Genomic DNA, 55,237 nt, shown 5'->3' on the forward strand with positions numbered 1-55,237 from the left:
TTGCTGGGGCTGGCTGCCGCTGGGTTGTTGGGGTGGTTGATTGCGGCGCGTGGCGTGCCCGCCCCCGATTGAAGAAAGCCCCCAAGGTGTTGGCCGGGAGCGGCTCGGTCGGCGGGTTGCGGGCGCTGCTGGTGACCGGCATCCTGGACAGTGCGGTACGGATGGGATTTCTCACCTTCCTGCCGTTCCTGCTGACCCGCAAAGGTGCCGGGACGGCAGGTATCGGTCTGGCGTTGGCGTTGTTATTCGTGGGCGGCGCATTCGGCAAGTTGCTGTGCGGTTACCTGGGCGCGCGTATCGGCATGATGAAGACGGTGTGGCTGACGGAATCCGCGACGGCACTGTTGATCGTTCTGGCAGTTTATTTGCCGCTGACCAGCATGATGGTGATGTTGCCACTACTAGGGCTGGCGTTGAACGGCACATCGTCGGTGCTCTACGGCGTGGTGCCGGAGTTATCGAATGCAGACAACCGTGAACACGCCTTCGCGCTGTTCTACACCGGCACCATCGGCGGCGGGGCGCTGGCGCCGGTGTTGTTTGGTCGCCTGGGGGACGCTACCGGGGTCCCGGTCGCGGTGATGACGCTGGCGGCGCTTCTGTTGCTGACACTGCCATTGGCCTGGTGTGTGCAGCGGGGGCTGGACCGCAATAGTGGCCTGAGTCAAAGCCAGGCTTAGAGCAAAAGGGGCAGATACACTTTTTGAAGTACCCACGACCCTATGTGGGAGCGGGCCTGCTCGCGAAGGCGGTGTGTCAGTCATCATCAAGGCTAAATGACACACCGCTTTCGCGAGCAAGCCCGCTCCCACAGGGGTGATAGAAATCGATCAGGCTTTACTGGCGGCCAGGTAGGCGCCAAGACGCTGGCCCATTTCTGCGCCCAATGCCTGCAAGCCGCTCAGCGGACGGACCATGACTTCAAATTCAACGATTTTTCCTTCTTCGTTGAACCGGATCATGTCTATCCCTTTCAGCTCTTTGCCGCTAACCGTTGCGCTGAATTCCAGCACGACATTCAATCCGTCCGCCGTCGCCAGTTCGCGGTGGTATTCAAAACTCTCGAAAACGTCGAACACCGTGGCGAGAATCATCGCGACCACGTTCGCGCCCGGGTAAGGCGTGTGCGCCATGGGCGAGCGAAACACCGCTTGCGGGTCCAGCAATTCGGGCAGGGCTTTCAAGTTCCCGGTGCTGATCATGTGGTGCCACTGCTTCAAGGACTTCGCGGCGTTGGGGTGCAAGTTCAGTTCAGACATTTTCAACTCCTGTTTGATTGTTGTTCTGCAAGCGTCAAGCGGTGCGCGTAGGCCCGTCAATACTCAGCCATTGCGGCAAAGCGCTGGCGGGTTTCAGGTTCGAAAAGACGGTTGGCCAGCGGGTCGGGCAACCATCCCGGCCAACGCGGCCGTAAACGTACGCTGAAGGTGTAGATCAACGCCGAGCTGTTGTCATCGAAATCACGATGGTGCATCGACGCGGCCCACCACTCAAACACGCCTTGCGGCTCGATAACAGGGCCGCGCGACCTGTGCAGGCTGAACGTTGACGAAACGGGTACGCATTGAAAAATAACGTTTCCAGCCCGTTACCGGAGGCGATATCGGTTTCAGGCAACAGGGTGGGACGATCGGCTTGAGGTGCGCGCGCTGATCGGGTGGCTTGAAGAGCAATTGCGAAGTGAGCGCTGACCTGAACGGGGGCTGCAACGCTACCGGAAAACCCCTCCAAAGCGCGGCGCTCTCGGATACACTCCGGTGATGCCAAAACATCATCACGCGCCCCTGAATCTCGCCCGCATCGGTAACAGCATCGTCACGCGACTGCTGATATTGGCGCTGTGCATCGTCATTTTCGGTGCCGTGGTGCGCTATTACGTGTTGACCAACTTCTTGCGCGAGGATTTGAGCGCCGTGGTGGAGGGCCAGCAGTTAACCCTGGCCACTTATGTCGCTCGCGATATCAATAACAAAATTGTTCAGCGCCAGCAGTTGCTGGCGCATATTGCCGCCACCGTCCCGGCTGATCTCCTGACAAAGCCCGAACGGTTGCAAGCGTGGCTCAAAGAGCATTACGGCGACCAGACGTTGTTCACCGCAGATTTGTTCATCGTGAACACAAAAAAGCGTTTACTCGCGAACTATCCCGCCCTGGATACCGATTACGCTGAAGGTGATTACATTCAGGCGGGGTTGGCGGGGCGTCCGTTTATCGGACAGCCGAGCGTGGGGCGTGCCACCAAGGCACCGATCCTGCCGATGTCGGTGCCCATCAAGAATGCCGGCGGCGAGGTCCAGGCGGTGCTGGTGGGCGTGACCGCGCTGGGAGCTCGCGGGCTGCTTGATTCATTGCTCCAGAGCCACGTGGGTGACACCGCCAGTGAATTCCTGTTGGTGTTCCCGGACAGTAAATTGTTTGTCGACACCTCGACACTGGATGTGCAACTCAAGCCCACGTCGCCTCCCGGCATCAATGCGCTGCACGATCGAGCCATGGCCGGATTTCGCGGCGCCGGGATAACGCTCAATGCCAAGGGTGCCGAGGAGGTGGCGGCGATGGCGTCTGTCCCAAGCGCCGGTTGGTACATCGTCGCCTGCTTGCCGACCAGCGAAGCGTTTGCCACCGTGGATCGAACCCAGCACTTTTTGATCAGGGGGCGTTTTTATCGATTCTGTTTTTTGCCACGTTCGCCTCCATCGGGCTCTACTTTGTCTTTCGTCATCTGTTTCGTGCCGCCGCCCAGGCGGACCGCATGACCCGGGATGAATTGCCGCACGCGCCGTTGGCGGTTGTTCGGGATGATGAAGTCGGGCACTTGATCTCGGCGTTCAATCGTTTGCTGGTCAAGCTGAATGACAAGCAGGACGAACTGAAAAAGATTGCGCATCACGACACCCTGACCGGATTAACCAACCGGCATCACCTCTCCGGGCGTCTGCGCCAGGTATTGGCCCAGGCACAACGCAACCAGACGCAGGTGGGCTTGTTGTTTATGGACCTTGACGGGTTCAAGCACATCAATGATTCCCTGGGGCACGAGGCCGGTGATGAGGTTTTGCGGCAGGTGGCGCGGCGCTTTTCCGCTGTCGTGCGGGTGAGCGATACCCTGGCACGCATCGGCGGTGACGAGTTTGTGGTGCTGCTCAATGACCTCGGGGACAATGCCGAAGAGACGTTGACCCGCGTGGCGACGCAATGCATCGATGCCCTGGCCACGCCGTTTTTTATCTCCGGCTCGGTGTGCATCGTCGGCGTCTCTATTGGTATCGCGCTGGGAGACGGGCAGAGTTCTGCCGATAAGCTGTTGCTGGCCGCTGATCGAGTGATGTACCAGGCCAAGAAAACCGGGCGTGGGCGGTATTTGACCTACAGGCTTTAGGCCGCTACGGCGTTTAACCCGAGGAGCACCCAGATGACCCAGACCCTGGAACGTGCCATTGCCATCGCTGCTGCCGCCCATGAGGGACAGGTCGACAAGGGCGGGGCGCCTACATCCTGCATCCGCTGAAAGTCATGCTGCGGGTCAACACCCTGGAAGAGCGGATCGTCGCGGTGCTGCATGACGTGGTCGAAGATACCCGCGTCAGCCTCGAAGACTTGCGTCAGGAAGGCTTCAGCGAAACGGTGCTGACGGCCATTGCGTCAGTCACCAAGGTGCCGGGTGAATCCTATGAGGCGTTCGTCGAACGTGCGGCGCTGAACCCGATTGGCCGGGTGGTCAAACTCGTGGATCTGGAAGAGAACAGCGACCTGTCGCGGATTGCGCAGCCGTCCTGGGACGATCTGGAACGGATCGAGAAGTATCGACGGGCAATCGGCGTGTTGCGTTCGTAATAAATCAAGGCTTTTTTGCAGCGTTGGCTGCACTCAACGCATCCCATACTGCCATCACCTGGGTCACCGACGCATCCATCACCGCGTGGGGAATTCCGTCTCTGGCTAACGCCGTAAGGCCCAGCAGAAAACTATCAAACATCGCGGCCAGGGCGCAGGTATCGGTATCTGCCTGCAACTCGCCTTGAGCAATGCCGCGCTCGATGCAGGCGATGATGCCTGCCCTGTTGCGCGCCCTGGCTTCGGCCAGCGGTGCAGAAACGGCGGTGGGCTGCGCCGAGCAAGTGTGCATGACGCCCAACGTCACCAGGCATCCCGGGGGATGACCGGTTTCACTCTGCATTTTGGCTGAGCGACGCAAGGTCAATTCGATGGCTTCGCGCGGGGGCAGGTGCGCGTCGAACAAGGCCTCGGTCACGCGTCCGTGGCTGCTTTGATAGCGCTCCACCACCTCCTGGAACAACGCCTCCTTTGATCCGAACGCCGCATAGAAGCTGGGCGCGGAGATGCCGTTACCCATCGCTGCCTTGAGCTGGCTCAGGGACGTGGATTCATAGCCATGTTCCCAGAACAGATGCATCGCTTGTGTGATTGCCATGTCTCGGTCAAACGTTCGCGGGCGGCCCATCGTTGCCATTTTTACCTCCGGAGGTCATGACTTAGATACTAGTTGATACAAAAGTCATTGACCATGCTCTTTGCGTCCTTTAGTTTTGTATTAGTCGATACATAAGTACGTGATCAGGAGCAAAACAATGCAGGACAGTCAGATTGAAAATGAACGGTTACCCCTCGGCGCGCTCCTTGCGCTGGCGATGACGGGCTTCATTTGTATCGTCACCGAGACCTTGCCGGCCGGGTTATTGCCCGAGATCGGCAGCGGTCTGGATGTCTCGCCTTCACTGGCCGGGCAAATGGTTACGGTCTACGCCCTGGGTTCGTTGCTGGCGGCCATTCCGCTGACCATCGCCACCCAGGGATGGCGGCGCCGCAACGTGTTGTTGCTGACGATCGTCGGTTTTCTTGTGTTCAATTCCATTACTGCCTGGTCGTCGAGCTATGGATTGACACTCGTTGCGCGATTCTTCGCCGGTGTTTCTGCCGGGTTGGCCTGGAGTCTTTTGGCTGGCTATGCGCGACGCATGGTGGCGGTGCACCTTCAGGGGCGTGCCATGGCCGTGGCGATGGTGGGCGCGCCGATTGCGTTGTCGCTGGGTGTGCCGCTGGGAACCTGGCTGGGAAGCCTGATGGGCTGGCGGACGGCGTTTGGGCTGATGTCGGTTATGACGTTGGGATTGATCGTCTGGGTGCTGGCGAAAGTCCCGGATTATCCAGGCCAGTCCGGTGCCGAGCGCATGCCGTTGGGCCAGGTATTTTTCACCCCAGGTGTCCGTCCGGTCCTAGGCGTCGTGATGACCTGGATGCTGGCGCACAACATTCTCTATACCTACGTCGCGCCCTTTGTCACCCCGGCCGGACTGGCCAGTAATATCGATGCGGTGCTTCTGGTGTTCGGCGTCGCCGCACTGCTGAGTATCTGGATCACCGGTCGACTGGTTGACCGTTACCTGCGCAACGCCGTGTTGATCAGTCTCGCGACATTCGCCGCAACGGCCCTCGTTTTCGGGTTCTTCTCCCAGTCAGTGATCGTCATCTACGTGGGCACCTTCGTCTGGGGCCTGACCTTTGGCGGCGCCGCAACCTTGCTGCAAACCGCGCTGGCGGATACGGCGGGCGAGGGCGCGGATGTCGCCTTGTCCATGAACGTGGTGGCCTGGAACGGCGCTATCGCCATCGCCGGTTTATTCGGTGGCGTCCTGCTCGACCAGGTCGGTGTCGTATCGTTTCCATGGGTCTTGCTGGTGTTTTTACTGGCAGGGTTGTGGATTGCCGTTTGCGCCCGGGCGCATGGCTTTCCGCAAGGGCAAAGGCAAGGCGTCGCGGCAGCGATGGGGCATTGACGTAAGCGAGATGCAATAGCAATCACTCTGGCTTTGTTGTCTCGAACGGGTAAACTCGCCAAGTTGTATCATTTTGTTTCGCAAAATTTTACAACTCATTCTGAAACAGGCAGCCGGTGTAAATCCGGCGCGGTCGCGCCACTGTATTCGGCAATTTGCCGTCAGCCAGACCCTGTTTCCCCCTACCTGCAATCCGACCGGGACGCGTCATCCCTGGAGATTTATATGGCTTATAGCGCTGCTACGCAGACTGATGTTTCGTTGCCCACCATTGCGTTGGGCGAAATTCTTCCCTGGGCCATTTTTGTCGGCCTGTTACTGATGTTGGCGATCTATTTCGTCGGCGCAGAGCAGGGTGCCACTGCGTTGGTCAAAGGCATGTATGTCCATGAGTTCGTGCACGACGGCCGCCACTTGCTTGGCTTCCCTTGCCACTGATTCAAGGAACACACCATGACCGGTCGTTTATTGGTACGCGGCATGCTGGTGGGTTTACTCGCCGGGATTCTTGCCTTTGGTTTTGCAAAAGTATTGGGTGAACCACAAATCGACAAGGCGATCGCCTTCGAAGAGCAAATGGCGCAGATGCACGGCGATGCACCTGAAGAGGAACTGGTGAGCCGCGAGGTGCAAAGCACCTTCGGTTTGTTCACTGGCGTCGTGACCTACAGCGTTTCGCTGGGCGGGATCTTCGCGCTGGTGTTTGCCTATTCCCTGGGGCGAATCGGCAAGATCGGCCCTCGTGGTCTGGCCGCGCTGTTGGCGTTGGCGGCGTTTGTTACGCTGATTCTGGTGCCTGGGCTGAAATATCCGGCCAATCCGCCGTCGATTGGCGATCCAGAAACCATCAAGCAGCGCACCAAGCTGTTCTTCATGATGTTGCTGGTATCGGTCGTCGCGGCGGTGATCGCCATCAACGCCGCGCGCAAGCTGATCCCGGCGTTGGGGGCCTGGAGCGGTTCGACGCTGGCGGTGCTGCTTTACGTGGTGATCATGGCGGTGGCGGGTTACCTGTTTGCGACCATCAACGAAGTGCCGGAGACCTTCTCGGCAGTCTTGCTGTGGAAGTTTCGCGTGGCTTCGCTGGGTATTCAGTTGGTGCTCTGGACGACTGTTGGTTTGGTGTTCGGCTGGGTGGCTGAGCGAGTGTTGAATCTGCCAAGGTTCTCCACGCGCGCTTGATATTGAAGGCAGTGCCGTGCAATGCGGCACTGCTTGTCTCGACGCAGCCGAGCGCTATAGTTGTTTTTACACAGCGCCAAGCTTGATCGTGCTCGAAACTCCTAACTAAAAAGTCAAAAAAAGGACTCGTCTCATGAAAGTCAGTGCACGCAACGTATTCAAAGGCCAAGTCAGCCAGGTACAAGAAGGTGCGGTCAACGCTGAAGTGGTATTGACCTTGCCTGGCGGTGAGCAACTGGTGGCCGTGGTGACCATGGAAAGCATCCGCAACCTCGGGATTGCGGTCGGCAAAGAAGCCGTGGCCCTGATCAAGGCGCCTTGGGTGATGCTGATGACGGAGTCCAGCGACATTCGCCTGTCGGCTCGCAACTGCCTGGAAGGCAAGGTGCTGAGCGTCAACGATGGTGCCGTCAACGCCGAAGTGGTGATCGAACTGGCCGGCGGTTCGAAGGTGTATTCCATCGTGACCCGTGATGCCGTTGCAGAGCTGGGCCTGGTGCCGGGTGTCAGCGCCACGGCAGTGATCAAGGCTTCGCACATCATTCTGGGTGTTCCGGCCTGATACTTCGCACGCGCCGATGAATGTTACCTGTGGTCCGATCAATCACGGACCACAGGGTTGGCGCGTTTTGAAGACGATGGCTCGCGAAAGCGCACTTGAAGCCAGCGAATCCCTTTCCAGTACAGCCAGGCCGTCAGCATCAACGAGCAGGCACCGCCCAAGGTCGGTACCAGCAAGAATGACCAGCCCGGTTGTGTCATGAACACGATGACCGGATTGCCCCCTGCCGGCGGGTGAACGGTACGCGTGACCACCATCATCACCGTCGCCAAGGCACCGGCGAACGCCATCGGCAGCAATCCCGGCCCGAACACTTTCAAACAAACCAGCGCTACCAGAGAAGTCAGCAGATGGCCGCCAATCACGTTCCGTACTTGTGAAAACGGTCCTTGCGGGTAGGCAAACAGCAAAACGCCGCTCGCGCCGAAGGAGCCGATCAGCCACGGTTGACCCGTGTTGAGGGCGATAGCGCCCGGCCCCGCCAACCCGATGAACGCACCGAGCCCGATCCACAGCAGCGAGAGGGCCCGGATGCGCCGAATGGGGCCATCTGACTGGCCCGCTTCTGTCGAGGTCGACTTCATTTTTTGAAGCGTTCTGCTTCTTCAGAGCCCTTGGTGGCGTTGCCCGCGCTGTACGAGTGCGCGCCGACGCCGGCCAACTCTCCACCCTGAACGATCAGGTACTCATCGCGAATCGGTCGGTTCTCGAAATAGCATTCGAGAATTTCCCGGGTACCCGCCGCGTAACGCGTCTGCGCTGACAGGCTGGTGCCGGAGATATGCGGCATCATTCCGTGGTTCGGCATGCTGCGCCAAGGGTGGTCTTCGGGGGCTGGTTGCGGGAACCAGACATCGCCGGCATAGCCTGCCAGTTGACCGCTTTCCAGCGCCGCCGCAATCGCGTCACGGTCGCAGAGCTTGCCGTGAGCGGTGTTGATCAGGTACGCGCCGCGCTTGAAGTTCTTCAGCGACTCGGTGTTGACCATGTGTTCGGTCTCGGGGTGCAGCGGGCAGTTGAGCGTGACCACGTCACAGGCTTTGGCGAGGCTTTCCAGGGTCGAGTGATAGGTCAGGTTCAGCTCTTTTTCGACCGCTTCCGGCAAGCGATGGCGATCCATGTAGTGCAGGTGCATGTCGAAAGGTTTGAGCAAACGCAGGACGCGCAAGCCGATACGACCGGCCGCCACGGTACCGACGTGCATGCCTTCCACATCATAGGAACGGGCGACGCAATCGGCGATGTTCCAGCCGCCCTTGAGCACCCAGTTGTGTGACGGGATATAGTTGCGTACCAACGCCAGTACACTCATCACCACGTGTTCGGCAACGCTGTTGCTGTTGCAGTAAGTCACCTCGGCGACCGTGATTCCACGGTCCATGGCGCCTTGCAGGTCGGTGTGATCAGAGTCGATACCGGCGGTGACGATCATCTTCAGCTTCGGCGCCTTGTCCATCCGCTCAGCCGTCATGTACGCCGGCCAGAAGGGTTGGGAAATCACGATCTCGGCGTCGTGCAATTCACGCTCGAGTACGCTGCCGGCGCCGTCCTTGCTGGACGTGACCACCAGCGTGTGGCCGTTGGATTCCAGGTATTTGCGCAGACCCAATTCGCCGGAAACGCTGCCGAGCAAGGTGCCGGGCTCAAAGTCGATGGCGTTCGGGGTCGGCAGGGTCTGGCCGTCTGGGTGGCGTTCGAGAGGGGGCAGGCCGTCTCGCGCATAAGTCTCGGGTTGTCCGGTGATGGGGTCTTCGTAGAGCACGCATACAATCTTCGCCATGGGGACCTTCCTGTTATTGGAATGGATCAGCGCGGGTAACGGCGCTGATTCGAGCAGGTCGTGCTGCTCGATCGGCATAGTCCGGCAGGGTGGATGGCGCTGGCTAATCGCTTTATCAGCACTGCTCTTGGGCCAACGTTACGAGGTAGGTCAGTTGACGAAGGAGCATGGGGTTTTTGGCTCTCTTATTGGAAGGCGTGACGATGAGCGTCACGCCGTTTTCACGCGGGGCAGGTGAAAGCTACGCAATCTGGCGCTGTGTAGTAAAGGATATAGCGGTGGAGTGATTAAAAATGGTTGTCGCGTGAAGGGGAGCCGATCAATTGTCGCTCGATCAAAGGGCGCTTTGATTCACGCGCCGGGTCAGTTCTTCGGCGGACTCCTTGCGTTCTGAATAGCGGTCAACCAGATCCGGGCGATCCCGAAGCAGCAGGGTGAATTTCACCAGCTCCTCCATCACGTCCACCACCCGGTCATAGAGTGCCGAAGGTTTCATGCGGTTGTTCTCGTCAAACTCCAGGTAAGCCTTCGGCACCGAGGATTGATTGGGGATGGTGAACATCCGCATCCAGCGCCCCAGCACGCGCAGTTGATTCACCACGTTGAAGGATTGCGAACCGCCACACACCTGCATCACGGCCAGGGTCTTGCCCTGGGTCGGGCGAATCGCCCCGATGGCCAGCGGCACCCAGTCTATTTGGGCCTTGAACACCGCCGACATGGCGCCGTGGCGCTCCGGCGAGCACCAGACCTGGCCTTGCGACCACTGCATCAGTTCCAGCAGTTCCTGGACTTTCGGGTGGTCGTTCGGTGCGTCGTCCGGCAGCGGTAAACCGCAAGGATTGAAAATCTGAGTCTCGGCGCCAAAGTGCTCAAGCAAACGCGCCGCTTCCTCGACCAGCAATCGACTGAACGAGCGGGAGCGGGTGGACCCGTACAACAGCAAAATCCGTGGTTTGTGCTGGCCGTTTTGATCGGTGGCGATGGGTTGAGTCAGTGACGGGTCGAGGTTGGGCAGCGGGTGAGTCATTAGGGGCTCCAGTTACAGCATGCCGATGCGGTCGAGTTCACGCTTCAGCGCATCGCGATCAAGTTGGGCGAAGGGCAGTGCCAGAAACGCCCGGCAACGGGTGTCGATACGTGCCAGGGTCGAGTGGAAGGCGGCGGATACGGCCGCTTCGTCACCCGTGACCTGCGACGGATCTTCCAGTCCCCAGTGGGTTTTCAACGCCGGCCCGAAATAGACGGGGCAGGCCTCACCTGCGGCGTTGTCGCAGACGGTGATGACGATGTCCGGCGGGTTGCCCTCGAAGGCATCGTTGCCTTTACTGCTCAAGCCATCAATGGCGATGCCGGCTTCCTGCAGCGTGGTCAGGCTGCGTGGCAAGACCTGGCCTTTTGGGAAGCTGCCGGCACTGACCGCCTCGAAGCCTTTTGGGGCCAGGTGATTGAACATCGCTTCGGAGAGGATGCTGCGGCAGCTATTGGCGGTACACATGAACAGAACGCGCATGGAGACTCCTTTTCAGGCGGACAAGCCGAGGCGCAGGGCCAGGGCGGATAAGGTGATGAACAGGATGGGCACGGTGAGCACGACACCGACCTTGAAGTAGTAACCCCAGGTAATACGCAGGCCTTTACGTTCCAGAACGTGCAGCCAGAGGAGCGTCGCCAGGCTGCCGATGGGGGTGATTTTTGGTCCCAGGTCACAGCCGATGACGTTGGCGTAGATCATGGCCTCGCGCACCACGCCGGTGGCGTCGCTCGCCTGAATGGATAGCGCGCCCACCAATACCGTCGGCATGTTGTTCATGCCCGAGGACAGCGCTGCCGTTAGAAAACCGGTTCCCAGTGCGGCGCCCCACACCCCGTAGTTGGCCAGGTAGTTCAGGGCCGCCGTCAGGTAAAGGGTCAGGCCGGCGTTTTTCAGCCCATAAACAACCAGGTACATGCCCAGTGAAAAGGTTACGACTTGCCACGGCGCCTCGCGCAACACTCGCCGTGTCGAAATCACATGCCCGCGTGCCGCCATCGCGAACAGCGCGGCAGCACAGACGGCGGCAATCGCACTGATGGGAATCCCCAGCGGCTCCAGCGCAAACAGGCCAACGAGCAACACAACCAACACACACCAGCCGACGCGAAACGTCAGTGGGTCTCGCACTGCAAGACGCGGATCTTGAAGCTCTTGGATGTTGTAGCTTCGCGGTATATCGCGCCGGAAAAACGCGTACAGCGCGACCAGCGTGGCACCCACCGCCACGAGGTTGACCGGCACCATGATCGAGGCGTACTGGTTGAAACCCAGGCCGAAGTAGTCGGCCGAAACAATGTTGACCAGGTTCGACACCACCAGCGGCAGGCTGGCCGTGTCGGCGATAAAGCCTGCGGCCATGACAAACGCCAATGTAGACGCCGGCGAAAAGCGCATCGCGATCAGCATCGAGATAACAATCGGGGTCAGAATCAGTGCCGCGCCGTCATTGGCAAACAGGGCTGATACGGCGGCGCCGAGCAGCACCGTAAAAGCGAACAGGCGACGACCATCGCCCTTGGCCCAGCGCGCCACATGCAAAGCAGCCCACTGAAAGAAGCCTGCTTCATCCAGCAATAAACTAATGATGATGACCGCGATAAATGTGGCGGTCGCGTTCCAGACAATGCCCCACACCAGTGGAATGTCGTCCAGTGTCACCACGCCGGTGGCCAGCGCCAGGATGGCGCCCAGCGATGCACTCCAGCCAACCCCCAACCCCTTGGGTTGCCAGATGACCAGGACAAGGGTGAATAGAAAAATCGAAACCGCAGCTAGCATGAGAACGCTCGACGATTAGGAGAGTCAGCAGCACGCTGACGTATTGAGAGGCCGGTCGGCCATCTGTCTGAGCCGGGCGCTGTTTTCTTCAAGCCAGTCGGCGTTGGCCTGCAACGTGGTCTCAAGAACAGCGCGAACCCAGGCCGGCAGCTCCGGATTGAGCCGGTAATACACCCATTGCCCCTGGCGTCGATCAAGCAGCAAGCCGCACGCCCGCAGTTGCGCCAGGTGACGAGAGATTTTCGGCTGACTGTCGTCCAGCGCGCAAACCAGCTCGCAGACGCATAACTCGCCTTCGCGGGTGATCAGCAGGGTGGCGCGGGCGCGGGTCTCGTCGGACAGGCATTTGTAAATGGCTGGAGGGTTGAGCATGGGCGCGTCTTCAATGTGTGGAAATCCGAATATACGGATTTCCATATGTATTGCGCAAGACGCTTTTTTGTTTGAGTTGAGGCAGGACCTCCTCTCGCTGGAGTGAAATGTACGCAACGACAAATGACCAGGTTTGATTCAGCCCATCGAAAAGCTGCCGCTGCTATTCGAGACCTTCCTGACCTCACCGCTTACCCCTGGCCCTTCGGCATCAAAGACCCTGATTTTCGAGGTGTCTCTGGAAAGCCTCAAGCGCTGTACTGATCTGTGGGCCCATCACTGGATCATCGGCAATGCCTTGGGCGCTCAACGGGGTGGACAGGAGGTTAACCGTAATTGACGCTTGCTCAATGAGGCGAGCTGACATCGTATCCAAAACCAGGCGCAATGCGGCCTGCGCATGGCTGGCTCTGGGCGAAGCATTGAAAAGCGCGACCGGTTTGCCCGGGAAGGCTTCACTGCTGACGAGCCAATCGAGCATGTTTTTGAACGAGCCCGGAATCCCTCGAGCGTATTCCGGGCATGAAATCAGAAGCCCATCCGCCTGGGCGATAATCGAGCGTAATTCTAAAATTTGCTCCGGGGGGTGTTCAATCAAGTCCGGGTTGAAGTGCGGCAGCTCACCGATCCCCTCGTAATGCGTGACCAAGAGCCCTTTGGGGCGCAAAAGCTCGGTTGCACGTAGCAAAGTCGAGTTGGAGGAGGCCTGGCGCAGACTTCCCGAGACCGCAAGCAAATGCACCATTTCAACACCCTCCGTGATTCATGAGTCGGTGAAGTTTCGCACGAGGCAGATATGACTGCCATCGCCCCAGGCAGTACTCGGCCCTTCGCCAACCATTCGTCCAATCGATAGTCATCATCAAAAAAGCGAGTTTTGTTTTTCCAGCAACGGAGGAGGATAGCGTTATACCGATCTCGCTTCTGAAGGAACCTGCGCGATGAGAATCTCAACTGTTTTGGCCCTTATCGCCGTACTGACCAGCGGTTTTGCCGCCACCGCCCCGGCCTACGCTGGCGACCCGCAGGCCTGCCATTTCCTGCCGATGGGCGACAGCAGCGCCAACCTGAAGCACTCCCAGTCGGTGGGTGTGCTCTACAGCGAAAACACCGTCAACACGATCGAATACCTTGAGCGTTACCATTCTGTTGCGGTGAACGGCAGCAAGAACCCTGCGCTCGATTCGCGCATCAGCAACGCGTTCGTCAGCAGCTCTGATCCGAAACTGGCGATCAACTGGCTGATGGGTTCGCTGCAAAAAGAATTCGCCTCGGTGACCGTCTACGACAACCTCGACGCACTGGTGCAAGCGCACCCGGACGTGGTGGTGATGCTCGACACCTACAGCCGTCTGGTCAGCAAGCGCAATGACCAGGTCGAAGCGCGGTTCCTCGCCAAGTTCTACGATTCGAACCTGCAATACATCGGCCAGGCCGCAGGCTCCCGTGAACAGAAAATGCCTTCGGTATGGGTTCATGGCAAAGCAGCGTCGCAGATTGCTGCGCAGATCGACCAGCAAACCGCACTGCAGGTGAACGCCTTGAAGCAGTTCGATGCGTCGCTCAAAGCGCTGGTGACCTCGGGCAATGTGGCTCAGGTGGCGAACAACTGAGGATGCGCTTACCTGACTGTATCTACTGGCTGTTGCGGTCAGGAGTTTTGCACGATACTGGCTGCCCGTCGTGATAGTCAGAGCGCACATGATGCCCGTCACACCTGATCTGAATCCGTCGCTTGTTCTGCTCCCTGCTCAACAAAGCGACCTGAACCCACTTGTCGCCATTCGAATCGAGGCCATGCGTGAAAGCCTGGAGCGCGTCGGGCGATTTGATCCGGTGCGTGCGCGTGAACGTTTTGCCAGCGACTTTGACGCCAGCAGCACGCGCCACATCGAAGTGGCCGGGGAGCGGGTTGGGTTTGTGGTGCTCAAGCAGCACCTCAATGAATTGCTGCTTGATCACTTGTACGTGAAACCGGGTGCGCAGGGATCCGGGATTGGCACTGCTGTTCTGGCTCAGGTTTTCAAAGAGGCGGATGCAGCCGCGCTGCCTGTCAGGGTGGGCGCGCTCAAGGAAAGCGCCTCCAACCGCTTCTACATCCGCCATGGCTTCCAATTCGTGGAAAGCGCTGAATTCGACCATTACTATGTCCGGCCGAGCGTTGCTGCAATTCGTCCAGCCGATTAACCTGCGCTCATCCCTTGGCCACGTTTAGCCATACCGATACACGCAAGCCGCGGTTTTGCACCTCATCGGCGAAGCCCAGGCTAACCCGTGCCCCGGTACGCTGCGCAATCGCCTGAACAATCGACAAGCCCAGCCCGGACCCGGCCTCATCGGTCCCCAGGCTGCGATAAAACGGATCAAACACCCGCGCTCGCTCCTCCAGCGCGATCCCTGGCCCCGAGTCCTTGACCTGCAGCAGCGCCGTGCCGTTATCCATGACCACAGAAAGATCGATCCGGCCACCCTGCGGTGTATAGCGGATCGCGTTGTCCACCAGGTTCTTGACCAGTGTCATCAGGTCCATTTCGTTGATCAGCACCCGCACGTCCTGCTCACCTTCGACACCAACGTCGAGGTGTTTTATATCGGCCAGCGGCAACAGATCTTCCAGCACTCGACGATAGACCTCATGCACCGAAACCGGCGACGTCGGCGTGCTGGTTTCGGATTGCACCTTGGCCAGGGTCAGCAGTTGATCGATCAGGTTTCTGCCGCGCTCAATGCCCCGGCGCAATGGCACCAGACGCTCATGGGCCACGGCCGACATATCGGCGCCAGCCAGGCGTTCGGCCTGTAAGGAGAGGGCGGTCAGCGGTGATCGAAGTTCGTGGGCTGCGTCGGCGACGAAGCGGCGTTGGTTTTCCATCGCATTCGCCACGCGTGCGAGCAAGCGATTGATCGCCACCACGAAGGGGCGGATTTCGGTCGGCAGATGGCTTTCGTTGATCGGGTGCAGTTCCTGCTCGGCGCGCTGATCGATCTCGAAAGACAGTGTCGCGATGGGTCGAAACAACTTGCGCACCAGATCGCCGACCACCAGCAGCAGCACCGGAAACAACACCAGAAACGGCAGCAGACTGCGCCAGGCGCTTTCGCGGGCATCCTTGTCACGGGCGCCGGTTTCCTGGGCAACGGCGATGCGTTCGCCACGGGCGGTGGTCCTGACCAGCACGCGAAACGCTTCGCCGCCGACATTTACCGTGGACAAGCCATCGGCCAGCGTTGTCGGGAAGGGCAGTGGTGCGGTGTCGTCATCGTTGCCGGAGGCGTTGCTGCCATCGGCCAGGTGCTGAATGATCAGCCGGGATTCTTCATCGTCGCCCGCAATGCCTTTGCCCTCGGGGTACCTCAGCGTCATGTGCTGGCGGTCAAACAGCACCGCCACTTGACGCAAGGTGTCGTCCTGCATTTCGTGGGCTTCGTCGAACGCGGAAACGAACGCAAAGACGCCGGCCACCATCGCAACGATCAGGATCGCCAGCGACAGGGTGACGGACAGCCTGAGTTGCACCGATTCACTCAAGCGTTTTTGAAACCATCCATCCCACACCCCTGACGTTCTTGATGACTTGGCTGCCCAACTTGCGCCGCAGTGCATGGATCAAAAACTCCACGGCGTTGCTTTCCACTTCATTGCCCCAGCCATAGAGGCGGTCTTCGAGCTCGCTGCGTGAAAGGATCGCGCCCGGTCGGATCAACAGCGCCTGCAGCAGGGCGAACTCGCGGGCCGAGAGCTGGACGCCGGGGTACTGCGCGGTCGAGGCTTGCTTGCTGACCAGGTCCAGCGAGACCACGCCGTTGTCGAGCACCGACAGGGCGCTGCCGCCCTTGCGCCTTAAAACCGCGCGCATACGCGCCAGCAACTCGGCCATGTCGAAGGGTTTGAGCAGGTAGTCATCCGCGCCGCCATCGAGGCCGCGCAGCCGGTCATCGAGGCTGTCCCGGCCGTAATGATGAGCAATGGCACGGGGTTGTTGTTGGCGCGAATGCGGGTCAGCACGTCGAGGCCGTCCTTGCCCGGCAGGCCGAGGTCGAGCAGCACCAGGTCGTAGTGTTGAGTCTCGAGCGCCGCCAGGGCGGTGAGGCCGTTCTTCACCCAGTCGGTGGCATAACTGGCATCGTTCAGTGCACCGTGGATCGCATCGCCAATCATCGGGTCGTCTTCGACCAGCAGTATCCGCATGTCCCGCTCCAGCAAAAAAAGGCGCGAGGGTCATGACCCGCGCGCCTGTATTGAAGCATCTGTGCCCGGTTACTGCTTCCCTTTCATTGAGTCGAAAGCCTTTAGCAAGTCATCCATCGCGGCTTTGCAGTCACTTTGCATGGGGCTGCTGGCGCGCAAGGCATCGAGTGCGCGGTCGATGGCTTTGTCCACCACGTGCCAGTCGCTCGCGGCGCGGGGCTTGATGCCGGCTTCTGCCGAGTCCCAGGCGGTTTCCAGGTCCTTGATTCGGGCTTTTGCGGCAGGCAGGTCGTTTTTGTCGACCCGGCCGGCAACGTCGGCGGCGATGTTGCGGAACTCGGACAAATCACCGAGTTTCGAGGCCGAGCCCTGGCTCATCTCGGCCGCCGAACTCGCATCGGCCTTGGGTTTATCGGCCGGTTTCGAGCACCCGGTGGCGATGCCCAGCATGAAAATGGCCGAGACGATGCAAACGTGACGAATGAGGTTTTGAATGGGGCGCATGGTGATTCCTTAATGGCTTTTGAATGAGTTATTGAGTGATGGCTTTACGATTGCCGACGCTGAATTGCGCGACGGCTACCAGGATGACGATGACGCAGAGGAACAGTGCGCTGGTCCACATGGCACCCATGCCGAGACCGCCATAGGTTTTGGCCTGGGTCAGCAAGTCGCCCAGGGACGCGCCGAACGGGCGGGTCAGGATGTAGGCGATCCAGAAGGTCAGCACCACATTGGCGCCCATGCGCCAGGCCAGCAGGGTGGCGGCGATCAGCGCGCCGAAAATCACCGCGCCGAGGGTGAAACCCAGGCCCAGTGCTTCGGTGGCCAGGTCCCCGGCAGCGGTGCCGAGGGCAAACGTGCACAGTACGGTTGCCCAATAGAACAGCTCGCGCCGGGGCGTGACGATCTCGCGGATCGACAGGCTGTGTTCCACCCGGTACCAGACCCAAAAGTTGAGCGCCAGCAGCACCGAAAAAATAGCCGTGCTGGTGTACAGGCTGACGTCGAGCTTGTCGGTCAGGATGTCCGTGATCTGCGTGCCGACGATGCTCACCAGCACCACGGTCAACCAGTAAATCCAGGGTGTATAGGCCTTGGTGCGCAGTTGGCAGAACAGCGCGATCGCCAACAGGGCCGCCATGCCGATACTGGTCCAGCCCGCACCGAAGCCGGCATCGACGGCCAGGAAATCGGCACCGGTTTCGCCCACGGTGGTGGACATGATCTTGATCACCCAGAACGACAGGGTGACCTCGGGGACTTTGTTGAGCCAGCCGGCTAGGGTCGGATTCATCTGGATTGTCTCTCCTGAGCAAGTGCTTTAAGTGCGTGAGGGAGAGGCTACGCAGCGAAACTTAGCTGAGACTGAGACGCGGGAAATTAATCGGGTGGTGCCGCTGGATTGTGTTTGCCGGGCGCTTTGGCTAATCTCGCATAAACCCGCAAAATCAGGCGTAAACATGCATTCCGCAATCGAGCTTCCTTCCCTGCGCCGGCAGAAAATCCTCCTGATCCTGGAACGTGACGGCAAGGTCATGGCCTCCGAGCTCAGCCAGCATTTCGCCGTGTCCGAAGACACCATCCGCCGCGATCTGGCAGAACTGGACAGCGCCGGCCTGGTGCAGCGGGTGCACGGCGGGGCGCTGCCGCGACCCAAGGACACCGGCAAGGACTTCTACACTCGGGTCAACGAAACCGACGAGGTGAAAACCCGCCTCGCGCAACTGGCTGCCCGGCTTGTGCAAGATGGCCAGATTGTGATGTTCGACTCGGGCTCGACGACGCTGCAGATTGCCCGGTCGCTGCCGGTGGATATCACCATCACTGCGGTCACGGCTTCACCGATGATCGCGATCACCCTGGCGGAATACAAAGGCATCAAAGTGATTCTGGCCGGCGGTCAGCTCAATCCGGCGACGATGTCGGCGAGCGGGCATGAAACCCTGCGGCTGTTTCAGGGCATCAAGGCCGATCTGCTATTCACCGGGGTTTGCGCGATTCACCCCGAGGTCGGCATCAGCTCGCTGCATTTCGATGAGGTGCCGGTGAAGCAGGCGATGCTCGACAGCGCCGCCCATGTGGTGGCCGTCACCACGGCGGACAAGCTGGGTGCGGTAGAGCCCTTTGTTGTCGCGCCTTGCGGGCGCATCCATACGCTGATCACCGAGCATCATGTGGCCTCGGGCGATGTCGAGGCTTATCGTCGGCTGGGGATCGAAGTGGTGCAGATGGACACGGCGGTTTAGCGCTGACGCAGCAACTCGATCTGCTCTGCCGGGATCAGCGTCCTCAAGGTTTTGTAGAGGGCCCGGGTTTCCAGCAGGTTCCACACCCGCAACATGGTTTCCAGGGCATCCAGCGGTTTGCTGATGAAGTCCTTGGCCCCTAGCGCCAGGGCACGCAGGCGGGTGTCGCGGGTGGCGTCGGCGGTGAGCACGAGGACCGGCAGGTATTCGCTGTGCGGGATGCGTCGGTTGAGTTGTTCCAGGACCGCAAAGCCATCGAACTCGGGCATGTGCAGGTCGAGGATCACCAGGTCCGGTTCGAAGCTGTTGAACAGGTCCAGGGTGCGCAGCGGCTGGGTGCTGCTCAGCACGTTGGTCAGCCCCTCGCGCACCAGCAGTTGCTCCACCAGGTCGAGATTGGGCCGTTGGTCGTCGATGATCAGAATGCGCAGGTCGGTGTTCACACAGGCTCCGGGAAATACTGGTCAAGGTGGGCGAGAAACGATGGAACGTGAATCGGTTTGGTCAGCACCGCCGTCGCGCCCGCGTCGCACAAGGCCAAATGGGTGAGGTCGCTGGCGTCGGCGGTGATCATCAGCACCGGCGTGGTCCGGGTGATCGCCGACTGGCGCAGGCGCTGCAGCACGTTCAATCCGTCGATGTCCGGCAGCGAGACGTCCAGCAGAATCAGCCGGGGCGCGTGTTGCGCGGCCAGGTCCAGCCCCAGTTGGCCCTGCATGCTCGACAGCAGTTTTATGCCCGGCCTGCGTTGCAGCAACGTTTCGATCAGCGCCAGGCTGGAGAGGTTGTCTTCGATGCACAACACCTTGCCCTGAACTTCAGGGCCGGCGAGGGCGAGGATTTGCGATCGATTGTCGATGGGCGCAGCGGCGGGTCCGGCAGTTTGCTGCACGTGCACAAAAGGCAGCTCCAGGGTAAATCGGGAGCCGGAACCGGGTTGGCTTTGCACGGTCAGGCTGCCGTTCATCATCTCCAGCAAGCTCTTGCTCAGCGCCAGGCCGAGGCCGCTGCCTTCCACGTTCGGGTCGGTCTCCAGGCGCTCGAAAGGCTTGAACAGTTGATCCATGTGCTCGGCTGCAATGCCCTTGCCAGTGTCGCAGACCGACACAGCGATTCGCTGTTGATCAACGTCGACTTCGATGCTCACCTGACCCTGAAGCCGGTTGTACTTGATGGCATTGGACAGCAAGTTCAGCAACACCTGAGTCAGGCGTTGCCGATCCGCGACGATTCCCTGGTCAGCGGCCAGCGCCGGCAATGGCGCCAGATGGACGCCCGCGTCGGCGGCCATCGGTGAGACCAGATTCAGGGCTTCTTGCAAGGCAATCGCCAAGGGCACCGATTCGATGTTCAGCGGCAGGCGCCCGGCCTCAATCTTGGCGATGTCGAGCACTTCGTTGATCAACGTCAGCAGGTGCTGGCCGGCGCGCAGGATGTGACCGATCTGGGGCTTTTGCCCGGGCGGCGAATCCATGTCCAGCAACTGTGCAAAACCCAGGATCGAATTCAGCGGTGTACGCAATTCGTGGCTCATGCGCGAGAGGAATTCGCTCTTGGCCCGGCTGGCGCGCTCGGCTTCTTCACGGGCGGTACGCAGCGCAATCTCGGCGGCGCGGCGGTCGGTAATGTCCCGGGTGATCTTCGAAAAACCGCGCAATGCGCCGCTGCTGTCGTACTGCGCGGTAATCACTACGCTGGCCCAGAAACGGCTGCCATCCTTGCGGCAACGCCAGGCTTCTTCCATGTAATGCCCGTTGCGGGTGGCCTCGCACAGGGCCATGTCGGGATGCTGCGGGCACTCTTGCGCCAGGTAGAACACCGAGAAATGCTGGCCGATTATTTCCTGTTCCGTGTAGCCCTTGATCCGCTCGGCACCGGCGTTCCAACTGGTGACGTAGCCCGGGTATCGAGGGCGAAGATCCCGTAGTCCTTCACGCCGTCGATGATCAGTCGCAGGCGTTCTTCGTTGTCACGCAACGCTCGCTCGCGTTCGGCCAGCAGCAGGCCGGCCTCCACCAAACGGGTGCCCAACTGACCAATCTCATCGTTCTCCGGCGGTTGCGGCAGCAAGGGCTGACCGAGGGCCAGGCGTTGGGCATTACCCTGGACTTTCTGCACCGGGCAACGATGCCCTTGGACAAAAACAGCACCGCGACGATGGCACCAAACAGTCCGCAAAGGGCCGCCAGTAACGTCGAGAACAACAGCCGTTGGCGGGTCGCGGACGCGGCGCCAGTGCGCTCGGCCAGCAAGGTGTCCTCAAGGGTGAGCATGGTGCTGATGTGCTCACGCAATTCGTCGAGGATGTGTTTGTTGTTGATCAGGATACTGGTGATTGCCTCGGGCCGGGCGTCGCGATCACTGAGCATTTCCTCCAGTCCTTCGACTTTGCTGTTGATCAGCGGCGTGATCGCGCCGAGTTGCTCACGCACCCGTTCATCGCGCACGTTGCTGTCGAGCCGGCGCAGGGCCGACTCGATCAGCGGCTTGGCTTTCAGGTAACCCGGCAGGAAGTCCTCGCGGTGGGTCAGCAGGTAACCGCGCACGCTGGCAGCCGCTTCGGCGAGCAGGGTGTGCACGGTCTGGATATCGCCTTGCACCAGCAGAACCCGGCGCACGTCTTCCTCGGCCCGAGCGGTCTGGCGTTCGGTGATGTAGATCAACACCAGCGACAACAACAGCACCACCAACGGCAGGGAAATCACCACCAGGGCTTTGCCCCGCAGCGGCAGATCGGCCCAGCGTCGGGCGTAAAGCCCCTTCATGGTTGAGTCACCAGACCCAACGCAATACCGCGCACGGCGGCCTGGGTCCGATCCGCCGCGCCGAGCTTGCCAATGACCCGTTCGACGTGGGCTTTGGCGGTGCCGGTGGTAATCCCCAGTTGCTCGCCGATCTCTCGGTTGCTCATGCCGTTGGCCACCAGCGCGAGTACCTGGCGTTCCCGGGCGGTCAGGTTTTCGGTCGGTGTGCCGCCGGCGTTGCGTTCGGTCATGCGCCGCAGCAGACGGGCACTGACCGCACTGTTAAGGGCTTCTTCACCGGCGGCAACCCGCTGCAAGGCGTTGATCACTTCATCACGGCTGGCGTCTTTGAGCAGGTAACCCACGGCGCCGGCATTCATCGCCGCTTCGAGGTAATCGGGGCTGTCGTCCATGGTGAAAATCACCACTTTCAATGCTGGCAGGCGTTGCTGAAGCAGGCGTGCCGCGCCGAGGCCGTTGAGCACCGGCATGCGATAGTCGAGGATGACGATGTCGGGTAACAGCCGTTCGCACAGTTCGACCGCTTCCTGACCATCGCAGGCCTGGCCGACCACTTCGAATTGCGGATGACCGGCCAGCAGGGCGACGAAACCGGTGCGCGTGACTTCGTGATCATCGGCCAGCACCAGGCGTAAGGCTTGGGTCATTGAGGTGTTCCATTCAGGTCAAAAGGTACGCTGACGCGCAGGTGCGTTCCGCATTCGGCACTGCTGACACAGGTGAGTTGCCCACCCAGCAGGCTGGCGCGCTCCTGCATGGCTGCCAAACCCAAGTGTCGGGCGCCGGCTGTGTCGAGTCGTTGTTCGACGGCAAACCCTTTGCCGTTGTCGTCCACCCGTAGCAAGGCCTCGCCTTCGTGCAGTTCCAGCGCCAATTGTGTGTGGCTGGCGTGCGCATGTTTGAGGATGTTGTTGATTGCTTCCTGGGCGATCCTGAACAAGGCGATTTCCACCTGGCTGGGCAACCGCGTCTCGCAGCGGGCGATCCACTGCACGCTGATCCCGGCATCGCGCAGGCGATCGGCTTCTTTGTCGACGGCTTTGAGCACACCGAAATCGTCGAGCACCGTCGGGCGCAAGCCGCCGATCAGTTGCCGGCCTTCCACCACACAATGTTGGGCCAGCGCCAAAATGGCCTGCAAGTCGACGCCCAGGGTGTCCGGCAGTGTCGGGCAGCGACCGGCAAAACCTTGCAGGCGCTGGTGCAGTCCGGCGAGGGTTTGGGCCAAGCCGTCATGCAGGTCGTAGGCCACGCGTTTGCGTTCGTCTTCCTGGGCGCGAAACAACCGGTTGACCAGGTCCGACAGCGTGCGATCGCGCGTCTTGAGCGTCGTCAGCAGCCGATCGTTTTCAAGGTGTGCGGCCAGCAGGGTGGCGAGCAAGTGCAGGGATTCGATGTCTTCGTTGTCCGGCGCCTGCAGGCTGACGCTGTTGGCCAGCACCAGTGCGCCAAAGGCATTGCCATCGCCGCCGCGCAACGGCACTCGCAGCACATTGGGCAAGGCTTCACCCGGACGATCCTGCCAGCACGGCGTGCGCATCGCGCTGTCGGCGACGGCTTCCAGGCTGTTCACTTGATCGAGGCTGCCATGTCGGGCGGTGATACTGACGCGCCCGCCGGCGTCCCACTCCAGCAACAGCCCGTGGTCCATCGCAAGGAACGCGCAGGCCCGGGCCAACACGCACTGGCGCATGGCGTCCGGGGCCAGTTGGGTCAACGCTTGCCCGGTGTCCACCAACAGCCGCAGGCGCGCCGCGCGACTTTGGGATTGTCGATACTCGGTGCGAAAGGACAGGGCGCTACCGGGGTCGTGCGGCGGGCTTTGCATGGTTCGGCTCCGGGTGTGGACAGGCCCGCAGGCGTACGGGAACGTCATTAAACCTTGTTAACGGGGGCGGGCGCTATCTGCCGAATGGCATAGGCCAATGACTCCGGTTGGCCGATGTCGCACGGCTGGCGAGTCGGCAAAGTGTGCTCATCGACCACCCCTGGAGCATCGCAATGAAATTGAAGATCCCGGCCATCGCCCTGTTTTTTGCCCTCAGTGCCCCGTTTGCACAGGCAGCAGAGCCAGCCCCGCACGTTTACCGGTCGGTCGCCAAACAGCCGGTTAATGCCAAAGACCGTGAAATCGCCGGGCTGTTTGACCGCTGGAACAACGCCTTGAAGACCGGCGATGCACAGAGTGTGACCGCCCTGTACGCACCGAACGCTGTGCTGCAACCGACGGTGTCCAATCAGGTGCGCAGCACGCCCGCCGAGATCAAGGACTACTTTGATCACTTCCTGCCGATGAAGCCGGTGGGCCAGATCAACTACCGCGAGATCCGCCAACTGGGCAGCAACGTGGCCATGGACAGCGGCGTCTACACCTTCACCCTGACCGAGCCAACCGGCAAGACCAAGCATGTGCAGGCGCGCTACACCTTCGTCTACGAACAGGTCGACGGTCAGTGGAAGATTCTCAACCACCACTCCTCGGCGATGCCGGAAGCGCAGGTGCAGCACGCGTCGAAATGATCCTGATCCCGGCGCCCACACCCTCGAGGTGCGGGCGCTTTTTGCCATCCGCTAATGCAACAGGTGCACCGCCAGGCCCATCAACGCACAACCGATCAACACCTCGATCACCCCGCGCTTGAAGCGAAACAGGGCTATCGCCGCCGCCATCGCAATCAACAACGAAGGCCAGTCAAGATGACCGTTGAACCCGTTGAGCCAGAGCACGTGGTAGCCGAAGAAGCACGCCAGGTTGAGGATCACCCCGACCACGGCGGCGGTAATCGCGTTGTTCTTCAGCGCCCGCCCGCCGATTCGATGGGCCGCTTGCAGCACAATCGCAGTCACCGCGGGTTTGATTCCATAAAACAGCCCGGCCACCACCGGCACGTCGCCGAAGGCGATGTACATCCACGACAACCCGATCAGGGTAAGCACCCCGGCAATCACGCCACCCCAGGTCCGGTGCATCAGCCAGCCGATGTCAGTCGCCAACTGCTGCGCCTCCGGGCCCGGCAGCAGCATGCAGTAGTTGAGTGCGTGCAGAAAGCGCCGCTCCGAGATCCAGCGTCGGCGCTCGACCAGCTCCTGATGGATGATCGAAATCTGCCCGGCCGGGCCGCCGAAACTGATGAAGCCGAGCTTTAGCCAGAAGAGGAAGGCTTCGCGCAGGGGGGATGGCTTGGGGCCTGGGTGGAACCTGTTCGAGTAAGTCGCTCAAGAGGTGGGCCTTATTCAGAGACCGACGGGGTGCTTACAGTTGTTGTGAGGGGGCGGTTTGGATAGATGGCTAAGGGCGAACGCGTTCTGTTTTTGAAGCCGCCGCGGTCACGGCGCCGACAATTAGAAAGGTCCGTCGGGAAATCGGTTTCTGGTCACGGGCGTCCATGGGTTCGATTCCTCTATCTGGCGTTTTTCGCGCAGCAACGTACCTGCGCCATGGTAGTACTCGTCAGAAAGAGTGACCTGCGCGCGAGCGAAATGTTTTTGCGTTATTCGTCTATAGAGTTATGCGTATGGCTCATGAATCGAAGTATTTGAGGTGGCAAGCTCGTATGTGTCCCTTCCCATTGGGGTGTACTGGACCTGTAGGAGCTGCCGAAGGCTGCGATCTTTTGATCTTGATTTATAGATGCCGAAGCCGCCGAACAGCAAGATCAAAAGATCGCAGCCTTCGGCAGCTCCTACGTGGGTCGGTGCGCCCGCATATCACGGAGATGGCGACTATTGAGTGCCAAACATCGCCGTCCAGTAAATCCCCGCATCGCTCTTCGGGTCCACTGCATAGGCCGCGCCCAGTTCACGGAACTGCGGGTTCATCAGGTTGGCGCAGTGCCCCGGGCTGCCGAGCCAGCCATCGACAACTTTGCGGGTGGTGTCTTGCCCGGCGGCGATGTTTTCACCGATTTGCTGGTAGCTGTAGCCGGCGAGTTCAGCCCGGTCGCCCGGCGTGCCACCCGTGCGGTCCTTGTGATCGAAGTAGTTGTTGTTGGCCATGTCCCGACTGTGGGCTTCGGCAGCGGTCCCCAATATGGCATTCCAGGCCAGCGGCGTGGTGGCGGCAAACGGTTGGCCGCCGCACTGCCGCGGCTGGGCGCGGGCGGCGTTGAGCAGTTCGAGGAGTTTTTGGCCTTCGGCCGAGGCGTCGCCCAGACGCCCGCTCAACAGCGGACGCGCGAGCACGATGCGCCATTCGCTGCCGGCGCGGCTGACCCCGACATCAATGAACTGCGGGTTCAGCACCACCTGGCAGAAACTCTCCTGCACAGCCTTCATGGCCGACTGCGCATCACGCGGGCCAGACAAGGTGATCGCCTGCACGTTGACCATCGGATAGCCCGCACGGGCCATCGACTGCTGCAGGTCAACCGCGCCGCCGGCGGGCAGGATCAGGCGCGGATCGGCTGCCAGCGGTGGCAGCTCCGGCGAAGCCTGGCCGCCGCAGCGCTGTGCCTGGCTGCGATAGGTGTTGATCGACTGGACCAGTTGCGATTCGTCGGTAGCCAGGGCGGCGGTGGCAAACGCCAGGCCCGACGACAACGCCGCAACACGCAAAACGGATGGTAGAACGCGCATGAAAATCCCCCTTGAACGGACTGCGCCCATGATGCGCGATTTCGCCCCTTACAGGGCAACGGGTTTTTGCCGTTTGTGGGTCGTCTGATGGCGCGATTTGCCGGCTACAATTAAGCGAAGTCGGCCATCGACGCCCTACAGAGCCTGCCCATCATGCTGCGCCTCCCGTTGATAGCATCCTGCCTCGCCTTGACCTTGCTCGCAGGCCAGGTCATCGCTGATGACCAGGAGCAAAAAAAAGAAGTCGCGGTGGACAAGGCCCAGGTCCTGGAACAGAAAGCGGCCGAGAAGGGCGGTGAAGCTCCGGTGCCGAAAAAGGCCGAGACCATCACTCAGTCCGAAGTCCAGGCCGTCGACCCGGCGGGCACCGCGCCGATGGACGAGGCCATCACCTGCCTGGCCCGCTCCATTTACTGGGAGGCCAAAGGCAAGAACTCCGCCGACATGGAGGCCGTCGCCAGCGTGGTAATGAATCGCCTCGGGCACGAAGGCTTTCCGGATACGGTATGCGGGATCGTCAAGCAAGGCTCGGAAAAGCATGCCTGCCAGTTTTCCTGGTGGTGTGATGGCAAGCCAGACACGGCCCAGGAAGAAGCGCCTTACGCGATCGCCAAGGAAATCGCCAGAAAGGCGCTGAACAAGCAGCTACCGGATCGCACCCACGGCGCGATGTATTTCCATGACAGGACGGTGAAACCGAATTGGGCACATCAATACATCAAGACCGCCCAGGTCGGGCTGTTCACGTTTTACAAGCCCCATGACGGTTCGGCGAAGTAGCGCTTCTCGCTCAGACGTGACTCAGCGCAATGGCGAAAGACACCACGATCATGCAGGCAATCGCCAAATTGAAGTTCATGAGGAGTACGCCCGGAGCTGTTGGAGGTGCTGCCATGGTGAACAGGTCGGGTTGAAATGAAAAATTCACTTTGGTGATTTGTATGATCGAAAGAAATGATGGGTTCAAGGGCAAGATCAAAAGATCGCAGGCTTCGCCAGCTCCTACGCCGACCGGGTGTACGCGATCTCTGTAGGAGCTGCCGAAGGCTGCGATCCTTTGATTTTCAGCCTCGACTCAATAAGCCCGCCAATGCCCCGGCACCCACATCCACTGGTTGTGCCCCCAACGATAATGCCCGGCTACCCAGTGATAGCCCGGCGCAGGCATGACCGGCACGACTTCAACCAGCGGCGGTGGCCGATGCGGGCGTGCCGGCTCGACGATGCAGCCTGAGAGTGTGATCGCCAACAGGCTGGCGATTACGGTGGTTTTGATTACTCGAGACATCAGTGGATTCCTTAGTACTTGTGGGCCAATGCTTGAATGGCTGCCTCATGGCACCCAGGCGACCTGTAGCAGCTGGCGAAGCCTGCGTTCGACTGCGAAGCAGTCGTAAATCAGGCGACACGGTTCTACAGAAGACCTCGCGTTCAGGTTTCACGACTGCTGCGCAGTCGAACGCAGGCTTCGCCAGCTGCTACCAACAGCGCGGTGATTTGTGGGTTAGTTTTTGTTCGCGGCTTTAGCCTTGGCGTTACCTCGCGCATACAAGGAATCAGCGAGGGTTTGCCGCTCTTTGGCCGGCAATGTGGCGGCGAAGTCCGCCAGGTTGGCGTCGACCCTGGCCCGCAGCGTGATGTCGGCGTCACGGGCCTTGGCCAGGTCGCTGTCCAGCGCGGCGCGATCCAGCGTCGGCGCTTGCAGCTGACGCACCACGTCGAGCCGCGCATCGCGGCTGGCGGCGATCATCGTCTGATTCTCATCTCGAGTCTGGCGCAGCAACTGGCGCAGTTGATGGCGTTTGGCGGGCGGCAACTGCAACATCACCTGACGCACGCCGTGTTGCGGCAACACCAGCGCGGGTTTTGCCTGGCTGTGCCATTGATAGAAACCGCCGACCGCGCCGCCGATCAGGAACACGTTGAGCACTAGCGACACCGCCAGCAGGGCTTTGAAATGCTTGGGTGGCTGGGTCACTGGTCACTCTCCTCGGCGTTGATACTCATGACGATGTCGGCATCGCTTTGCTCAAAGATGCTGGGCAGTGCTTCGGATGAGCTCGACAGCGGCAGGCCCAATGAAACCACCAGCATCCCCGCCGCAATGCCTGCCAGGCCCGCGCCGACGAAACCGATACGTGACAGCCAGCCCGGATGCCGGCCCCAGAACGACGGCGGTGCGGCTGCTGGCGCTGATGCGACGATGCGCCGAATCAGCTCCGGCGTCGGTGCGGCGACCCGATGGCTATCGAGCAGGCCATCGAGCCAGCGCGCCTGGCTCAAGGCTTCAAGCAACTCGGGGGTGCCCTCGGCAAGCAATGCCTGAGCGCCGGCGCGCTCAGAGGCGGGCCAGCGTTGCAGGTCGGCGCCGTAGGCATCGGCCAGGTGAGTGAACCGTTCGGGCGTCATCGTTTTCCCCTCCTTAGGCACGCGGGGTCGTGGGCATCGACCAGTTGATTGCGCAGGTTGCGCCGTGCCCGCGACAGCAGGCTTTCCAGTGCATCGACGGTAATGTTCATCAGCGCCGCCGCCTCGATGTTCGACAGGTCCTGGTAATAAGTCAGCACGATGGCTTCGCGCTGGCGGTCGGGCAACGCGGCCAGTGCAGCCGCCATCAGTTCGTTGCGCGCGCTGGCTTCCAGTTGCTCTTCCGGCAGCGGCGCAGGGTCCACCGGCTCGGGCAACTCATCGATGTCTGGCAGGGGGTGTTCCTTGCGACTGCGCAAGCGGTCGTAGCACAGATTGAGCGCGACCCGATGCAACCAGGTGTCAAACCGTGCCTGCCCGCTGCGCCAGTTCGCGGCCTGTTTCCAGATCCGCAGAAAGCTTTCCTGAGCGACGTCTTTCGCTTCATCGGCATCACCCAGCAAACGACTGGCGAGTGCCAGCAGACGGGGCAGCTTGCGCGACACCATCTCGTTGACGGCCTGTGCCTCGTTGTTGCCGATACGGGCCAGCAACTCGACGTCCGGATCAGTTTCGTTCAAATGACAGCTCCCGGTCCGGTGGCGGGATCAGATTGTGCCGGGCAGGGAAGGGGACGAACCCGGTTCGTCCCGTGCCGATACACCCGTGGGCTCAACGTACCCAGCGCCCTTCGATCCAGTACCAGTTCGGTCCGCGCGCTTCCCAATGACCGGGCATCCAGCGCCCGCCGTGGTGCATCCGCTGCCAATGACCGGGCGCCCAGACATAACCGCGACCGTCCCAGCGCCAGTGGCCGTTATCCCAGGCATAGCCGGGACGTGCCATGGGCACCTGCTCCATGCGCACGGGCGGTGGTGCCTGGCGAATGATGATCTCGGGCTGAGCAAACACCGGCGTACTCGCCAGCGCAGCCAGCGCCAAAGGGACGAGCAATAAATGCCGCAACTTGATCAGGGGTGCACAACGTTCATGACAACTCCTCAAGGCTTGCATCCGAAAGTGGATGTTGCTGATGAGTTGAACGCCGGATCGGCAAAAAATCCGTCGCGGTGAATGTGAAATTTTTTTCAGGTTGGGGCGCGACGGACATTCGAGGGACGAGGCGTTCAATCAATAACCGCCAGCGCAGCGTTTTGTGCCGTGCAGTAACTATTGACCCAAGAGGAAACGACCATGTCCCGCTCTTTGAAACTGTTTGCCTGCGTAGCCGTATTTCTGACCTTGAACGGTTGCGTCTATTGGGGTCATCCGCACCGTTGCTGCTGGCGGTATGACGCTGTTGAGGTGCGTTAAAAACCCGGCAATCACCGGCCCTTGCGTATCAGCAGTAACAGCAACGACGCAGCGGCCAATACAGCCCCGGTCGTAAAGGTCCATTGCGAGCCTGAGGTTTCCCACAGCCAGCCCGCCAGAACGCTAGCGATCAACAGGCATGCGCCGCTGACCAGATTGAACAGACCGAACGCCGTGCCCCTGAGGTTTTCAGGCGCGGTGTCGGCGATCAGCGTCGCGAGAATGCCCTGGCTGAAACCCATATGCAGACCCCACAAGGCCACACCCAACAGCATCGTCGTGACCGAGTCGGAACGCGCCAGTACCAGATCCGCGAGGATCAGCAGCCCCATGCCGACGCAGAGCAGTGTCGTGCGGCTGATTCGGTCGGACAGCCAGCCGGCAGGGTAAGCCGACAGGGTGTAGAACAACGCCATGACCACCATCACTACTGGCACCCAAGTGATCGACAGACCGGTTTCTTGTGCTTTCAATACCAGAAAGGCTTCACTGAAACGGGCAAGGGTAAAGAGCCCGCCAACAGCGACGACCCACCAAAACCCGGGTGAAAAATCCCGCAGGACGTTCCAGTTGATCGGCGAGCGGAAGCGGTGTTTATCGCCAGCCTGTAACGGTTCTTTTACGCCACCGACAATCAGCACGACCGCGATGACCGCCGGGATCACGGCGAACCACAGCACGAGCTGGATTTGCCCAAGCCACAGCATCAGCACAATCGCCAGTACGGGACCCAGAATTGCGCCGACGGTATCCATCGATTGGCGCAGACCAAAGCAGGCGCCCCGGATCTCGGGCGGCGACACGTCGGCGACCAGGGCATCGCGCGGCGCGCCACGAATCCCTTTGCCGATCCGATCCAGAAAGCGTGCGGTGAACACCAGTTCTACTGAATGCGCCAGAGGGAAGAGCGGTTTTGACAGGGCGGCCAGGCCATAACCTATCAACAGCAGGCCTTTGCGCCGGCCGATAAAGTCGCTGATGGCGCCAGAGAATACTTTGACCAGCATCGCGGTTGCCTCGGCGATGCCTTCGATCACCCCGACGGTCAATGCACTGGCGCCTAAGGTGGTGACTAGAAACACCGGTAGCAGGCTGTGCACCAACTCGGACGACAGATCCATGAACAGGCTGACAAACCCCAGGGCCCAGACCGTGCCTGGAATATACAGGGGTGAATGCTCAGCCTTGGCGAGGTTTCTGTTCACGGTCAACCCTCAATGAACGTCAGGTACTCGTCAGTGTGGCAGGCAAACGCCATGTACTGGGAGTCGATAGATCATCGGGTTTCAGGCGTTGGAAAACATCATTGATCGGTGATTGTAAGAACAAGGGGCTGCGGCTAGACTCCAGCCCCATGAAACGCTATCTGCGGTTTTGCCTCATTTTCCTGATCAGCCTCGCGCTTCCCTTGAGTGGAATGGCGGGCGTTCGGGCACCCGCCGAACCTTGCCCGATGAAAGCCATGGGCATGTCGATGATGGGTGACATGGGCAAGGACTGCTGTCAGGACATGAGCATGCCGTCTGATCACGGCAAGCCGTGCAAGCCCGGTCAGGAGTGCAAGACCGGCGGCATGCTGCAAGTGTTCATCGCTAAACCCCCGTCACCTTGTTCAGCCCCGTGGTAGCGACGCTCTTTGTCGACGAGGCGCCTGTCCAGACCCCGTCCGGGGTATGGCGACCCCCGCGCATCTGATTCCTGTCCCCCGTTAAGCCCCGTTTCGCCTGCGCGAAATGGCGTTGCTGTGCGCTTTTTAAAAGCGCGCAGTGGATCCTTACAGGAATCATAGACATGAATCCCACGTGCTCCCGCACAAGGTGGCCGCTGGCGGCTGCCTTGGCGGCAAGCGTACTGGCTTTGCCGTGCGTTGCTGCCCCGTTGACCCTCGATGAAGCCTTGCGGCTGGCCGATAACAACGCGCCATCCCTCACCGCCGAGGCGCAAAAGCTCCAAGCGGCCAGAAGCGCCGCGATCCCAGCGGGTGAATTGCCCGACCCGAAGCTGCTGCTGGGCGTGCAGAACTTTCCGGTAGGCGGCCCTGACCGCGGAACCCTGGATCACGATTTCATGACCATGCAAATGGTCGGCGTGAAGCAGGAAATGCCCAACGGCGACAAACGTCGGGCGCGTACCGAAGTTGCCGAAGCAGCGGTTGATCTGGCGGCCGCCCAAGGCCGGGTCGAACGCCTGAACGTGCGCCAGGCCACGGCGTTGGCCTGGATCGGCAGTTACTCGGTTGAACTCAAGCAGGCGCTGTTCCAGCAGTTCTACCGCGAGAATCGACTGTTGAGCGACACCGTCCGCGCCCAGATCGCCAGTGGTCGCGCCCAGCCTGCCGATGCCGTCACGCCCAAGCAGGAAGCCGCGCAACTGGACGAACAGCAGGACCAGTTGCAGCTTGAGCGTGCCCAGGCCCGCGCCGCACTCAAACGCTGGATCGGCCCCGCCGCCAATGAGCAACCCACCGGCAACTGGCCGCAATGGCCCATCGATACCTTGGGTTACTCTCACAAACTTGAGCATCACCCGGCCCTGGCTGCGTTCGGTCCCATGACCCACGAAGCCCAGGCCAAAGTTCGCGAAGCCGAAGCCGACAAACAATCGGACTGGAGCTGGGAGCTCGACTACCAGAAGCGCGGACGTGAGTTCGGCGACATGGTCAGCGTGCAATTCACCTTCGATCTGCCGTTGTTCCCCGAGACCCGGCAAAACCCGAAGATCGCCGCCCGGCATGCCGAGCTCAATCAACTGGAAGCCGAGCGCGAGGCACAACTGCGTGAGCACACCGAGCAACTGGAAACACAACTGGCCGACTACCAGCGCCTCGACCGCGCCGCGCGGCGAACTCAGGAAAGCCTGCTGCCGTTAGCCAAGGAAAAAGCCGAATTGACCCTGGCCAGTTATCGCGCCGGTAAAGGTGATTTGTCGGCAGTGGTCGCCGCCCGGCGTGAACTGATCGACGCGCAGATGAAACAGATCGACGTCAACCAACAGAAAGCGCTGACCAGCGCCCGGCTGTATTTCGCCTACGGGGAGGCTGGCCAATGAGCCTTTATAAAGGTGTTCTGTGGGTCGGTTTATCATTGGCATTGGGGGCTGTCGGCGGCTATTGGCTGGCACACAAACCCGTATCGGTCGAGGCGGCGTCCAAGGCTCAGGACGAGCGCAAGGCCCTGTATTGGTACGACCCGATGTACCCGCAGCAGAAATTCGACAAACCCGGAAAATCGCCCTTCATGGACATGAAACTGGTACCGCGCTACGCCGACGACGCGGCGGACACCGGCGCGATCCAGATTGATCCGCGCGTGACCCAGAACCTCGGCGTTCGCCTGGCTACGGTTACCCGTGGCGCACGGGCGTCCAGCGTCGAAGCGTCAGGGCTGCTGGCCTACAACGAACGCGAAGTGGCGGTGATTCAGGCGCGCGCACCGGGGTTCGTCGAGCGGGTGTATGCCTTGGCGCCGGGGGATGTACTCAAGGCGGGCGCGCCGTTGGCGGACATTCTGGTGCCGGAATGGGCGGCGGCTCAGGAGGAGTTTCTGGCGCTCAAGCGCATGGGTGATGCCGGGCTGCTGGCCGCGGCACGCCAGCGTCTGCGTCTGACCGGCATGCCGGCGGCGCTGATTGCCGAGGTTGAACGCAGTGGCAAGGTTCATGTGAATCAGACCCTCACCACGCCGATTGCCGGTGCGTTGCAGGAACTGAATGTGCGGGCCGGCATGACGTTGGCTGTCGGCGAGACGCTGGCGCGGGTCAATGGCCTGAGCAGCGTCTGGCTGGCCGTGGCGGTGCCGGAATCACTTGCCGGTTCGGTGCAGGTCGGTCAGACGGTCGAGGCCAGACTGGTGATGTACCCGGACGTCACCCTTCGCGGCAACGTCAGCGCAATCCTGCCGCAAACCACGGCCGACAGCCGCACCGTCAGCGTGCGGGTAGAGCTGCCTAATCCTGACGGCCGCTTGCGTCCGGGCCTGACGGCGCAGGTGCGCATGAGCAATACGGACGGACAATCGGTGCTTTGGGTCCCGAGCGAGGCGTTGATTCGCACCGGCAAGCGGGTGCTGGTGATGCTTGCTGAAGACGGGGGGCGCTACCGTCCGGTCGAGGTGCAGGCAGGATCGGAAAACGCGGGCCGAACCGTCGTGCTCAAGGGGCTGGAGGAGGGGCAGAAGGTCGTCAGCTCGGGGCAGTTCCTGCTCGATTCCGACGCCAGCCTCAAAGGCATTGGCGTCCAGCCCCTGGATAACACCGGAGGCCAGCCATGATTGCCGCACTGATCCGCTGGTCTGTGGCCAACCGTTTTCTGGTGCTGCTGGCGACCCTGTTCGTCACGGCCTGGGGCGTGTGGTCGGTTCAAAGTACGCCCATCGATGCGCTGCCGGACCTGTCCGATGTGCAGGTGATCATCCGCACACCCTACGCCGGCCAGGCGCCGCAAATCGTCGAGAACCAGGTGACCTACCCGCTGGCGACCACCATGTTGTCGGTGCCGGGGGCGAAGACGGTGCGCGGTTATTCGTTTTTCGGCGACAGCTTTGTCTACGTGCTGTTCGAGGATGGCACCGACCTGTACTGGGCACGCTCGCGGGTGCTGGAGTATTTGAGCCAGGTCCAGAGTCGCTTGCCGGCCAGCGCCAAACCGGCGCTGGGGCCGGACGCCACCGGGGTCGGCTGGATCTATCAGTACGCCTTGGTGGATCGCAGTGGCGGACATGACCTGGCGCAACTGCGGGCCCTGCAGGACTGGTTCCTCAAGTTCGAGCTCAAGACCCTGCCCAACGTCGCGGAAGTCGCCACCGTCGGCGGTATGGTCAAGCAATATCAGGTGCTGCTCGACCCACTGAAAATGGCCACGCTGGGGATCACTCAGGCCCAGGTGACCGAGGCCATCGGCAAGGCCAATCAGGAAACCGGCGGCGCCGTGCTGGAGATGGCGGAGACCGAATACATCGTGCGCGCTTCAGGTTATCTGAAGACCCTCGATGATTTTCGCGCCATTCCCCTCAAGCTCGGTGTCGGCGGCGTGCCCGTGACCCTCGGTGAGGTGGCAACGATCCAGGTCGGCCCGGAAATGCGCCGTGGCATCACCGAGCTCGATGGCCTGGGCGAGACGGTCGGCGGGGTGGTGATCCTGCGCAGTGGCAAGAACGCCCGGGAAACCATTGCTGCGGTCAAAACTAAACTTGATCAACTGAAGAGTAGCCTACCGCCCGGCGTGGAGATCGTCACCACCTACGACCGCAGCAAGTTGATCGACCGCGCTGTGGAAAACCTCAGCCATAAACTGATCGAGGAATTCATCGTCGTTGCACTGATCTGCGGGATCTTCCTCTGGCATCTGCGCTCGGCGCTGGTGGCGATCATTTCGCTGCCGGTGGGGGTGTTGATCGCATTTATCGTCATGCGTCATCAAGGGATCAACGCCAACATCATGTCCCTGGGCGGGATTGCGATTGCCATCGGCGCCATGGTCGACGCTGCCGTGGTGATGATCGAGAACGCCCACAAGAAGATCGAGGCCTGGCACCGGCATCATCCGGGGGAAGAACTGAAGGGCGAGCGGCATTGGCAGGTGATGACCGACGCGGCCGTGGAGGTCGGGCCGGCGCTGTTTTTCTGCCTGTTGATCATCACGTTGTCGTTTATTCCGGTGTTTACGCTGGAGGCGCAGGAAGGGCGGCTGTTCGGTCCGTTGGCGTTCACCAAGACCTACGCCATGGCGGCAGCGGCGGGGTTGGCGGTGACGCTGGTGCCGGTGTTGATGGGTTATTGGATTCGCGGACGGATCCCGGATGAACAGCAGAACCCGTTGAACCGTTGGTTGATCAGGGTCTACCAACCGGCGCTGGACGCCGTGCTGCGTTGGCCGAAAGTCACCCTGTTGGTGGCGTTGCTGGTGTTTGTCAGTGCGCTGTGGCCGATGTCGCGCCTGGGCGGCGAGTTTCTTCCGCCTCTGGACGAAGGTGACTTGCTCTACATGCCTTCGGCGCTGCCGGGTTTGTCGGCGCAGAAAGCTGCGAAACTGCTGCAACTGACCGATCGCTTGATCAAGACCGTGCCGGAAGTCGAACACGTTTTTGGCAAGGCCGGTCGTGCCGAAACCGCGACCGACCCGGCACCGCTGGAGATGTTCGAAACCACCATCCAGTTCAAACCCCGTGATCAGTGGCGTTCGGGGATGACCTCGGAAAAACTCGTGGAAGAACTGGACCGGGTGGTTCGGGTGCCGGGGCTGACCAACCTCTGGATTCCGCCGATCCGCAACCGTATCGACATGCTCGCCACCGGGATCAAGAGCCCCATTGGGGTCAAGGTCGCCGGCAACGATCTGGCGCAGATCGATGCCGTCACCCAGGCTGTCGAACGTGCGGCCAAAGACGTACCAGGGGTCAGTTCGGCGCTGGCCGAACGCTTGACCGGCGGGCGCTACATTGATGTCGATATCAACCGTCAGGCGGCCGCTCGCTACGGCCTCAACATTGCCGATGTGCAAGTGATTGTCTCGGGAGCTATTGGCGGTGAAAACGTCGGCGAAACCATTGAAGGCCGTGCGCGTTTCCCGATCAACGTGCGTTACCCCCGTGAGTGGCGTGACTCGGTGGGCGTGCTGGAGCAACTGCCGATCTCCACGCCGCTGGGCAGTCTGATCACCCTTGGCACGGTGGCGAAGGTCGTGGTCACGGACGGCCCGCCGATGCTCAAGAGCGAAAACGCCCGACCGTCCGGCTGGGTGTACATCGACGTACGCGGGCGGGACATCGCTTCAGTGGTCGCTGACTTGCGCCGGGTCGTCAGCGAGCAGGTCAAGCTGCAGACGGGCATGAGCCTGAGCTACTCCGGGCAGTTCGAGTTTCTGGAACGGGCCAACGCTCGGCTCAAACTGGTCGTACCGGCCACGCTGCTGATCATCTTTGTGCTGCTGTACCTGACGTTCGCCCGGTTCGACGAGGCGTTGCTGATCATGGCCACGCTGCCGTTCGCGCTGGCGGGCGGCGCCTGGTTCCTCTATGGGCTGGGGTTCAATTTGTCGGTGGCCACCGGGGTCGGTTTCATTGCATTGGCCGGGGTGTCTGCCGAGTTTGGCGTGATCATGCTGCTCTATCTGAAGAACGCCTGGGCCGAGCGTGAAGACGCGGGCGAGCGTACCGATTCGGGGCTGGTGGCGGCCATCCGCGAGGGCGCAGTGCAGCGGGTTCGTCCCAAGGCCATGACCGTGGCCGTCATCATCGCCGGTCTGTTACCGATCCTGCTGGGCAGCGGCACCGGCAGCGAAGTCATGAGCCGCATTGCCGCGCCGATGGTCGGCGGGATGGTTACCGCGCCGTTGTTATCCCTGTTTGTCATCCCGGCTGCGTATCGCTTGATGCGCCGCCGTCAGTTGTTTGTTAAACCCACTCTTGCTGAAGGAAATATCCAATGAAACTGACTCTGATTGCCGTAGCAAGTACCGTCGTTGCGCTGTCTTTTGCTGTCCATGCCGAGGACATGCCGGGGATGCCAGGGATGAAGATGGACGACGCACCGATGAAACAGCCGGCCACGCAAGCACCGGTGGCCAAGGCTGCCGGGACGGTGGAGGCGATTGATAGTGAGAAGCACACGGTCACCATCGCCCACGGCGCAGTACCGGCGGTGCAATGGCCGCCCATGATCATGGGATTTCGGGCCACCGAAGCGCAATTGGCTGGGGTGAAGGTCGGGGATCAGGTGAACTTCGAGTTTCAACTGGCGGGATCGACAGCGACCCTCGTGTCGATTGATTTAGCGAAGTAACGTGACATCAGCCAGCGGCGCGAACCAGGTTCGCGTCGCTGGTTGAGCGGTTTTACAGTTCCATGCCCAGGAAAATCAGGGTATTGCCGTGAGCCTCAACCGCCGCGCGCTGGTTATAGCTGTCGCGGTGCGAGCAGTTGAAGCCGTGCTCGGCTTCCGGATACACGACGATTTCAACGTTGTCGTTGGTGTCGAAGCGCTCGGCGATTTTCTCCACGGCTTCCAGTGAAATGTGGCTGTCTGCTTCACCGAAGTGCATCAGCAACGGCACTTCGATTTCATCGGCACGGTCCAACTGGTTCTGGATACCGCCGCCGTAATAGGCGATGGCCACATCGACGAAACCGTTGGCGGCAGTGTGGTACGAAAGCAAGCCGCCGAAGCAGTAGCCGATGGACGCGATGCCGCCATCCAGGCCCGGTTGGGCTTGCAGGGCATCGATGGCCAGCTTGATGTCGGCCTGAGCTGCATTCACGTCGGTGGCATTCATCAGCTCGACAGCACGTTTCCAGCCGGCTTCGTCGTAGCCCAGTTCGATGCGCGGGCCGCTGCGCCAGAACAGATCCGGTGCGATCACCAGGTAGCCGTCGGCGGCGTATTGCTCGGCGACCGAGCGGATGTGTTCGTTGACGCCGAAAATCTCCTGGATCAACACGATCCCCGGGCCTTTTTGGGTATGGGGGATGGCCAGGTAAGCGCCGAATTTGCCTTCGGGGCTATTGATCTCGATCCATTGGGTGGTCACGCTCATGGTGGCTCCTGTCTTCGCAGTGGGGGAGGTTGCAGCTTATTAAGCGGGTGTGTCAGTCAGTGTGACAGTGCCCTGGGCAAGTTCACCCAATGTAGACCAATCGGCTGGCCAGTGAACAGCCGCCGTTTCAACCACCGTCACCATAACCTGCCTGAACACAGCACTTCCAACCACCCCTCCATACCCCTGTGGGAACGAGCCTGCTCGCGAAGAGGCCGGGACATCCAGCATCAATGTTGCCTGACAGGCCGCTTTCGCGAGCAAGCCCGCTCCCACAGTAAAATGATGGGCTGCACACTCTCGGTGGCTGGCACATAACCCGGTGGGAGCGGGCTTGCTCGCGAAGGGGCCGGCACAAGCAATATCAATGTTGACTGACAGAACGCTATCGCGAGCAAGGGATCAGTGCTGAAGGGCACTGCAACATTCCCCCACAAAACTGTGATTTACCCCGCACCAGCGGCGTCTAGCGTCTGTGACCCCGCAATCCCTTGGGGCGAGACTTCGGAACCCGGCATGCAAGCGCTGTTGAACGAGATTCTTGACGCAGTTCGGCCCCTGATCGGCCAGGGCAAGGTGGCTGACTATATTCCCGCCCTCGGCACCGTGCCGGCCAATCAACTGGGGATTGCCGTGTATGGCAATGACGGCGAGCTGTACTGCGCCGGCGACGCGGATACGCTGTTCTCGGTGCAGAGTATTTCCAAGGTGTTCAGCCTGGTGCAGGCCATCGAACACTCTGGCGAAGCGATCTGGGAACGTTTGGGCCACGAGCCGTCCGGCCAGCCGTTCAACTCGCTGGTGCAGCTGGAATTCGAACGCGGCCGCCCGCGCAATCCGTTCATCAACGCCGGGGCGCTGGTGATCTGCGACATCAACCAGTCACGTTTCGCCGCGCCGGCCCTGTCGATGCGCGATTTTGTCCGGCGCTTGTCCGGCAATCCGCAAGTCATGGTGGACGGCAAGGTTGCCGAATCCGAATACCAGCACCGCGCTCGCAACGCCGCCATGGCGTACCTGATGCAGTCGTTCGGCAACTTCCACAATGACGTCGAAGCTGTGCTGCGCAGCTATTTCAGCCACTGCGCGCTGCGCATGAGTTGCGTGGACCTGGCGCGAGCGTTCTGCTTCCTGGCCAACGACGGTTTCTGCAAACACAGCGGCGAACAAATCCTCACCGCCCGCCAGACCCAGCAGGTCAACTCGATAATGGCCACCAGCGGCCTCTACGACGAAGCCGGCAACTTCGCTTACCGCGTCGGCTTGCCCGGCAAGAGCGGTGTCGGCGGCGGGATCGTCGCGGTGGTGCCGGGGCAGTTCACCGTATGCGTCTGGTCGCCGGAATTGAACGCTGCCGGCAACTCGCTGGCCGGGATGGCGGCGCTGGAATTGTTGAGTCAGCGGATCGGCTGGTCGGTGTTCTAACGCGGTGTGGGCGGCGTCGGTAATGACGCTTCGGGAAATTTGCTATACATTTTCCGGCCGCCCCCTGCCTGGTGAAACCGCTTCATGTCCCTGATGCTCGAACGTCTCGTCGCTGGTACGCCGATCCCTTTTGCCGGTAACCGTGTCTCTGTGGTCAGCCCCGAATTGGCGGCACGTTTTCAGCCCGGTGACCATCTGCTGGTGGAGCAGGTCAGCGGCGAGTTGTTGCTGATTCCGGTGGTGGACCAGCAAGCGGCGGCGGTGGCGATTGAGCGGGCGCAAGCGGCGTTTACCGCGATGTCGGCGGTGTCGGATGAAGCCATCAGCGAGTTCTTTGGCCGGTTTGCCGAGCGCCTGGAAACCCCGGCCTGCTGGGCCTTGATAGAAGCCGCCAACCTGGCCGATATCGAACGGGCCAAGGCCCGTGGGCGTTCGACCACGCGGTTGCTGGCCGACGAACGCATGCGCCGCGACATGATTGCTGGCCTGCGTGCCTGGCGCGATGCGGCGGCCACCCGCGGCAAAGTCATCAGTTGCGTCGAACATGACGGCTGGAAAGTCGAGCAAGTGGTGGCGCCGCTGGGCATCGTTGCGTTCGTCTTCGAAGGCCGGCCGAACGTCTTTGCCGACGCCGCTGGCGTACTGCGCACCGGCAACACCGCCGTACTGCGCATTGGCAGCGATGCCTTGGGCACCGCACGAGCCATCGTCACCCACGCCTTGAACCCGGCGCTGGCTGAGGTCGGGTTGCCGGTGGGCGCGGTGTCGCTGGTTGAAAGCATCAATCACGCGGCCGGTTGGGCGATGTTTGCCGACCGACGTTTGTCGTTGGCCGTGGCCCGGGTTCGGGTCGGGCTGTCAGTCAACTGGGCAGCATCGCCCAACAGGCCGGCACCGCCGTCAGCCTGCACGGCACCGGCGGTGCCTGGCTGATCGCCGATCAAGGCGCCGACGCCACGCGTTTTGCCGCCGTGGTGCGCAACTCGCTGGATCGCAAAGTCTGCAACACCCTGAACGTCTGCCTGATCCAGCGTAATCGCGCCGCTGAGCTGGTGCCGCTGTTTCTCGATGCGCTGCAACAGGCTGGGACTGCCCGTGGTCAGGGCTGCAAATTGCACATCGTCGAAGGCAGCGAGTCGTACCTGCCGAGCGATTGGCAGGGCGCCAGCGTTGAGGTCTATCGCGCCGAAGGCTATGTGACCGAAGCATTGGCCGAGCCGCTGACGGAGGATCAATTGGGCCGCGAGTGGGAATGGGAAGAAACCCCGGAAGTCAGCCTGAAAATCGTCGACGACCTGGACCAGGCCATCACGCTGTTTAACCGCTACAGCCCGCAATTCACCGTGTCGCTGATCAGTGAAAACGCCGAGGCTCATGAGCGTTTCTACAACGCGGTGAATGCGCCATTTGTCGGCAACGGCATCACCCGTTGGGTCGACGGCCAGTACGCGTTGAACAAGCCGGAACTGGGGCTTTCGAACTGGGAAAGCGGTCGCCTGTTCGCTCGCAGCGCGATTCTTTCCGGCGATGGTGTGTTCACCATTCGCAGCCGCATGACCCAGATAGATTTGTCAGTCAAACGCTGAATGCTCCGGCCGCGAACCACAGGCGCACTATAATTGATGTGTCTGTGTTTGCGTGACGGAGGGCTGCACCATGAAACTTCATTCCTTTGAACAGTATTCTCATGACTTGGCTATGGTCGCTCACGATACATGGCTGACTGCCAGGGTGAAGTCGGCCCTGACCAAGGCCGAACCGACCTTTGGCTTGCATATCCACGTCAAAACCCATGGCGGCGAAGTGCTGCTGAGCGGCATGGTCGACACTCATCGACAAAGTGAGCAGGCAGTTGATCTGGCCCGCTCGGTTCAGGGTGTCATCGACGTCGATACCAGTGGCTTGCGCACGCATGTGTTCAAACCGGGCAGTCCTGACGAATGAGCCAGGCGATCAGCGGGAAAACTTCCTGGCCCCAGCCACACAAAGGATCACCGCAACGGTGATCCCCAGCATGCCCAGGCTGACCTGCTCGTGCAGTAGCGTGGCGGCCAGCGCCAAGCCAAAAAACGGTTGCAGCAACTGAAGCTGGCCCACGGCGGCAATTCCGCCTTGGGCCAGCCCGCGATACCAGAAAACGAAACCGATCAGCATGCTGAACAGCGACACATACGCCAGGCTCAGCCAGGCCGGTGTGCTGACTGTCGAAAACGACGCGGGCAGCAAAAACCAGCTCAGCGCCGCCATCACCGGCAACGACATCAGCAGTGCCCAACAAATCACCTGCCAGCCGCCGAGGGTTCTCGACAGTTTCGCCCCTTCGGCATAACCAAGCCCGCAGACCACCACCGCCAGCAGCATCAGCAGGTCGCCCTTGGGAGAGGCGGCCAGTCCTTTAGAGACCGCATAACCGACCACCAGCAAACTGCCGAGGATCGAGAATAGCCAGAAGGCGGGTTTTGGCCGCTCGCCACCGCGCAGTACCCCGAACACCGCGGTGGCCAGCGGCAGCAGGCCGATAAAGACGATGGAGTGCGCAGAGGTCACGTATTGCAGGGCCAGCGCGGTCAACAGCGGAAACCCGACGACCACGCCCAGCGCGACGACGATCAGCGGTACAAGCTGATGCCGGGCCGGGCGCTTTTCCTTGAACAGCCATAAAAGGCACAGCGCAAGTACACCGGCAATGGTCGCGCGCGCCACCGTCAGAAACACCGGGTCGAACTCCAGCACCGCTACCCGGGTGGCCGGTAGCGAGCCGCTGAAGATCAGCACACCGATCAGTCCATTGAGCCATCCGCTGCTGCTTTTCCCCAGTGTGGGGCTGTTCAGGTTCGAGGTACGTTCCATCGGGTTCACATTCCGGGCAAAGTGTCGGGTTGCGTTAAGCGCATCCTATGACTGAGTATCAAGACAATCAAAAAATTGTCATGGATACATTCCCTATGCCGCGCTCCCGGTACAAGTCGTTGGTTGACCGTTTTGCCGCCGATATCCGATCAGGACAATTGCCGCCCGGCACACGCTTGCCGACGCACCGGCAGCTCGCGGCGACGGAAGGTCTGGCGTTGGTCACGGCCAGTCGGGTTTATGCCGATCTGGAAGGCATGGGGTTGGTCAGCGGGGAAACCGGTCGCGGTACGTTTGTCCGGGAGACGGCGCTGCCGCCGAGTCTGGGCGTGCATCAGCCGAGCGTTGTCGCGGGGATGATGGACCTGAACTTCAATTATCCGTCGTTGCCGGGCCAGGCCGATCTGTTGCGTACGGCCTTGCGCCAGTTGGCGTTGTCCGGTGATCTGGAAGCCCATCTGCGCTACCAGCCTCACGCCGGGCGCTTGCATGAACGGGCTTCGGCGGCGCGGCATCTGCGCAGTCGCGGCTTGAACGTGGCGGCTGAACAGGTGCTGATCGTCAGCGGTGCCCAGCACGGATTGGCGGTGACGATGATGGCGTTGCTGCAACCCGGCGATGTGATTGCCGCCGATGCCTTGACCTACCCAGGGTTCAAGGTGCTGGCCGAAGCGCTGCATCTGGAAGTGGTGCCGATCCCGGTCACCGACACCGGGTCTGATCTCGTAGCCCTGGAAAAACTCTGCCGAAGCCGTTCGGTGCGGGCCGTCTACAGCATGCCGACCCTGCATAACCCGTTGGGTTGGGTGATGGCCGCCGATCAGCGCGAGCACCTGGTGTCGATTGCGCGCCAGCATGACCTGCTGATCATTGAGGACGCCGCTTACGCGTTTCTGGCTGAGGCACCACCACCTCCGTTGGCTGAGTTGGCGCCCGAAAGGACGGTCTACGTGACCGGTTTATCCAAAAGTATTGCTACCGGGTTGCGCGTCGGTTTCGTCGCCGCGCCAGCGTCAAGGGTGCCGGCGCTGGAGCGCACGATCAGGGCGACGACCTGGAATACCCCAGGGTGATGACGGCGATTGCCACGGCCTGGCTGGACGATGGCACTGTCACGCTGCTGGAAACGCAAAAACGCGCCGATGCCCAGGCCCGACAGGCCGTGGCCGACGAGGTGCTGAGCGGGCTGCGTTACGTTCGTCATCCGTCTTCTTACTTTGTGTGGCTGCCCTTGTCGGAAGAGGCAAGGGCGGACCAGATCGCCATGGCATTGCTGCAAGAGCAGGTGTCGGTGTCGACGGCCGAACCTTTTACGACTTCAGTGCATGTACCACACGCGATCCGCTTGGCCCTTGGCTCGGTGGACATGCACACGCTTCGACAAGCGCTGATGAAAGTGAAGCGGGTGGTCGGGGCTTATTCATAGCGCTTCAGGCTGGTATTCAGGCGACTGCGAGGCCTTGGCGTGCACCGCGCAGGTGGTCGGATGCTCAACCAGCGAGACAAAGCTGCGGCTGTCGGCGTCCAGCGCATCGATCGAACCGGTCTCGATGTCGTACACCCAGCCGTGCAGGCTCAACTGACCTTTTTCCTGGGCCAGACGCACGCTCGGGTGGGTCTGGATGTTGGCGAGCTGGGCGATCACGTTCTCGCGCACCATCGAACTGACCTTGGCCGCTTCATTGGCGTGAGGGCGCGACTCGTTGATGACCTTTGCCGATTCGGCGTGTTGCAACCAGCCGCTGACGGCGGGCAAGTGGTCCATGCATTTGCACTTGGCGACGGCGGTCATGGCGCCGCAATCCGAATGGCCGCAGATCACGATGTCGGTGACGCCGAGCACGGCGACCGCGTATTCAACCGTGGCCGACACACCCCCCGGATGCGGGCTGTAGGACGGCACGATGTTGCCGGCGTTGCGGATCACAAACAGTTCGCCGGGTTCTTGCTGGGTCAGCAGTTCAGGCACTACGCGGCTGTCGGAACAGGTGATGAACAAGGTGCCGGGGTGCTGGGTGGTGGCCAGGTGTTTGAACAAGTCAGTGCGTTGTGGAAAGGCTTCGTTCTGGAACTTCAAAAAACCGTCGATGAGCGCTTTCATGCTTGCTTCCTCAAAAGTGATAAACCGTGGCGACTCAGTTCGAGCAACCGGTACCGAATTCGCTGTATTGCAAAATATGCGTGACGCCTTTGGAGTCGAGGTAGGTCATCTCCACCGGTGCCGGGCCGCAGACATCGGCGACCGGGGTGATGTTGACGACCCGGGCGATGTCCAGGTCCATGCCGTACTGGTAGGCAACGGCACCGTCCTGGGCGTGAGCCTGGGCTGCCAGGCCGGCGATCAGCGACAGGGCGAAAAGAATTTTTTTCATGGGGCATCCTCCAGATGATGTTGGTGAATGAACTGTATTTGGGGTGGTTGGCCCACACGCTGAGTGCGGGCCGGTACTGATTTAGAAAGGACGCAGTGGCAGGAACTTGCCGTCCAGGGTGATCACGGCGCGGGAGCCGCCTTCCGGATCTTCGACTTTCTTCATGTCGAGCTTGAAGTTGATCGCGCTGATGATGCCGTCGCCGAATTGCTCATGAACCAGGGCTTTCAACGTAGTGCCGTAGATCTGGATCATTTCGTGGAAACGGTAAATTGTCGGGTCGGTCGGCACACCCGACAGGCTGCCGCGCAGCGGGATGATTTGCAGACGGGCGATGCTGTCAGCGTCCAGGTCCAGCTTCTCGCCGACCACTTTGGCGGCGGCTTCCGGCAGCGGGTGCTGGCCGAGCAGGGCGGCGGTGACGTAAGCCAGGCCGAGGCCGGTGCCGTCAGTCAGGTCCTGCCAGGACAGGTTTTTGCGGGCCTTGGCATCAAGGATCGAAGTGGTCAGGGCCAGACTCTGGTCGTTGTAAGCGTGGGACTGTTGCATGGTGTGACTCCTATCGGGTTGAGCTATCGGGTGGTTGCTGTGTGTGGAGCAATCTTCTGCCGATTTACTCATAGCGTCCAAGATCGATATACAATGTTGCGCATAAGCACAGCCTATAGATGGAATGTCCCCATGCTGCTCCGACATCTGCGTTACTTGATCGCGGTCGCCGATAACGGCGGCTTCACCCGCGCAGCCGAAGCGCTGCATGTTTCTCAGCCAACCCTGTCCCAGCAAATCCGCCAACTGGAAGAAACCCTGGGCGTGACCTTGTTCGACCGCACCTCGCGCACGGTCAAACCCACCGATGCGGGCGCGGCCTACATCGAATGCGCGCGGCGGGTGCTGGTGGAACTGGAGGCGGGCAAGCGTGCGCTGCATGACGTCAAGGACTTGTCTCGCGGCACCTTGCGCCTGGCCATGACGCCGACGTTCATGGCGTACCTGGTGGGGCCGTTGGTGCGCGATTACACAGCACGATTCCCAAACATCCACCTGGAGATTTTCGAGCTGTCCATGGACGGCATCGAGGCCGGGCTGGCGGACGACTCACTGGATATCGCCATTGCCTTTACGCCAGTCAGAAGCCCCGAGATCGAGTGCATCCCGGCGTTTATAGAGACGTTGGGGATTGTGGTCGGGCGTGATCATCCGTTGTTTGAAAGCCAGGGCGCGCTGGCGCCGAGCGAGGTGGCGCAACTGGAGTTCGCGTTGCTGGCGCCGGAGTTCATTACCCGATCGTCCATCGACGAATACTTCCGCCAGCAAAGCATCACGCCCAAAGTGGTGATCGAGGTGAATTCGGTGAGCACCTTGCTGGAGGTGATTCGCCATACGGCGGTCGCGACTATTTTGCCTGAGGCGATTGCCACCGAGGATCGAGCGTTGCGCAAGATTCCGCTGCAGGGTGAAGCGCCGCAGCGGGGGCGGCGTTGTTGCGTCGTCGCAATAATTACCACAGTGCTGCGGCGCTGGCGTTTGTTGAGCGGGTGCTGGGAACAGCGCTTTCCTGATCACCACAAATCCAATGTGGGAGCGGGCTTGCTCGCGAAAGCGGTGGGTCAGTCGACAATGATGTTGAAGTTGATGGCCCCTTCGCGAGCAAGCCCGCTCCCACAGGGATTCAGGGTGTCTATTGGTCTTGTGTGAAAACCCAGGCATAAAAAAGGGCCTGCTCCTTGATGGGAGCAGGCCCTTTTTCAATCTTGCTCAGTAGAACCGATCAATCACCTGAACTTCGTTCTGGTTCTGCATCGAGGCCCACGCCTGTTTCAGCGTTTGCAGAACATTACCGATGAAGTCCCTGTCAGCGGCGGCTTTCTTGCCGACATAACCCTGGCCGCGACGGTACATCTTCAGTCGGGCCAGCAAGTCCTGGTTGTTCTGGTCGAACTCTGCTTCGTGAGCATGGGGCGACAGGCTGTCCATGTGCACCTGGCCCGACTTGCTGATCCACAGGATATGGCTGTCGTGGCTGTCTTTCTGCGCAGCGAACATACGAGCCAGTTCATCGATAGTAGGTTGATTGTTCAGATTCATAGTAAGCCCCTTGACCATTTGGTGATCTTTCAAAGTTGATTCGCTAATACAGGTAGCCCATCGGTTAGTTGATCCCTGGCACCGAAACCAGGACGTCAGCGGTCAGCCGTCAAATTGACGGGGTCTCGCGTCTGTTGCATGTAGTCGTGTTGAATAACTGCTACGCAATAGCGTCACAACGAAGAGAAGCGGCGAAAACCTGGAGGCCAATGCCGACGTTTCAGGGTCGGCCACAAGCTTCATGAGAACGTTTCGCCAGCGTTTCTCGTCCTTGTACTGGACGTTCGGGCCAGGTCAGCTTCTTCAATCTGCCTTGTGGGCAGCGTGTATCCGGGAAAAACAGCTCGGCGGTCAGACGAGCTTGCTCAAACATGTTGCCTGTTCTCCCGATCGGGGAGACGTCTGCATCATGCAAGGGCAAATCGACGGCGTCAACGGTTATGTAGTGATTATTTTTAGTCACTACATATTGTCGGACAAAGTGGTTTTGGCATTAGGAAAGGGTGTCTGGAGCCCGGCGGTTGGGCGTTTCGAAGCGGTAGAACGTGCAGGGATAGCCGTCTACCGTCTGTTGATGCGTTGTGAGATTTTCCTGCGCAAGGGCCGGGATCACCTTTGCCCAAAACAGCCGTGCAGGCTGGTTCGCATCGATGTGGAAAATTTGCCATTGACCGGGGAGCCGGCTCAAGAGGGTGGATGCGACAAACTTCGCGACGCCTTGGCCACGAAAGCGTCGGCTGACAAAAAAGTAGCCAATGTTGAACTCGGCACCGGGCACGTGGGTTTCATTATCCACGGTCACAAATCCGGCCAGCTCTCCATCGACTTTGATCAAAAACGGCCGCGTCGCCGGTTTTCGCCAGTAATCCAGCTTCGGCTGAATGTTGAACAAACCCTGGTCGCCAAGCTTCAGCGGCAGCCACTCGCTGAAGTCGTACATGTAGAACTGCATCAGGTTTTCAATCGTCTCCAGTTCGTCGCGTTGCGCGGCGTGAAGTTCTATGAGAGGCATGGCGCAAGCGCTCGGTCCAGGCACGTTCTTTGTAGCAGCTGGCGAAGCCTGCGTTCGGCTGCGAAGCAGTCGTAAAACCTGAGGGCGAGTTCTGCCTGACACACTGCGGTGTCTGATTTCACGACTGCTTCGCAGCCGAACGCAGGCTTCGCCAGCTGCTACAGATCGCGTTATAGCTATGAGGCATGGCATGGCTCCTGATGTCGCGGGCCGTCCCTGGACCGCACAAGTTCACTCAGTGGGGCGCGAAGTCGTACTTGCCACCCTTTTTCAAGGCGGTGATGTAGGCCGGGCGCGCCTGGAAGCGCTCGATCCAGGCCGCTACATGAGGGTAGTCGCGCAGCTTGCCCTGGGCCCTGGCGATTTCGCCGATGAAACTCATCTGGATGTCGGCGGCGCTGAATTCATCACCCAGCAGGTAATCGGACTGGCTCAGGGCGGTGTCGAGGTAGCTCAGGTAGTTGGCCACTTCCGAATTGATCCGCGGATGCAATGGTGCACCGGCCTCACCCAGCTTGCCGACATACAGATTCAGCATCAGCGGCAGCATCGCCGAGCCTTCGGCGAAGTGCAGCCATTGCACGTATTGATCGTAGGCGGCGATGGATGGATCAGGTTGCAGGCGACCCTGGCCGTGACGGCGAATCAGGTAGTCGATGATCGCGGCGGACTCGATCAGCTTCTGCGAGCCATCCTCGATTACCGGCGATTTGCCCAAGGCATTGATCGCTTTCAACTCTGGCGGCGCGAGGTTGGTTTTCGGGTCGCGCTGGTAGAGCTTCAGTTCGTAGGGGATCGCCAGTTCTTCCAGCAGCCAGAGGATGCGCTGGGAGCGGGAGTTGTTCAGGTGGTGGACGATGATCATGGTCGGTGCCTTTTCAGAAAGTAGGGCGATCGCCGGGTTTGAGCAACACTAGACCATCCGTGGCTTGTCGAAGTGCCCTCAGGCTTTGTTCGCCGGTTTGGCGGCGCGTTTGGCAGCGGTTGCAGGCTTGCGCGTGGTGGTCTTGCGTTTCTTCTTCCAGGGCGTTGCGCCGCTACCGGCGGGGCTGGCCGGGCCGCTGATGGTCAGGCTCAAGCCGGCGCAGCGAGCGACCTGCTTGCTCATCCAGGCTGCCTGCTTGGTGACGAATGTTTCCAGACTCATTTCACCACTTTGCACCATGTCCAGCGCCTGTTCCCAGATCGCGGTGGTGCCAGGGTCGGCGATGGCCCGCGGCACGGCGTCGATCAGGCTGAACGCGGCCGGCGTTGCGGCCAGGGCCTTGCCGTTCTTCACCAGATAACCCCGGTCGAGCAGGCCCTGGATGATCGAGGCGCGGGTCGCTTCGGTGCCGATCCCGGTGGTGTCCTTGAGTTTTTGCTTGAGCAGCGGGTCTTCCACCAGTTTAGCGACGTTTTTCATTGCCTTGATCAAGTCGCCCTCGGTGAACGGCTTGGGCGGTTGGGTCCAGAGGTCCTTGAGCTTGACTTCGGCCACCGCGCAATCGCGCCCTTCGGCCAGGACCGGCAGGGTTTGTGGCGCGGGTGCCTCACGGCCCTTGGCCGGGGCGAGGGCCTCGGGCAGGGCACGCTTCCAGCCAGGTTCGACGATCTGCTTGCCCACGGCGCGCAGGGCTTCGCCAGCACAGTCGAAGTCGGCCTGGGTGCGGTCGTATTCATGATTGGGCAGGAACTGCGCCAGATAACGCGCGCGGATCAGCGTGTAAACCGCCCGTTGCTTGCCTGCCAGCCGCTCAAGGTTCTTCGCCGCGGCTGTGGGGATGATGCCGTGGTGAGCGCTGACCTTGGCATCGTTCCAGGCCCGGGAGCGTCGCTGAGGCTCCAGATGCTCGTTCAAGGCGTTCAGGCGTGCAAGCGGGCGAGAATGTCCGGCGCTTCGCTGTGCTGGCTCAGGGGCAGGTAGCCGCAGTCACTGCGCGGGTAGGTGATGACTTTGTGGGTTTCGTAGAGCGCCTGGGCGATATCGAGGGTTTCCTGGGCGCCGAGGCCGAGTTTTTTCGAGCAGACTTCCTGCAAGGTGCCCAGATCGAACGGCAACGGAGCGATTTCGCGCATGCGTTCGGTCCGCAGCTTGATCACCCGGGCGCTTGACGCGTTGCCCATCGCCGCTGCCGCTTGCTGCGCCAGAGCCTGATTCAGGCAGCGATCCTGATCGTCGCAAACGTCTGCTGCTGCGCGCCATTGCGCGGTGAACGCGGTGCCTTCGTGCAGCAGTTGCACGTCGATGGCCCAATAGGCGACAGGGATAAAATCGGCAATGCTGCGATCCCGATCCACCACCAGCCGCAAGGTCGGGGTTTGCACTCGACCGACCGGCAGCACGCCTTGATAACCGGACTGCCGCCCCAGCAACGTGAACAGTCGACTCATGTTCATCCCGATCAGCCAGTCGGCCCGGAGCGGCCCAGCGCCGAGTGGTAGAGGCTGAAGGTCTCGACCCCCGGCTTGAGCGCCGCCAGGGCCTTGCGGATCGACGCATCGTCCAGCGCCGACAGCCAAAGCCGCCGGATCGGTCCGCGATAGCGGCAATGCTCCACCAGTTCCCGGGCGATCATCTCGCCTTCACGGTCGGCATCCGTGGCGATCACCAGTTCAGTAGCCTCGCCAAGCAAGCGTTTGACCGCCTTGTACTGGCTGGCGGTACGCGGCTTGACGGTCATCTTCCATTTGTCGGGGATGATCGGCAGGTCCGCCAGCACCCAGCGCTTGTAACGCGGGTCATAGGCATCCGGCGGCGCGGTTTCCAGCAGATGGCCGATGCACCAGGTCACCGTGACGTTCGTTCCCAGCCAGCAACCGTCGCCCCGGCGCCTGGCGCCGAGCACTGCTGCAATGTCTTTGGCCTGGGAAGGTTTTTCACAGAGGTACAGCTGCATAACCACCATCGTTCAGGTCGGTTTGAAGAAGGTGGACAGCATGCGCAGGGATTGCGATTGGAGCAACCTTTATCTGTATGGATATACAGATAAAGGTTGCCAATGATGACGAGACCTTAGACCGAGGCTTCCGAACCTGCGAGCGCTTTCCAGCCCGCCAGCGGCGTCAGGAAATGCAGCTCGAACCGGCGCTCGGTGAACGCCCAGCGGTCGCCGCGCCGTTCGAATCGATCGTGATACAGGCCACTGATCTGCACCTGTCCCATTTCGACATGAGTACACAGACAGTCCACCGCAACCCGCCCGGTGGCGGTTTCTCCGTCGATAGCGATTACGGCGTTGGCCATCCAGTGATGCATGTGGGGCATCGTCGCCCAGTTGCTGTGGGCCGATTCGATGATCGCGTCGACGCCTTGATAACTGCCGAACGCTGCACCCAGATCCAGGCGTGCGCCGTCGTGCCAGATACCTCGGAGCAGGTGTTCGTCGCGACCGTCAAAGGCCAGGGCGTATTCGGCGATCAGGCGTTCCAGGGCAACGCGGGTTTCAAGCAATTCAATGCGTGCAGCCAGGTCGTTATGACTCATGAGAAAACCTCATTGGCAAGAAAGGTCGGTGGACAGGGACAGGTCGCGCCACTGGTTGAGTTCTGCCGCCACAAACAGCAATTTGTCGTCGACAACGTTCACGGCATCGGCACCCGCGACAAAACGCAGCGGTGGCCGGGGTAGGGCGGCCAATTCCACCACGACCTGCCCGAGCCGATCCGGATCACCGACTTGCTGATGATTGCGTGCTTCAAATACCGCCAATGTCTTCGCGCGCAGTTCGTCGTAGTCTTCCAGCGCCCGTGTGCCCAGTTTCAGCACACGACTGTCCAGAAACTCCGTTCGAAATGCCCCAGGCTCAAGCAGCGTGAGCTTGATCCCGAACGGCGCAATTTCCAGTGCCAGGGCTTCGGAAAAACCTTCGATGGCAAACTTGCTGGACGAGTACATCGACGCCCCCGGCACCCCTTTGAAACCGCCATTGGAAGACATGTTGAACACATGCCCGGAACGCTGCCGGCGCATCACCGGCAGCACCGCGCGAGTCACGTTGAAGGTGCCGAACACATTGGTCGCGAACTGGCGCTCGATGGCCTGGGGCTCGACCTCTTCGAAAGGCCCGAACTGGCCGTAACCGGCGTTGTTGACCAGCACGTCGATGTGCTCGAAGCGCTCGATCGCCGCTTCAACCACCGCTTCGGCCTGGGGGAAATCACGGATATCGAGGACGGCATTCAGCGCGCGGTCGCCATACAGGGTTTCCAGGCGCGACAGGTCAAGATCCGTTGCGATGACCGCGTCGCCGTTGGCCAGCGCTGCCTTGGCGATGCCTGCGCCCAAGCCGCTGGCGGCGCCGGTAATCAGCCATACACGTTGCCCGTTCATAGCGGCATCCCGGTCTTGATCCAGTCGAGAATCGAGGCATGACGCGGCGTCCAACCCAGTTGCGCCCGTGCACGCTTGGCAATCACCCGGCTATTGGTGCCGAAGGTGAAATGCACGTGCATCGGGTCCCAGTGCTGCGACGCTTCCACCACTGACCATGACGCCATCGGGCCCAGCTCCATACGTTCGGCAAGGGCCGGCCCCATGTCGGCAAAGGATGCTTCGCCGTTTTCGGCGAAGTAGAACGCACCGGCGGGGGCTTTCTCCAGGGCCAGCACGTACAACTCGGTCAAATCGTCGATGTGCACGTTGGACCAGCAATTGACCCCTTTGCCGATAATCCGCAGTACCCCGGTTTCCCGGGCCCGGGCCATCAGGAACGGCAGCTGGAAGCTGTGATCGGTCAGGCCATGGCCGACGCCGTAGATGTTGCTTGGGCAAATCACCACGGTGCGAATGCCTTCGCTGGCGGCTTTCATCAGGCGCAGGTCGATGTTGTAGCGCGGCTGCTTCAGCGGATCGACGATGAAGGGTGTGTCTTCGTCGAAAATATGTCCGGTCAAGTAATCGCCTTTGGCGTCATCGCCGATGATACTTGAGCCGCTGGTGTGGATCAGCAGTTTGTCGGTGCCTTGCAACGCTTCGATGAACGATTCGACCGCGCCGGCATGGTCGCTGTTGGCGGCATCGATCACTGCATCGGCCCGGCGTGCTTCGGCCATCAGCAACTCGTGGTCATCCAGGCTGCCGAGCACCGGCGTGATGCCCCGCGCTTTGAGCTGTAAGGCTTTCTGTGGGTCGCGAACCAGTCCACGAATCGAGTGCCCGTCAGCCATCAGCCGATGGGCGACGCTGCCGCCAACGAAGCCGTTGGCGCCGGTCAGGAAAATATTCATTGAGCAGAACCCTTGAAGATGAGCGAGCGCCCACCTTAGTCCGGGATAATTAGCGGAAAAATAGGCCGTAGTTCTGTTTAGAATGGACTCTGGAGTCACCAATGGAGGCGTCATGGAAAGTCTGAATGCCATCGGCGTATTTGTCGCCGCGGCCGAAGCCCGCAGTTTTGTCGGTGCCGCCAGGGCCTTGGGCATCTCGGCCTCGGCGGTGAGCAAAAGCATTGCGCGGCTGGAGGCCAGGTTTGGTGTGCGGCTGTTTCATCGCAGCACCCGCAGCATCACGCTGACGGCTGAAGGCACGCAGTTCGTCGAGCGTTGCCGGCGGGTACTGGCGGAGCTGGAAGTGGCCGGCGAAGAACTTTCGCAGAATGTTTCGCTGCCCCAGGGGTCGCTGCGCATCAGCCTGCCGATGATTGCCAAGCCCTTTGTGTCGATCTTCGGCGAGTTCCAGTCGCGCTATCCGGATATTCAGCTGGACCTGGAGTTCACCGATCGCCTGACGGATGTCATCACCGAGGGCTTTGATGCGGTTATCCGCAGCGGCGTGCCTAAAGACTCCGGGTTATCAGCGCGGCCATTGGGCACTTACCGGATGCTGGCGGTCGGATCGCCGTCTTACCTGGCCCGCCGAGGCGTCCCGAAACAACCCGAAGACTTGCACCAACACGCCTGCATTCATTTCCGCTTCCCCAAGTCCGGCAAGTTGCAGTCGTGGCTGTTCAACCGGGACGATCAGCCGGTTGAACTGGAGGCGCCACGTTCGATGATTTGCAACTCGGTGGAAGGGCGTATGGACCTTGCTGTGCAGGGGCTCGGCCTCACCTATGCCGCCGATTTTGTGGTCCGCGAAGCATTGGCCGATGGCCGACTGGTGGAGGTGCTTGAGGATTTCACCTGGGAGACGGGCCAGTTCAATCTGCTCTGGCCCTCCGGCCGGCAGGTGCCGCCGAAGCTGCGGGTGTTTATCGAGTTTTTGTGGCTCACATGCCGTTTACGCGCTGATGTCGAGGCCGTCTTTCAGTCAAAAGATGCTGCCTGATACACCGCCATCGCGAGCAGGCTCGCTCCCACAGGGGATCGCGGTCGTACACTGATGCCCGGTTCACCACAGCACAACTGTGGGAGCGAGCCTGCTCGCGATGGCGATATGTCTGGCGACCTCGAGGGTGAATATGCCGGCCTCTTTGCGAGCAGGCTCGCTCCCACAAGGGGAGTGGCCGCATCGCTCAATGTGACGACACAAACACTGAATCCTCCATCGGCGGCGGCAGGGCAAATGCGCCCTTCATCCGCGCCACTTCATCGGTGGGCGTACGACCGAACAGTCTTTTGAACTCGCGACTGAACTGTGAGCCACTTTCATAACCGACTTCAGACGCCGCCACCGCCACGCTGTAGCCGTTGCGTACCATCAACAGGCGAGCCTGATGCAGGCGTGTCGATTTCAGGTACTGCATCGGCGAGGTGTGGGTGATGGCTTTGAAATGCGCGTGAAAGGTCGGCACGCTCATGTTTGCTTCCAAGGCCAGTTGTTCGACGTCCAACCGTTCACCGAGGCTGTCGTGGATTTTTCGCAGGGCTTGGGACACTCGGCCGAAGCGACCTCGAGCTGTGAGGGCTGCGCACATCGATCCACCTTGAGCACCGGTGAGAATCCGGTAATAGATTTCCCGCAGCAGTGATGGCCCAAGAATACGGGCGTCCAGCGGCGATTCGAGAGCTTCCAGCAAGCGCAGGACGGATTGGCTCAA

Annotated in this window: 53 protein-coding genes and 11 pseudogenes (1 of these 64 cut by a window edge); 24 read left to right on the forward strand and 40 right to left on the reverse strand. The window is 60.8% G+C overall.

Annotated features, from left to right (window positions below; all coding sequences use genetic code 11):
• A pseudogene (locus JFV26_RS24760) lies at positions 1-680 on the forward strand (MFS transporter); the annotation flags it as partial.
• 150 nt (positions 681-830) lie between these two features.
• Here the strand turns inward: JFV26_RS24760 and JFV26_RS24765 are convergent.
• Positions 831-1,259: a nuclear transport factor 2 family protein gene (locus tag JFV26_RS24765; protein WP_201196100.1), complete on the reverse strand. Its 429-nt coding sequence runs from the start codon at positions 1,257-1,259 to the stop codon at positions 831-833.
• 56 nt (positions 1,260-1,315) lie between these two features.
• Positions 1,316-1,586, reverse strand: a pseudogene (locus JFV26_RS24770) (hypothetical protein); the annotation flags it as partial.
• 174 nt (positions 1,587-1,760) lie between these two features.
• Between JFV26_RS24770 and JFV26_RS33750 the strand changes: the two are divergent.
• The 3 genes and pseudogenes from JFV26_RS33750 (at position 1,761) to JFV26_RS24780 (ending at position 3,834) form a co-directional block, all read left to right on the forward strand.
• Complete coding sequence (locus tag JFV26_RS33750) at positions 1,761-2,756, forward strand: cache domain-containing protein (protein WP_242487893.1); 996 nt, start codon at positions 1,761-1,763, stop codon at positions 2,754-2,756.
• Complete coding sequence (locus JFV26_RS33755) at positions 2,753-3,379, forward strand: GGDEF domain-containing protein (protein WP_242487894.1); 627 nt, start codon at positions 2,753-2,755, stop codon at positions 3,377-3,379. The genes JFV26_RS33750 and JFV26_RS33755 overlap by 4 nt, the downstream gene beginning before the upstream one ends.
• Positions 3,380-3,412: 33 nt before the next feature.
• A pseudogene (locus tag JFV26_RS24780) lies at positions 3,413-3,834 on the forward strand (HD domain-containing protein).
• A 4-nt stretch (positions 3,835-3,838) separates the two neighbouring features.
• Here the strand turns inward: JFV26_RS24780 and JFV26_RS24785 are convergent.
• The gene (locus tag JFV26_RS24785) at positions 3,839-4,471 is read right to left on the reverse strand and encodes a TetR/AcrR family transcriptional regulator (RefSeq protein ID WP_201196101.1); all 633 of its coding nucleotides are present in this window, start codon (positions 4,469-4,471) and stop codon (positions 3,839-3,841) included.
• A gap of 118 nt (positions 4,472-4,589) precedes the next feature.
• On the opposite strand from JFV26_RS24785, the gene JFV26_RS24790 reads away from it, so the two are divergent.
• From JFV26_RS24790 to JFV26_RS24805, 4 genes are all read left to right on the forward strand, one after another.
• Positions 4,590-5,795, forward strand: coding sequence for an MFS transporter (locus JFV26_RS24790; protein ID WP_201196102.1), 1,206 nt, complete (start codon positions 4,590-4,592; stop codon positions 5,793-5,795).
• A gap of 225 nt (positions 5,796-6,020) precedes the next feature.
• Positions 6,021-6,233, forward strand: coding sequence for a CbtB domain-containing protein (locus tag JFV26_RS24795; RefSeq protein ID WP_201196103.1), 213 nt, complete (start codon positions 6,021-6,023; stop codon positions 6,231-6,233).
• A 15-nt stretch (positions 6,234-6,248) separates the two neighbouring features.
• A complete protein-coding gene (locus JFV26_RS24800) occupies positions 6,249-6,977 on the forward strand; it encodes a CbtA family protein (RefSeq protein ID WP_201196105.1) in 729 nt (242 codons plus the stop codon).
• A 133-nt stretch (positions 6,978-7,110) separates the two neighbouring features.
• A complete protein-coding gene (locus tag JFV26_RS24805) occupies positions 7,111-7,539 on the forward strand; it encodes a TOBE domain-containing protein (RefSeq protein WP_201196107.1) in 429 nt (142 codons plus the stop codon).
• 38 nt (positions 7,540-7,577) lie between these two features.
• On the opposite strand, the gene JFV26_RS24810 is transcribed toward JFV26_RS24805, so the two are convergent.
• The 7 genes from JFV26_RS24810 to JFV26_RS24840 form a co-directional block, all read right to left on the reverse strand.
• Positions 7,578-8,123, reverse strand: coding sequence for an HPP family protein (locus tag JFV26_RS24810; RefSeq protein WP_201196109.1), 546 nt, complete (start codon positions 8,121-8,123; stop codon positions 7,578-7,580).
• Positions 8,120-9,319 carry an NAD-dependent formate dehydrogenase gene (locus tag JFV26_RS24815; RefSeq protein ID WP_201196111.1) on the reverse strand — a complete coding sequence of 400 codons (1,200 nt, stop codon included), beginning with the start codon at positions 9,317-9,319 and terminating at the stop codon, positions 8,120-8,122. Before JFV26_RS24815 ends, JFV26_RS24810 begins: the two co-directional genes overlap by 4 nt.
• A 334-nt stretch (positions 9,320-9,653) precedes the next feature.
• Positions 9,654-10,349: an arsenical resistance protein ArsH gene (gene arsH / locus JFV26_RS24820; RefSeq protein ID WP_201196113.1), complete on the reverse strand. Its 696-nt coding sequence runs from the start codon at positions 10,347-10,349 to the stop codon at positions 9,654-9,656.
• A gap of 12 nt (positions 10,350-10,361) precedes the next feature.
• Positions 10,362-10,832, reverse strand: a complete 471-nt coding sequence (locus tag JFV26_RS24825; RefSeq protein WP_201196115.1) for an arsenate reductase ArsC — start codon at positions 10,830-10,832, stop codon at positions 10,362-10,364.
• Between the two features lie 12 nt (positions 10,833-10,844).
• A complete protein-coding gene (locus tag JFV26_RS24830) occupies positions 10,845-12,134 on the reverse strand; it encodes an arsenic transporter (RefSeq protein ID WP_201196118.1) in 1,290 nt (429 codons plus the stop codon).
• 24 nt (positions 12,135-12,158) lie between these two features.
• Positions 12,159-12,506: a metalloregulator ArsR/SmtB family transcription factor gene (locus JFV26_RS24835; protein ID WP_201196119.1), complete on the reverse strand. Its 348-nt coding sequence runs from the start codon at positions 12,504-12,506 to the stop codon at positions 12,159-12,161.
• Positions 12,507-12,717: 211 nt separating this feature from the next.
• Positions 12,718-13,251, reverse strand: a complete 534-nt coding sequence (locus tag JFV26_RS24840) for an NADPH-dependent FMN reductase (RefSeq protein WP_201196121.1) — start codon at positions 13,249-13,251, stop codon at positions 12,718-12,720.
• A 196-nt stretch (positions 13,252-13,447) separates the two neighbouring features.
• Here JFV26_RS24840 and JFV26_RS24845 point away from each other — a divergent pair, with 196 nt between their 5' ends.
• Together JFV26_RS24845 and JFV26_RS24850 are read left to right on the forward strand one after the other, a co-directional pair.
• A complete protein-coding gene (locus JFV26_RS24845; protein WP_201196123.1) occupies positions 13,448-14,119 on the forward strand; it encodes an ATPase in 672 nt (223 codons plus the stop codon).
• A gap of 91 nt (positions 14,120-14,210) precedes the next feature.
• The gene (locus JFV26_RS24850) at positions 14,211-14,693 is read left to right on the forward strand and encodes a GNAT family N-acetyltransferase (protein WP_201196183.1); all 483 of its coding nucleotides are present in this window, start codon (positions 14,211-14,213) and stop codon (positions 14,691-14,693) included.
• A gap of 7 nt (positions 14,694-14,700) precedes the next feature.
• Here the strand turns inward: JFV26_RS24850 and JFV26_RS24855 are convergent, their stop codons facing one another.
• The 4 genes and pseudogenes from JFV26_RS24855 to JFV26_RS24870 form a co-directional block, all read right to left on the reverse strand.
• Complete coding sequence (locus JFV26_RS24855; RefSeq protein ID WP_446739945.1) at positions 14,701-16,023, reverse strand: ATP-binding protein; 1,323 nt, start codon at positions 16,021-16,023, stop codon at positions 14,701-14,703.
• A 4-nt stretch (positions 16,024-16,027) separates the two neighbouring features.
• Positions 16,028-16,695 (reverse strand): annotated as a pseudogene (locus JFV26_RS24860) (response regulator).
• Between the two features lie 69 nt (positions 16,696-16,764).
• Positions 16,765-17,199, reverse strand: a complete 435-nt coding sequence (locus JFV26_RS24865) for a hypothetical protein (RefSeq protein ID WP_201196126.1) — start codon at positions 17,197-17,199, stop codon at positions 16,765-16,767.
• A 28-nt stretch (positions 17,200-17,227) separates the two neighbouring features.
• Complete coding sequence (locus tag JFV26_RS24870; RefSeq protein ID WP_201196127.1) at positions 17,228-17,992, reverse strand: COG4705 family protein; 765 nt, start codon at positions 17,990-17,992, stop codon at positions 17,228-17,230.
• A gap of 166 nt (positions 17,993-18,158) precedes the next feature.
• Between JFV26_RS24870 and JFV26_RS24875 the strand changes: the two genes are divergently transcribed.
• Positions 18,159-18,944 (forward strand): DeoR/GlpR family DNA-binding transcription regulator, encoded by a 786-nt coding sequence (locus tag JFV26_RS24875; RefSeq protein WP_201196128.1) that lies wholly within the window; start codon positions 18,159-18,161, stop codon positions 18,942-18,944.
• Here the strand turns inward: JFV26_RS24875 and JFV26_RS24880 are convergent.
• The 4 genes and pseudogenes from JFV26_RS24880 to JFV26_RS24895 all read right to left on the reverse strand — a co-directional run bounded on the left by JFV26_RS24880 (position 18,941) and on the right by JFV26_RS24895 (position 23,537).
• Positions 18,941-19,387 carry a response regulator gene (locus tag JFV26_RS24880; protein WP_201196129.1) on the reverse strand — a complete coding sequence of 149 codons (447 nt, stop codon included), beginning with the start codon at positions 19,385-19,387 and terminating at the stop codon, positions 18,941-18,943. The genes JFV26_RS24875 and JFV26_RS24880 overlap by 4 nt on opposite strands.
• A pseudogene (locus JFV26_RS24885) lies at positions 19,384-21,709 on the reverse strand (ATP-binding protein). Before JFV26_RS24885 ends, JFV26_RS24880 begins: the two are co-directional and overlap by 4 nt.
• Complete coding sequence (locus tag JFV26_RS24890; RefSeq protein WP_201196130.1) at positions 21,706-22,356, reverse strand: response regulator; 651 nt, start codon at positions 22,354-22,356, stop codon at positions 21,706-21,708. The pseudogene JFV26_RS24885 and the gene JFV26_RS24890 overlap by 4 nt, the downstream one beginning before the upstream one ends.
• Positions 22,353-23,537 (reverse strand): sensor histidine kinase, encoded by a 1,185-nt coding sequence (locus JFV26_RS24895; protein ID WP_201196131.1) that lies wholly within the window; start codon positions 23,535-23,537, stop codon positions 22,353-22,355. The genes JFV26_RS24890 and JFV26_RS24895 overlap by 4 nt, the downstream gene beginning before the upstream one ends.
• 173 nt (positions 23,538-23,710) lie before the next feature.
• On the opposite strand from JFV26_RS24895, the gene JFV26_RS24900 reads away from it, so the two are divergent.
• Positions 23,711-24,229, forward strand: coding sequence for an SgcJ/EcaC family oxidoreductase (locus JFV26_RS24900; protein ID WP_201196133.1), 519 nt, complete (start codon positions 23,711-23,713; stop codon positions 24,227-24,229).
• Between the two features lie 51 nt (positions 24,230-24,280).
• Here JFV26_RS24900 and JFV26_RS24905 read toward each other — a convergent pair whose 3' ends face one another.
• Both JFV26_RS24905 and JFV26_RS24910 read right to left on the reverse strand, forming a co-directional pair.
• Positions 24,281-24,880 carry a chromate transporter gene (locus tag JFV26_RS24905; RefSeq protein WP_201196184.1) on the reverse strand — a complete coding sequence of 200 codons (600 nt, stop codon included), beginning with the start codon at positions 24,878-24,880 and terminating at the stop codon, positions 24,281-24,283.
• Between the two features lie 552 nt (positions 24,881-25,432).
• The gene (locus JFV26_RS24910) at positions 25,433-26,284 is read right to left on the reverse strand and encodes a CAP domain-containing protein (protein WP_201196134.1); all 852 of its coding nucleotides are present in this window, start codon (positions 26,282-26,284) and stop codon (positions 25,433-25,435) included.
• A 153-nt stretch (positions 26,285-26,437) separates the two neighbouring features.
• On the opposite strand from JFV26_RS24910, the gene JFV26_RS24915 reads away from it, so the two are divergent.
• Positions 26,438-27,064 (forward strand): cell wall hydrolase, encoded by a 627-nt coding sequence (locus JFV26_RS24915; protein ID WP_446739946.1) that lies wholly within the window; start codon positions 26,438-26,440, stop codon positions 27,062-27,064.
• A gap of 295 nt (positions 27,065-27,359) precedes the next feature.
• Here JFV26_RS24915 and JFV26_RS24920 read toward each other — a convergent pair whose 3' ends face one another.
• The 6 genes from JFV26_RS24920 to JFV26_RS24945 all read right to left on the reverse strand — a co-directional run bounded on the left by JFV26_RS24920 (position 27,360) and on the right by JFV26_RS24945 (position 31,209).
• On the reverse strand, positions 27,360-27,572 hold the full coding sequence (locus tag JFV26_RS24920; RefSeq protein WP_201196135.1) for a YXWGXW repeat-containing protein: 213 nt from the start codon (positions 27,570-27,572) through the stop codon (positions 27,360-27,362).
• 216 nt (positions 27,573-27,788) lie between these two features.
• Positions 27,789-28,262: a periplasmic heavy metal sensor gene (locus JFV26_RS24925; protein ID WP_201196136.1), complete on the reverse strand. Its 474-nt coding sequence runs from the start codon at positions 28,260-28,262 to the stop codon at positions 27,789-27,791.
• On the reverse strand, positions 28,259-28,693 hold the full coding sequence (locus JFV26_RS24930; RefSeq protein WP_201196137.1) for a hypothetical protein: 435 nt from the start codon (positions 28,691-28,693) through the stop codon (positions 28,259-28,261). The genes JFV26_RS24925 and JFV26_RS24930 overlap by 4 nt, the downstream gene beginning before the upstream one ends.
• A complete protein-coding gene (locus tag JFV26_RS24935) occupies positions 28,690-29,271 on the reverse strand; it encodes an RNA polymerase sigma factor (RefSeq protein ID WP_201196138.1) in 582 nt (193 codons plus the stop codon). The genes JFV26_RS24930 and JFV26_RS24935 overlap by 4 nt, the downstream gene beginning before the upstream one ends.
• A gap of 91 nt (positions 29,272-29,362) precedes the next feature.
• Complete coding sequence (locus JFV26_RS24940) at positions 29,363-29,704, reverse strand: YXWGXW repeat-containing protein (protein WP_201196139.1); 342 nt, start codon at positions 29,702-29,704, stop codon at positions 29,363-29,365.
• A gap of 311 nt (positions 29,705-30,015) precedes the next feature.
• Complete coding sequence (locus JFV26_RS24945; RefSeq protein WP_342215479.1) at positions 30,016-31,209, reverse strand: MFS transporter; 1,194 nt, start codon at positions 31,207-31,209, stop codon at positions 30,016-30,018.
• Positions 31,210-31,358: 149 nt separating this feature from the next.
• Here JFV26_RS24945 and JFV26_RS24950 point away from each other — a divergent pair.
• From JFV26_RS24950 to JFV26_RS24970, 5 genes and pseudogenes are all read left to right on the forward strand, one after another.
• Positions 31,359-31,699 (forward strand): annotated as a pseudogene (locus tag JFV26_RS24950) (hypothetical protein).
• A 96-nt stretch (positions 31,700-31,795) separates the two neighbouring features.
• Positions 31,796-33,052 carry a TolC family protein gene (locus tag JFV26_RS24955; RefSeq protein WP_201196141.1) on the forward strand — a complete coding sequence of 419 codons (1,257 nt, stop codon included), beginning with the start codon at positions 31,796-31,798 and terminating at the stop codon, positions 33,050-33,052.
• A complete protein-coding gene (locus JFV26_RS24960) occupies positions 33,049-34,272 on the forward strand; it encodes an efflux RND transporter periplasmic adaptor subunit (RefSeq protein WP_201196143.1) in 1,224 nt (407 codons plus the stop codon). The genes JFV26_RS24955 and JFV26_RS24960 overlap by 4 nt, the downstream gene beginning before the upstream one ends.
• Positions 34,269-37,427 (forward strand): efflux RND transporter permease subunit, encoded by a 3,159-nt coding sequence (locus JFV26_RS24965; RefSeq protein ID WP_201196144.1) that lies wholly within the window; start codon positions 34,269-34,271, stop codon positions 37,425-37,427. Before JFV26_RS24960 ends, JFV26_RS24965 begins: the two co-directional genes overlap by 4 nt.
• Positions 37,424-37,780 carry a copper-binding protein gene (locus tag JFV26_RS24970; RefSeq protein WP_201196145.1) on the forward strand — a complete coding sequence of 119 codons (357 nt, stop codon included), beginning with the start codon at positions 37,424-37,426 and terminating at the stop codon, positions 37,778-37,780. Before JFV26_RS24965 ends, JFV26_RS24970 begins: the two co-directional genes overlap by 4 nt.
• 52 nt (positions 37,781-37,832) lie before the next feature.
• Here the strand turns inward: JFV26_RS24970 and JFV26_RS24975 are convergent, their stop codons facing one another.
• Positions 37,833-38,531, reverse strand: coding sequence for a dienelactone hydrolase family protein (locus tag JFV26_RS24975; RefSeq protein ID WP_201196146.1), 699 nt, complete (start codon positions 38,529-38,531; stop codon positions 37,833-37,835).
• Between the two features lie 69 nt (positions 38,532-38,600).
• Positions 38,601-38,678 (reverse strand): annotated as a pseudogene (locus JFV26_RS33760) (DoxX family protein); the annotation flags it as partial.
• 369 nt (positions 38,679-39,047) lie between these two features.
• On the opposite strand from JFV26_RS33760, the gene glsB reads away from it, so the two are divergent.
• The 3 genes and pseudogenes from glsB (at position 39,048) to JFV26_RS24990 (ending at position 41,900) form a co-directional block, all read left to right on the forward strand.
• The gene (gene glsB, locus JFV26_RS24980; RefSeq protein ID WP_201196147.1) at positions 39,048-39,956 is read left to right on the forward strand and encodes a glutaminase B; all 909 of its coding nucleotides are present in this window, start codon (positions 39,048-39,050) and stop codon (positions 39,954-39,956) included.
• 84 nt (positions 39,957-40,040) lie between these two features.
• Positions 40,041-41,542 (forward strand): annotated as a pseudogene (locus JFV26_RS24985) (aldehyde dehydrogenase family protein).
• A gap of 70 nt (positions 41,543-41,612) precedes the next feature.
• Positions 41,613-41,900: a BON domain-containing protein gene (locus tag JFV26_RS24990; protein WP_201196148.1), complete on the forward strand. Its 288-nt coding sequence runs from the start codon at positions 41,613-41,615 to the stop codon at positions 41,898-41,900.
• A gap of 9 nt (positions 41,901-41,909) precedes the next feature.
• Here JFV26_RS24990 and JFV26_RS24995 read toward each other — a convergent pair whose 3' ends face one another.
• A complete protein-coding gene (locus JFV26_RS24995; RefSeq protein ID WP_201196149.1) occupies positions 41,910-42,806 on the reverse strand; it encodes a DMT family transporter in 897 nt (298 codons plus the stop codon).
• A gap of 95 nt (positions 42,807-42,901) precedes the next feature.
• Between JFV26_RS24995 and JFV26_RS25000 the strand changes: the two are divergent.
• Positions 42,902-44,232 (forward strand): annotated as a pseudogene (locus JFV26_RS25000) (aminotransferase-like domain-containing protein).
• Here JFV26_RS25000 and JFV26_RS25005 read toward each other — a convergent pair.
• The 3 genes from JFV26_RS25005 to cynS all read right to left on the reverse strand — a co-directional run bounded on the left by JFV26_RS25005 (position 44,227) and on the right by cynS (position 45,727).
• Positions 44,227-44,907: a carbonic anhydrase gene (locus JFV26_RS25005; RefSeq protein WP_201196150.1), complete on the reverse strand. Its 681-nt coding sequence runs from the start codon at positions 44,905-44,907 to the stop codon at positions 44,227-44,229. The pseudogene JFV26_RS25000 and the gene JFV26_RS25005 overlap by 6 nt on opposite strands.
• Before the next feature lie 34 nt (positions 44,908-44,941).
• A complete protein-coding gene (locus tag JFV26_RS25010) occupies positions 44,942-45,178 on the reverse strand; it encodes a DUF2790 domain-containing protein (protein WP_201196152.1) in 237 nt (78 codons plus the stop codon).
• An 81-nt stretch (positions 45,179-45,259) separates the two neighbouring features.
• On the reverse strand, positions 45,260-45,727 hold the full coding sequence (cynS, locus tag JFV26_RS25015) for a cyanase (RefSeq protein WP_133836027.1): 468 nt from the start codon (positions 45,725-45,727) through the stop codon (positions 45,260-45,262).
• Positions 45,728-45,859: 132 nt separating this feature from the next.
• Here cynS and cynR point away from each other — a divergent pair.
• Positions 45,860-46,740 (forward strand): annotated as a pseudogene (gene cynR / locus JFV26_RS25020) (transcriptional regulator CynR).
• A gap of 196 nt (positions 46,741-46,936) precedes the next feature.
• Here cynR and JFV26_RS25025 read toward each other — a convergent pair.
• From JFV26_RS25025 to JFV26_RS25055, 7 genes and pseudogenes are all read right to left on the reverse strand, one after another.
• Complete coding sequence (locus JFV26_RS25025; RefSeq protein WP_201196154.1) at positions 46,937-47,266, reverse strand: hypothetical protein; 330 nt, start codon at positions 47,264-47,266, stop codon at positions 46,937-46,939.
• 493 nt (positions 47,267-47,759) lie between these two features.
• Positions 47,760-48,278 (reverse strand): GNAT family N-acetyltransferase, encoded by a 519-nt coding sequence (locus tag JFV26_RS25030; RefSeq protein WP_201196187.1) that lies wholly within the window; start codon positions 48,276-48,278, stop codon positions 47,760-47,762.
• A gap of 235 nt (positions 48,279-48,513) precedes the next feature.
• The gene (locus tag JFV26_RS25035) at positions 48,514-49,143 is read right to left on the reverse strand and encodes a glutathione S-transferase family protein (protein ID WP_201196156.1); all 630 of its coding nucleotides are present in this window, start codon (positions 49,141-49,143) and stop codon (positions 48,514-48,516) included.
• Positions 49,144-49,221: 78 nt separating this feature from the next.
• Positions 49,222-51,157, reverse strand: a pseudogene (locus tag JFV26_RS25040) (DNA topoisomerase III).
• A 116-nt stretch (positions 51,158-51,273) separates the two neighbouring features.
• Entirely contained in the window at positions 51,274-51,744 is a 471-nt protein-coding gene (locus JFV26_RS25045) for a nuclear transport factor 2 family protein (RefSeq protein ID WP_201196158.1), read from the reverse strand.
• A gap of 9 nt (positions 51,745-51,753) precedes the next feature.
• On the reverse strand, positions 51,754-52,590 hold the full coding sequence (locus JFV26_RS25050; protein ID WP_201196160.1) for an SDR family NAD(P)-dependent oxidoreductase: 837 nt from the start codon (positions 52,588-52,590) through the stop codon (positions 51,754-51,756).
• On the reverse strand, positions 52,587-53,486 hold the full coding sequence (locus JFV26_RS25055; protein WP_201196162.1) for an NAD-dependent epimerase/dehydratase family protein: 900 nt from the start codon (positions 53,484-53,486) through the stop codon (positions 52,587-52,589). The genes JFV26_RS25050 and JFV26_RS25055 overlap by 4 nt, the downstream gene beginning before the upstream one ends.
• 112 nt (positions 53,487-53,598) lie before the next feature.
• Here JFV26_RS25055 and JFV26_RS25060 point away from each other — a divergent pair, with 112 nt between their 5' ends.
• Positions 53,599-54,525, forward strand: a complete 927-nt coding sequence (locus JFV26_RS25060; protein WP_201196164.1) for a LysR family transcriptional regulator — start codon at positions 53,599-53,601, stop codon at positions 54,523-54,525.
• A 187-nt stretch (positions 54,526-54,712) separates the two neighbouring features.
• On the opposite strand, the gene JFV26_RS25065 is transcribed toward JFV26_RS25060, so the two are convergent.
• Positions 54,713-55,237: the 3' portion of an AraC family transcriptional regulator gene (locus tag JFV26_RS25065; protein WP_201196188.1), read on the reverse strand. The gene runs 375 nt beyond the window's last position; only the last 525 of its 900 coding nucleotides appear in the window; the start codon falls outside the window, past its right edge; it ends in the stop codon at positions 54,713-54,715.

Origin of the sequence: Pseudomonas sp. TH31, assembly GCF_016650815.1 — a bacterium.
GTDB lineage: Bacteria > Pseudomonadota > Gammaproteobacteria > Pseudomonadales > Pseudomonadaceae > Aquipseudomonas.

Excerpts from the sequence above, each read along its gene's own strand:
- JFV26_RS24765 (WP_201196100.1), bottom strand. The coding sequence starts at position 1,259 with ATGTCTGAACTGAACTTGCACCCCAACGCCGCGAAGTCCTTGAAGCAG.
- JFV26_RS33750 (WP_242487893.1), top strand. The coding sequence starts at position 1,761 with ATGCCAAAACATCATCACGCGCCCCTGAATCTCGCCCGCATCGGTAAC.
- JFV26_RS33755 (WP_242487894.1), top strand. The coding sequence starts at position 2,753 with ATGACCCGGGATGAATTGCCGCACGCGCCGTTGGCGGTTGTTCGGGAT.
- JFV26_RS24785 (WP_201196101.1), bottom strand. The coding sequence starts at position 4,471 with ATGGCAACGATGGGCCGCCCGCGAACGTTTGACCGAGACATGGCAATC.
- JFV26_RS24790 (WP_201196102.1), top strand. The coding sequence starts at position 4,590 with ATGCAGGACAGTCAGATTGAAAATGAACGGTTACCCCTCGGCGCGCTC.
- JFV26_RS24795 (WP_201196103.1), top strand. The coding sequence starts at position 6,021 with ATGGCTTATAGCGCTGCTACGCAGACTGATGTTTCGTTGCCCACCATT.
- JFV26_RS24800 (WP_201196105.1), top strand. The coding sequence starts at position 6,249 with ATGACCGGTCGTTTATTGGTACGCGGCATGCTGGTGGGTTTACTCGCC.
- JFV26_RS24805 (WP_201196107.1), top strand. The coding sequence starts at position 7,111 with ATGAAAGTCAGTGCACGCAACGTATTCAAAGGCCAAGTCAGCCAGGTA.
- JFV26_RS24810 (WP_201196109.1), bottom strand. The coding sequence starts at position 8,123 with ATGAAGTCGACCTCGACAGAAGCGGGCCAGTCAGATGGCCCCATTCGG.
- JFV26_RS24815 (WP_201196111.1), bottom strand. The coding sequence starts at position 9,319 with ATGGCGAAGATTGTATGCGTGCTCTACGAAGACCCCATCACCGGACAA.
- arsH (WP_201196113.1), bottom strand. The coding sequence starts at position 10,349 with ATGACTCACCCGCTGCCCAACCTCGACCCGTCACTGACTCAACCCATC.
- JFV26_RS24825 (WP_201196115.1), bottom strand. The coding sequence starts at position 10,832 with ATGCGCGTTCTGTTCATGTGTACCGCCAATAGCTGCCGCAGCATCCTC.
- JFV26_RS24830 (WP_201196118.1), bottom strand. The coding sequence starts at position 12,134 with ATGCTAGCTGCGGTTTCGATTTTTCTATTCACCCTTGTCCTGGTCATC.
- JFV26_RS24835 (WP_201196119.1), bottom strand. The coding sequence starts at position 12,506 with ATGCTCAACCCTCCAGCCATTTACAAATGCCTGTCCGACGAGACCCGC.
- JFV26_RS24840 (WP_201196121.1), bottom strand. The coding sequence starts at position 13,251 with ATGGTGCATTTGCTTGCGGTCTCGGGAAGTCTGCGCCAGGCCTCCTCC.
- JFV26_RS24845 (WP_201196123.1), top strand. The coding sequence starts at position 13,448 with ATGAGAATCTCAACTGTTTTGGCCCTTATCGCCGTACTGACCAGCGGT.
- JFV26_RS24850 (WP_201196183.1), top strand. The coding sequence starts at position 14,211 with ATGCCCGTCACACCTGATCTGAATCCGTCGCTTGTTCTGCTCCCTGCT.
- JFV26_RS24865 (WP_201196126.1), bottom strand. The coding sequence starts at position 17,199 with ATGCGCCCCATTCAAAACCTCATTCGTCACGTTTGCATCGTCTCGGCC.
- JFV26_RS24870 (WP_201196127.1), bottom strand. The coding sequence starts at position 17,992 with ATGAATCCGACCCTAGCCGGCTGGCTCAACAAAGTCCCCGAGGTCACC.
- JFV26_RS24875 (WP_201196128.1), top strand. The coding sequence starts at position 18,159 with ATGCATTCCGCAATCGAGCTTCCTTCCCTGCGCCGGCAGAAAATCCTC.
- JFV26_RS24890 (WP_201196130.1), bottom strand. The coding sequence starts at position 22,356 with ATGACCCAAGCCTTACGCCTGGTGCTGGCCGATGATCACGAAGTCACG.
- JFV26_RS24895 (WP_201196131.1), bottom strand. The coding sequence starts at position 23,537 with ATGCAAAGCCCGCCGCACGACCCCGGTAGCGCCCTGTCCTTTCGCACC.
- JFV26_RS24900 (WP_201196133.1), top strand. The coding sequence starts at position 23,711 with ATGAAATTGAAGATCCCGGCCATCGCCCTGTTTTTTGCCCTCAGTGCC.
- JFV26_RS24910 (WP_201196134.1), bottom strand. The coding sequence starts at position 26,284 with ATGCGCGTTCTACCATCCGTTTTGCGTGTTGCGGCGTTGTCGTCGGGC.
- JFV26_RS24915 (WP_446739946.1), top strand. The coding sequence starts at position 26,438 with ATGCTGCGCCTCCCGTTGATAGCATCCTGCCTCGCCTTGACCTTGCTC.
- JFV26_RS24920 (WP_201196135.1), bottom strand. The coding sequence starts at position 27,572 with ATGTCTCGAGTAATCAAAACCACCGTAATCGCCAGCCTGTTGGCGATC.
- JFV26_RS24930 (WP_201196137.1), bottom strand. The coding sequence starts at position 28,693 with ATGACGCCCGAACGGTTCACTCACCTGGCCGATGCCTACGGCGCCGAC.
- JFV26_RS24940 (WP_201196139.1), bottom strand. The coding sequence starts at position 29,704 with ATGCAAGCCTTGAGGAGTTGTCATGAACGTTGTGCACCCCTGATCAAG.
- JFV26_RS24955 (WP_201196141.1), top strand. The coding sequence starts at position 31,796 with ATGAATCCCACGTGCTCCCGCACAAGGTGGCCGCTGGCGGCTGCCTTG.
- JFV26_RS24960 (WP_201196143.1), top strand. The coding sequence starts at position 33,049 with ATGAGCCTTTATAAAGGTGTTCTGTGGGTCGGTTTATCATTGGCATTG.
- JFV26_RS24965 (WP_201196144.1), top strand. The coding sequence starts at position 34,269 with ATGATTGCCGCACTGATCCGCTGGTCTGTGGCCAACCGTTTTCTGGTG.
- JFV26_RS24970 (WP_201196145.1), top strand. The coding sequence starts at position 37,424 with ATGAAACTGACTCTGATTGCCGTAGCAAGTACCGTCGTTGCGCTGTCT.
- JFV26_RS24975 (WP_201196146.1), bottom strand. The coding sequence starts at position 38,531 with ATGAGCGTGACCACCCAATGGATCGAGATCAATAGCCCCGAAGGCAAA.
- glsB (WP_201196147.1), top strand. The coding sequence starts at position 39,048 with ATGCAAGCGCTGTTGAACGAGATTCTTGACGCAGTTCGGCCCCTGATC.
- JFV26_RS24990 (WP_201196148.1), top strand. The coding sequence starts at position 41,613 with ATGAAACTTCATTCCTTTGAACAGTATTCTCATGACTTGGCTATGGTC.
- JFV26_RS24995 (WP_201196149.1), bottom strand. The coding sequence starts at position 42,806 with ATGGAACGTACCTCGAACCTGAACAGCCCCACACTGGGGAAAAGCAGC.
- JFV26_RS25005 (WP_201196150.1), bottom strand. The coding sequence starts at position 44,907 with ATGAAAGCGCTCATCGACGGTTTTTTGAAGTTCCAGAACGAAGCCTTT.
- JFV26_RS25010 (WP_201196152.1), bottom strand. The coding sequence starts at position 45,178 with ATGAAAAAAATTCTTTTCGCCCTGTCGCTGATCGCCGGCCTGGCAGCC.
- cynS (WP_133836027.1), bottom strand. The coding sequence starts at position 45,727 with ATGCAACAGTCCCACGCTTACAACGACCAGAGTCTGGCCCTGACCACT.
- JFV26_RS25025 (WP_201196154.1), bottom strand. The coding sequence starts at position 47,266 with ATGAATCTGAACAATCAACCTACTATCGATGAACTGGCTCGTATGTTC.
- JFV26_RS25030 (WP_201196187.1), bottom strand. The coding sequence starts at position 48,278 with ATGCCTCTCATAGAACTTCACGCCGCGCAACGCGACGAACTGGAGACG.
- JFV26_RS25035 (WP_201196156.1), bottom strand. The coding sequence starts at position 49,143 with ATGATCATCGTCCACCACCTGAACAACTCCCGCTCCCAGCGCATCCTC.
- JFV26_RS25045 (WP_201196158.1), bottom strand. The coding sequence starts at position 51,744 with ATGAGTCATAACGACCTGGCTGCACGCATTGAATTGCTTGAAACCCGC.
- JFV26_RS25050 (WP_201196160.1), bottom strand. The coding sequence starts at position 52,590 with ATGAACGGGCAACGTGTATGGCTGATTACCGGCGCCGCCAGCGGCTTG.
- JFV26_RS25055 (WP_201196162.1), bottom strand. The coding sequence starts at position 53,486 with ATGAATATTTTCCTGACCGGCGCCAACGGCTTCGTTGGCGGCAGCGTC.
- JFV26_RS25060 (WP_201196164.1), top strand. The coding sequence starts at position 53,599 with ATGGAAAGTCTGAATGCCATCGGCGTATTTGTCGCCGCGGCCGAAGCC.